Raw genomic sequence first — 57,671 nt, 5'->3', positions numbered from 1 at the left:
TTTGCCTTATATAAAGGTAGACGATTACGCAAATCACGCTGGATTAGATCCCACGATTCTTGCTTAACAACATTACGGTTATAAAATGAAGCCAATTGACTAATAGAACCGTTTTGTTTGCCACGGCAAACAAAGTTACTTGCAGTTTGGCTCAGTGGATCATCTGCGTGTTTAAACACCCAGTTCAGCTCGCTATTCAAGCCATTACGCTTTAGGGTATTTAAATCGCCACAACTGGCAGAAAATGCAGTGAGTTGCTGATTTTCGATACTTTGGATACTCGATGTGGTCATCGCAAAGTTGGCTTTACCAGAAGAAACCCATTTTAAAGCTGTGGCATTGTCGCTCACAGTTTTAAATTCGAGTTTCACATTCATGCTTTCGGCATAGTTACGCACTAGGTCATAACCAAAGCCATGTAAATGCTGTCCATCTTTAAAGACAGTCGTTGAATTGGCTACTGAAACGACGGTCAATTTATTTTGATTGACGACGTTGTCAAACTGATGGGCCGTTTTGCCTGCGTTAATACTGTGAAATGGGAGAAATGCAGTACTTAAAGCAAGGACTTTTAAAGGAAGACGATTAAAAAATGAGTGAAGGCTAAGCCTAGACCCAGACGTTGAACTACTGTGCATGTTGGCTCCGCTACAAGTAATTTATGCCCTAAAAAGCAAAGGCAACATGCCTTGAACTTTTTCAAGTTTGATAAATTCAATAAGGGTTGGGCAGTCATGACGTCATTCAAAATGACTTGGGATTAAAGGGAAACATGTGTAGAATTTCTACACGGGTTAAAAATTGAACAATATAAAAAGATGTGCGAATAATAAAGACGAAATTTTTGGATGTCAAATTTTGTACACCAATTTTTTGAAAAATGTAACATAAGATATTAATTTTATTGAGGAATAAAGTTTATAAACTTTAGTTGTGTAGAAAAATGCAATAAAATAGACGATTGATGTTAACCAAATGTAAAAAAATGGCAGCAAAAACACCGTGAAATCTAACTTAATTACACGTTCTGGACACGATAAACTGGTCGCTGAACTACAACATTTATGGCATGAAGAACGACCTGAAATCACGAAAAAAGTGAACTGGGCAGCAAGCCTTGGCGATCGGTCGGAAAATGCGGATTACCACTATAATAAGAAAAGGTTGCGTGAAATAGACCGTCGGGTGCGGTACTTAGGTAAGCGTTTAGAAGAGTTACGTATAGTCGATTTTTCTCCTGAACAAGAGGGGAAAGTGTATTTTGGTGCGTGGGTCGAAATTGAAAATGAACAAGGCGAGCAAAAGACGCTAAGAATTGTGGGAGTAGATGAAATTTATGATCATCACCCGCAGCATATTTCAATTGAATCTCCTATGGCACGGGCTTTGCTGTCTAAACAGATAGATGATGAAGTAGACGTACACACACCTTTAGGTAAAAAGAGCTGGTTTATTAATTCAATACGTTATGAAAAGCCTGAAATCACACAAGATGGCTAATTTTTGATTTTATTTTGTACATTTGAAGCATAATTTTTAGAAAATATTTGCCAAGCTGAATTTTTCTTTATATGATAGCCGCCATTGGAAGCGTGGCAGAGCGGTTTAATGCACCGGTCTTGAAAACCGACGAGGGTGTGAGTCCTCCGTGAGTTCGAATCTCACCGCTTCCGCCAAATTTTAAGATAAGCCCTTGTATTTGCAAGGGCTTATTTTTTTGTCTGTAGTTTTACCCCTCAACCTACCCCTCATCAAATTTTGGATTGGATTGATTTCTTTTGGTGGTATTTGGAAGATTAAGGAATATAGTTTAATAAGCTGTATTTAAATCTAACTAAATTCTTATTCAAACATTTTTTAATTATAAATATTTTCACTCCCCATTTATTTAGCTTGCTTGACGCTCTACAGCGTGCAGATTATCCTTAGCCTGCTGACCTACATCGTCAGTCGGTTTTGACAGACCGTTTACACACAAGCACATCAAAAAAGTAATTTTTTGGTGGCGAACTCGTTCGTCCCCCTTCGTTGCGGTAGGGCGAGGGAGGGACGCCTTGTGCGTGCTGATTCTTGTGTGTCAGTCTGTCAACCCTTTCTCGTTCTGCCACCATCAATTGACAGTGATTCTGGTAGAACTCTTTCACACAAGGAGTACGCCATGCGCTTACATCAAGACCGTCTTTTATATATCTCTTTTTTTATGTTTGTGCCGATTGGTGATTAGACCTGATGCTGTGTATTCCATGCATCGCTGTGTCGATAACTTTCTAAGAATAAAACTTTTTCAAGTACATATTACCGATATGAAGATGAATCTCTCATGCTGTTTTGAGGGGCATAGATTTGTGTGCTTTATCGTCTATAACACTTCAAAAAACATAGATATTCATTCCAACATTTATGACATGGGGAACACTGTGTCTGATTAAGACCAAGACCAGTGATGCCTATAAAAAAGAGAAAATGATGATGTTTAAAACTTTCCTAAAAACGACCCTGATTTCATCACTACTTGCAGGCGCATCTTTGGCGCAGGCAGGCTGGTTTGCACAAGCCAGTGAATCCTACCTTGTTCAAGCACGTCATACAGGCGGTGGGGTTTATCAATGTCTTTATAAAACCAATCCTGGCAACCGTGGTTGGCGTAATTTTACGGTGAACTTTCAAGGTGGTTGTCCACGCTTTGTTCACTTTAATGCGCAGAATGGTCAAGTCACTGTGCCCAACTAAATGCCTTGTTGATGAAGTATTTGGATTGTCACTGCTTGCTCCAAAGTTAACATGTTGAGCAGTCCAAAATGACCGCTATATTAACCAAGGGGGTCAGTTTTTAAATGCCATTAGGGGGTCATTTTTACACTGCCGCTAACAATGATGGTAAGTCCCTATATGATTGTAGCTGCCCAAGCTGAGGGTATAAAATTAGCATCGCATGTTGCTTGCTAAAATTTATGAGCTCACCAATGTGCTGTAATTGGAGGCTTAGGTCATTTATGGTTTGAGTTCTTATTCTATGTGACCATGCGAATAGTATTTATCTGACTTGCATTCATATTTTAAAGTAAAAACTTAATTCGGGTTGAGATAGATTCAAATCTAAAAACCACCCCGAAGGATTAATGCCAGTCAGTTAAGCAAAAAAAGTTAAAATACTGTAAAAAGAGCGTATGTAAATACGCTCTTTTTTTATGAATTTATCTCAGAATTTAGATTTAACATTAAAATAAACCCTACCTTCACTTTCACAATTCAGTGAATTGATTGATTTAAACTGGATTGAAGATTGCTTAAACCAAACAGGTAAAGCATCAATTCGAAAAAGAAAACTGCCTGCTGAACATGTTGTTTGGCTGGTAATCGGACTTGCTCTATTTCGAAATCAACCGATTTGGTATGTGGTTCAACAATTGCAACTTGTTTTCGGTACGGCAGAATACTGTGTACCGAGTGCATCCGTACAAGCAAGACAGCGCTTAGGCTTAGAGCCCATGAGTGCTTTATTTTCGACATTAAGTCAGGCATGGTTTAAAGACTCACAACAACAATATAGCAACTTTCACGGTCTATGCGTTTGTGCTGTAGATGGTGTGGTTTGGTCTATGCCTCATACAGAAGAAAACTTTAAGCACTTTGGTTCATCCAAAGGCAAAACAGCAGCTGCCCCTTACCCACAAGTCAGAGCGACTTGCCTGGTGAATACCAATACACATGAAATGATTGATGCCCAAATTGGCAGTATGGATCAAGGTGAATTAACCTTAGCCAGTCAATTAAAAGCACCAGTTCGCAGTATTACCCTATTTGATCGTGCTTACTTCTCTGCTGATTTTTTAGTGAGTTGGCAATCTCAGGCAGAAGAGAGTCATTGGTTGATGCGAGCAAAGGACAACCTGCGTTATGAAGTGATTCATCATAATGCGGCCCATGACTTTCAGATCAAAATGCCTGTTTCAGCAAGAGCAAAAAAGATAAATCCGTCATTGGGTGGCTATTGGGAAGCACGTTTAATTGAAGTTGAATATGCAGGAAAAATAAGACGTTACATCACATCATTAACAGATTCTAAAGTTTATCCATTCAAAGACCTTGCAATGCTTTATATCCAGCGTTGGGAAATAGAAATGTGTTATCGGGAAATTAAAAGTGATTTACAGGATGCAAGAATTTTAAGAAGCAAACAACCTGATTTGGTCTATCAAGAATTGTGGGGGGTATTTATTGCTTATAATATCTTAAGAAGACAGATGAGGTTTATCGCTGAACATGCAAAGGTGAGTCCTTTAAGGATCAGTTTCCATATTGCATCTATGAGTATTATCAATATCTTAAGGCACACACCTTTAGAATCAGCAGGAAATCTACCCAAACATTTAGCACAATTATTTGAACAATCTAAAATATTTGTATTACCTGAAAAAAGGCAAAGGCAATGTCCGCGAGTAGTGAAAATTAAAGCACAAAAATATCCAAGAAAATGCCAGTCAATTTCTTAACTGACTGGCATTACCCCGAAGGATGGTTTTTAGATTTGGGAATAATTAATTAGAAGCGGTAGCCCATTTTTAAACCGTAGCCAATCGCGTGGTTATCTGTGAACTCACCAACATTCGGGTTGGCAACTGTTAAAGCGGTTGCATCACCTAACCAAAAGTATTTAACACCACCCGCAATAAAGTAGTTTGGTGCAGGTGAGTATTGAACACCTAGACCTACATTCCAGTAGCCTTCAGTTGGTCCAAGAGTAGTTACAGGATTGTCTACGCCAGAATCCCAACCTACAGAGACATTTCCAGCCCACTTGTCAGTGAGTTTGCGCCCTACGCCCACAGTAGCAGACCATTGCTCTTCATTATATTCAACGAGGTTACCACCTTTTAATTGTGGCTGTTGCATCAAAGCTGAAGCTAGGTCAATAGCTTGTCCAAACTCTGTTGGGCGAATAGAGAAGTTAGACCAATCTACCCAACGTACGTTAGCAAAAGCAACTGTATCTGCCATAACACCAGTTTGAAAATCTAAATTAACAGATTGTGGGGTAGTTACTGCAGTTTTTCCTGGCTTAAATGCCGGAATTGCAGCAGGGTTTCCTTCTAAACCAACACCTAATGCCACATTTAATGGAACACCAGAATGGCTTTCTGTTGTAGAAAGCTCATGATCAATCTCAGAACGATAGGTTAAGGATGCTTTTAATGCAATTTCAGGAATTTGGAAAGCTACACCAGCTAACCAGCCGATTTCACTGTCTTCTTTCAAGGTTGCATCATATCCAGCGAACGCTGAATATGCTGCACCACGTAACGCAACATTACCTTTAGCTGTTTGGTAAACTGGACCCGCGTAAATATTCCAATTCTGCGTCGGCTGGAAACCAAATAAGAAAGTTAGGTTTTCAGTTTTAACTTCCGCACGAGTACCATCATTTCCTGTTGGGTTGAAAGCAGCGGATTGAGCAGTATATTCAGCTTCTGCGCCAAATGGCCGATCATAAATTACACCGAAAGAAAACTGATCGGTTACTTGTAATTTTAATGCAGCTGATGGGAAGTAATAATCACCCGCCATATCACCTGTTGCGTGTGATGGAATTTGCTGACCAGTAAGAGTGGTCATAGCTGTAGTTTTACCAGAAACAGAAGGATCCAGTACTGAAACACCAGCTTCAAAATAGTTACCCGGTTGTAGGAACGCAGCGATAGATTGACCAGAACGATCCATTGCTGCAGCAAAAGCACCTGTCATTGGTACAGTTGCTAAAATCATTGCTGTGCTTAGTGCTTTTAATTTCATTATACATTTCCCTTGGGCTATAAAGTCTTTTATGACAGTTTTTGTTGATGCTTTAAGCTTTCATCTAGGATGATTTCGGCTTGTATTCACCGAGACCATTTGTTACTCCATGTGACAAAAATATCACAATTAAAATAAGAGTAAATGCTCTAGGAAAAACTATTCAGTATAAAAATTAAACCAAATAGAGTATTTATTCTAATAAAGAGGTGTTTTTTATCTATAAGTAATTGATAAATAATAAATAAAATTAATAAATTTGCATTTGGTTGGGTGTTTTTGATTGATTAAAAAAAATACTATTTTTGTAGTAAAACCCATTGTCACTTGGTGTATTTCGCAACAATGGGACAGATCAACGTGTGGTTTTTCCAAGCTTTGCCAATAAAATAACAGGAATAAGACCGACCAATACAATCAACAAGGCGGCCACAGCACCATCTTCATAAGTTCCTCTAGAGGCTTCTGCATACAATTGGGTGGCGAGCGTTTCCATATTTAAAGGGCGGAGCAATAAAGTTGCAGGTAGCTCTTTCATACAATCTACAAAAATTAATAAGGCTGCAGAAATAATAGCAGGGCGCAATAACGGCAAATGCACACGCCATAATAAGGCAAGGTTGTTTTGTCCTAGGTTGCGTGCAGCATCATCAAAAACACCATGAATACGGTTATAGCCTGACTCAATGCCACCTACTGAAATTGCTAAAAAACGCACAGCATAAGCATAAATAAGGGTAAAACTCGTACCTAAAAATAATAAACCTGTATGAATGCCGAGTTTAAATTCTAAAAAATCTGCAATGGTGTGATCAATTTTGCCCAAAGCAAGCATGAGGCCAATGGCTAAAACTGTGCCGGGAATGGCGTAGCCTAAACTTGCAATTCGGCTAAACCAAGTCTGTTTGCTAAAACGTGTCGCACTGACAATAAAGAAACCAATCAAAATGGTGACGACAGTTGCAATGCTGGCAAGTAGCAAGGTATTGAGAGAGGCTTGAATGAGAAATTCAGAAAAACCTGCATATTGGATACGCTTGTAAGATTCCACAAGTAAGTGACTAGTCGGAATGAGAAAACCAATACAGACAGGAATCAAGCCTAAACCCAATAATACCAGTGCCTTAAAGCCTTTGACAGCTTGTGCAGGCATTAAACGGCTGCGTTGTGCAGAGTTCATATAGCGCTGTTTACGTCGACCTAAACGTTCCACCAAAACCAATAAGGTAATGATCATCAACATGAAAATGGCAATTTGCGCTGCGCCAGCTAAGTCAGATTGATTGGTCCAGGTTGAATAAATCGACAAAGTTAAGGTTTTAATGCCTAAAAATTCTGTTGCACCAATATCATTAATGGTTTCCATTAAAACTAGACTAGTACCCACAGCAATCGCAGGACGTGCTAATGGAATCGCAACACGTAAAAACACTTGATCGGGTTTTAATCCTAATGTACGTGCGACCTCAATTAAACTGGCCGATTGCATCAGAAACATTGCACGGGTGCTTAAATACACATACGGATACAGCACAAAGCTAAGTAAGAAGATGCCGCCCCAAACGCTACGAATATTGGGAAACCAAAACTGTTGTAATTCTAAATTAAACCAATCACGCAGAATGCTTTGCACAGGGCCAATTGGGTGCAAAATATCGATATAGCTATAGGCAATAATATAAGTTGGTACAGCTAAAGGCAGCAGTAAGGCCCAATCTAAAAATGCACGACCTCGGAATTGATACGCTGTTACAATCCATGCACTGCCTGTACCAATCAGGATGGTGAGAATTCCCACACCCAACAATAAAATCCCTGTTTCTGCCAACGTGTGTGGAATTACATAACGCAGCAGATGCCCCCAAATTTCACTATCACCTTGTAATGCTGTCCAAATTAAAGCGACCACAGGTAAACAGGCGAGTAGTGTCAATAACCCACTGAGCGAAAATAAAAAATTAAATTTATTTTTAAGCATTGCAATAGAGGTACTAAATAAGGGGGGAGGGAACAGCTGAGCATCTTACAGTGCAAAGCGCTGCACTGTAAGACAAAAGCAGAAAATTTAGCGGTTAAACTGGACTTTATCGACCAATAGGTTGGCGGCTTTACGGTGACGTGCAATATCGCTTAAGCGAATCGAGTCGATATTGAGTTTACCGAAGCTGGCAATAATAGGGTCAATTTTTACCCCTGGTTTTACTGGATATTCAAACCCATTTTGGGCGTAGATGGCTTGGGCATGATCTGAAGCTAAAAACTCAAGCAGTTGTACCGCTTCTTTGCGGTTTGGTGCATGCTTAGAGATCACTGCACCCGATACATTCACATGCGTACCACCATTTTTAAAACGTGGCAGCACGACATTAATGGCATTGCCCCAACGCTGTTGTTCAGCATCACCTGTACGCATGGTGCCAACGTAATAGGTGTTGGCCACACCAATATCACAAACTTTACCTAAAATATCACGGGCAACGTCACGGTCACCACCACTGGCAGGACGAGCTAAATTGGCTTTAACGCCACGCAACCAAGTCTCAGCTTGTTTTTCACCGTGATGCGCAATATAGGCAGCAATTAAAGCGGTGTTATAAGGATGGTTGCCTGAACGGATGCAGATTTTATTTTTCCATGTTGGATTAGCCAAATCTTCATAAGTGATGGCTTTTAAAGATGTACGGTCTTTAGAGGCATAGACTGCACGTGCACGCATCGATAGCGCATACCAATGTCCATTGGCTGCACGTAAGTTAGCAGGAATTGCACTATTTAATGTTTTAGAGCTAACTCGCTGGGTTAAGCCACCTTCTACCAAGTCCACTAAATTACCAAAATCTACGGTCAGCATGACATCGGCAGGTGAACGACGACCTTCTGCTTTTACACGTTCCAATAAACCATCTTTAATAAAAACAGTATTTACTTTTACACCTGTTTTTTGCGTGAATTCAGTTAATAACGTTTGAATTAAAACAGGTTCACGTGTGGTGTATAAGTTAACTTCTGCTGCTTGCGCCACACTTGCACCAAACGCAAGTAGACCTGTAACAACCAGCGATAATTTAGACATTGGTTTCATACGGTATTCCTAATCGAAAATTTAAACGTGAATAGCAGCTAAAGCAGAATCTGGTGTGGCTGATGATTGCTCATCAGATGCCAAGAAAAAACAGCTGTTTAAATCTACAGAAACATAGACTTGTTCAGCATGTTGGAAATCTTGAAGATGATTAACTTGTGCCAAAAGTGTGAGCGCATGATCTTGTAGTTTTAGACGTAGTTGCTGCGCGTGTCCCATAAAGCTTGAAGACATTACACTTGCTGGCAATGCACCTTCATTAGGGGTTTTGCTGACACGCACTTGATGAGGGCGGAAGCAGCATTGCACTTGTTTTTGCGTAGATAAGTCTTGTGCTAAATCCTGCTGACCAAGATCAACTTGACCAAAAATGGTGGAGATTGTTTGATTGTTGACTTGTGCAGGAATTTCATTCAACGCAGAAAAATAGCGTGCCGCAAACAACGTTTTAGGTTGTAGGTAGAGTTGCTTAGGCGAGCCAATTTGAATGATTTGCCCTTGATGCATCAAAATAATTTGATCGGCAATTTGCAGCGCTTCTTCAGGGTCATGCGTGACAATGACCGTAGTGGTTGCCGTTTGTTTTAAAATTTGAATGGTACTTTGACGGATTTGATCACGCAGGCGATGATCCAAATTGGAAAAAGGTTCATCCATAAGTAAAACTGGCGGTTTAGGGGCTAATGCACGTGCCAAAGCTACTCGTTGTTGTTCACCGCCTGAAAGCGTGTAGGGATAGCTGTCTTGATGATGCAGCATCGACACGTGTTCTAAGGCTTGTTTGGCAATTTCAGTACGTTGCGATTTAGGGAATTTCTTTAAGCCAAACATGACATTTTCCAGCACGCTTAAATGTGGAAAAAGGGCATAATCCTGAAAGACTAAACCAATGTTGCGTGATTCTGCGGGAATCTGTTGCTGTTCATCCCATAAGATATGCTGTTCGAGTTGAATAGAACCACTGCTTGGATTTTCCAAACCTGCAATTAAGCGCAGCATGGTAGTTTTGCCACATCCTGAGTGTCCCAGCAAACAGACAATCTGTCCACTCATGGCAGACCATGTTGCATTTTGCACAGCAAAACGCGAACCAAACTTTTTACTCAGCTGTTGGATGGTCAAGACATTGGCAGGTTGTGCAGCAAACGCATTCATGGATATTTCACACGACAAATTTTGTGCTCAAATAATAACTAAGAATTCTTCTCAAGTAGAGTCTTTTTATCATTTAGAATGTAAATGACCTTGGGGAGAGTATAAATTGGTTGAAATATCAAGAAAAACAGCAGTGTTTTGTTGGTTTATATTCTGAACGAGAATCCTACAGCAGGATTAAAAATTTGATGGTTTTATAACCACACTCTACTGAGAGTTGAACTTACAAGCGAAAAGACAAAATCGAGCTATAAAAAAAGTTACTGCCGAAGCAGTAACTTTTTTTAAACAGGGCGATATAAATATAGTCCAAATTAAGGTTTTTTAGAATTAAGCACCTTAAACAGAACAAACATTAAAACAATCCAGACTGGAATCATAATGACTGATTCTTTGAAGCCCTGTGTCCACATAATGTAAAGCACCACAGCAATGAAGGCCAACACCAGATAGTTACTAAATGGCGACCAAAGAGCAGGGAACTTGGTTGGAATAGCTAATTTTTTCAAAGTACTGCTGAATTTTAAGTGGGTTAAACTGATCATTGCCCAGTTTAGAACCAAAGCACCAACCACAATGTACATGAGGTGACTTAAGGCTTCTTCTGGTACAAAGTAGTTCAATAATACACAGCCAAAAATCAATACCGCAGAGAATAGAACAGCTGGAATTGGCACACCTTGTTTATTCACTTTTAGGAAAATTTTTGGTGCGTTACCTTGTTTGGCTAAACCGAACAACATACGGCTGTTGGCATACATCCCACTGTTATACACAGAAAGTGCAGCAGTCAGAATCACGAAATTCAGTAAGTGTGCAGCCCATTCAATCCCCATCTGACTAAAAATCATCACGAATGGACTTTTATCTAAACCACCTAAATCGAGCTGATTCCAAGGCACTAAAGACAACAGAATAGTGAGCGAACCGACATAGAAAATCAGGATACGGAACACCACTTGGTTAATGGCTTTAGGAATTGTTTTTTCTGGGTCTTGTGCTTCGGCTGCTGCCATACCAATCAATTCAATGCCGCCAAAGGCAAACATCAGGAAAGCCAACATAAAGAATAACCCTTCAAAGCCATGCGGGAAGAAGCCGCCATGTGCCCAAAGGTTGCTGAAAGAAGCAGTGGAGGTCGCATCTGCAGAAAGTAATAGGTATAAACCAAATACAATCATCGAGACTACAGCCGCGACTTTAATAATCGCCAACCAGAATTCTGACTCACCGTAGAACTTCACATTGCCCAAGTTAATAATGGTAATCACAATGAAAAAGAACAGTGTTGATGTCCATGCAGGAATATGCGGCCACCAGTAGTTAATATATTTCGCGACTGCGGTGAGTTCTGCCATGGCCACCAAAATATACAGAATCCAGTAATTCCAGCCAGCTAAAAAGCCAGGGAACTTACCTGCATATTTATAGGCAAAGTGACTGAATGACCCTGCAACGGGCTCATGAACAATCATTTCCCCCAATTGGCGCATAATTAAAAATGCAATAAGACCACCAATGGCATAACCCAAAATAATAGATGGGCCAGCAGATTGGATGACCTGCGCGGAACCTAAGAATAAACCAGTACCAATTGCGCCACCCATGGCAATCAATTGAATATGGCGGTTCTTTAAGCCACGCTGAAGTTGTGAAGACTCGTTGTTCAAAGTATTCAGCCCGACAATGAAAAAGTGACAAGATTGTAATAGATCAAATTTCATTAGCCTAGTAGCTATACATTTATGAATTAAATTTATGCAAATTATAAAAATAAGTTTAGCTGGCTTTTATTTTAAAAATTAGCGTAATCAATATATTAATTTTATTTTTGTCTTATAAATCAAGATGACTGGCTAGGGTAAATTTTACCAAATGTTGTTTTTTTATACTTAAGTCAAGACCACGATACCTTTTGAATAAAAACCGTTATCATGCAAAAGGGTCTTTTTATATTGACCATAACAATCAAAAACAAGGGAATAAAATTCATGCGTTTTGCACCACAAGTTAAAATTCCAGCGACTTATATGCGCGGCGGTACCAGTAAAGGCGTATTTTTTAAACTTGATGATTTACCTGTAGCAGCACAGCAGCCAGGCAAAATTAGAGATCAAATTTTATTGCGCGTCATTGGCAGTCCAGACCCTTATGCCAAGCAAATTGATGGAATGGGCGGTGCAACTTCAAGCACTAGCAAAACGGTAATTCTGGCGAAAAGTACGCAGCCTGATCATGATGTTGATTATCTGTTTGGACAGGTTTCAATTGATCAGCCTTTTGTAGATTGGAGTGGTAACTGTGGCAACCTCACGGCTGCGGTAGGTGCATTTGCCATTAGTAATGGTTTGGTCGATGCCAGCAAAATTCCAGAAAATGGTGTGTGCACAGTACGCATTTGGCAAAAAAATATTGAAAAAACCATTATTGCGCATGTACCTATGACCAACGGTCAGGTGCAGGAAACGGGTGATTTTGAGCTGGATGGTGTGACATTCCCAGCAGCAGAAGTCCAAATTGAGTTTTTAGACCCAGCCGATGATGGTGACGAGGGGGGGGCAATGTTCCCTACGGGCAATGTCGTGGATACTTTGGATGTGCCAAATATTGGAACATTTCAAGCTACATTTATTAATGCGGGTATTCCAACAATTTTCCTAAATGCAGAAGATATTGGTTATACCGGTACAGAATTGCAAGATGCGATCAATGGTGATGCACAGGCATTGGCACGTTTTGAAACCATTCGTGCTTATGGCGCCAAACAAATGGGGCTGATTCAGGAAATTGCCGAAGCTGAAAAGCGTCAGCATACCCCAAAAATTGCTTTTGTTTCTGCACCCAAAAGTTATGTTTCTTCAAGCGGAAAGCAAATTCAGGTAGCAGATACCGATTTATTGGTACGTGCTTTATCGATGGGTAAATTACACCATGCCATGATGGGCACAGCAGCTGTTGCAATTGGTACTGCTGCAGCTATTCCAGGAACTCTGGTGAACTTAGCTGCAGGTGGTGGTGAGCGTGAAGCGGTACGTTTTGGACATCCATCGGGTACGCTTCGCGTTGGTGCGCAAGCCGTGCAGGAAAATGGACAGTGGCAAGTAAAAAAAGCGGTAATGAGCCGTAGTGCACGTGTCTTGATGGAAGGCTGGGTGCGTGTGCCTGCTGAAACGCTTGAATAAATTGGTCACGAACCTGACATTTTAAATTTAAACAAAATTCAGCCTCTATTTCGATAGGGGCTTTTTTGTAGCTGAAATACTATATCGGTGCAGTTAAGGCTTAAAAAAAATTGAATTATGGGTACAATGCTGCAACAGACAAAGCAGCTTACTGCTTATCAGACATGAACCAACAATTCGAGGCGAATGTGTCATCACTTCACGATTTACAGGCGCATGCATTAACCGCAGCCCAACAACGTATTCAGCAAGACTTGCTTACCGCTTTAGAGGCCTTTGCATTGCCAGAACCGTTAAAGTCTGCTGTGCATCATGCCGTCATGTTGGGTGGTAAGCGTGTGCGTCCTGCTTTGTGTTATGCCACAGCTGCGTTAAGACCTAATCAGAATTATGCAGCAGTACGCCGTGCTGCAGTTGCAATTGAGCTGATTCATTGTTATTCACTGGCGCATGACGATTTGCCGTGTATGGATAATGACTTGTTGCGTCGTGGGCAGCCAACCTGTCATGCAGCTTATGGTGAAGATACAGCGTTGTTGGCAGGTGATATTTTACAATCGATGGCATTTGAAATTTTAGGCAGTCGTTTGTTTGATCAGTCTGCTGCGGTAGATCAAGGGATTGTACTCAAGCAGATGCAAATTTTAGCTACAGCATCATCAAAAATGGTGTGTGGTCAGGTTATGGATTTACAATCTGAAGGCAAACAAGTCGATCAGGCGACTTTGGAAAGTATCCATCGTAATAAAACAGGTGCCTTGATTTCTGCTGCAGTGATGATGGCTGCTGTGACCGTGTTTGATGGACGAGATAAAGCCATTCCACAACTGCGTGAATATGCACAAGCGATTGGTCTAGCCTTTCAGGTACAAGATGATATTTTGGATATTATTTCAGAGACTGAAGTGCTCGGTAAAACCGCAGGCAAAGATGAGCAGGTGGAAAAATCCACTTATCCTGCATTGATGGGGCTAGAGCAGGCACAAACTTACGCTCAACAGTTACATGATCAGGCTTTTGCTGCGTTGGCTTTTTTTGATACTGCTGCAGCAACAGAGCTACAGAAAATTTCAGAATTTTTACTGTCACGTAAAAGCTAATTGATGCTTTAGGTTTACTGATACCTTTAAATATAGTGATTTTTAATTGAAGTAAATTGGCGGTGTGCCAAAAAAATAAAAGCGAGCATTTGCTCGCTTTTTTATGTTGTTGCTTTGGAGTAAGTCTATTTTAAAATATTTACCGGTTTAAAATTTCACTCCTTTTTTTGCTTTTTATTCCTGAAGTGTTGCATCCGGAGCAAGAATTGTTTTGCCTTGCTTTAAGCTATCTAAAGCCTCTCGGTTAAAATCGACCAAAAGAGAGTTGTTTTGTGGATCAATCGCATAGCGACTAATCAATTTTTGATCACCCTGTAAAGTTTCTATTCGGTATTCATCTGCAATATTCATAATGCCGTCTAAATTAATGGTGGCAGAAGCCTTGTCTTGACGAAATAACTCATAAACATCGCGTAGGTCAAAAATTGCATTTTGTGCATCGGGATGCTTTTCAAAATAATTTTGTAAATGACGAATAAATAATTGCGCAAACATAAAGTAATTCGGTTTGTGGGTATAGTCTAAGCTCATGTGTTTACTCCTTATTATTCAAATTTTTAATGCTTTATAGGAATAACACACTCTAGGCTAAAAATTAAAGAAACTCTGGGCTGAAGTTGCAAAAACTACACAAAGAATTTGATGCTGTGCACTAAGCTGAAACCTAAATTTGCCATGATCTGTTTAGAAATTAAAAAACTTTGTAACGAACAGCGCAGTTGGTGTTTTGGAAAAAATAATCATAAATGGTTTATCTATTCATTAAAGCGATTAATAGCCCTACAGAGTAGTGGAATTCTAAAATATCAAGTATTTGAATAAAAAATCATCCGAAAGACTAAGACTTATGAACTAGCAAGTGAAATCATAAATCAGGTACAATTGGCGTGATTAATTTTGTGTTTGGTGTATTTGAAGGCCAATACATACATTCTTTGTTAATAAATAGGCCTGCCAGGAGTTATCCCCGCATGAGTGCCATTACTCCATACGAATGGGCAATTATTGCCTTCGTGATCGGCGTTACATTTTTATGCGTCTTTATGCTAACCGTTCCTTTACTCCTTGGGGGTAAATCATGGGGACGTGCGAAGCAAGAGCAGTTTGAGTCGGGTGTTGTTGGTGCTGGTGGAGCACGTATCCGCTTATCTGCCAAGTTCTATTTGGTTGCAATTTTCTTCGTTGTTTTCGACTTAGAAGCACTTTATCTATATGCATGGGCAGCATCTGTTCGTGAAGTAGGTTGGGTGGGCTTTGCAACTGCTGCTGTATTTATTTTAGTTTTACTCGTTGGCTTAATTTATGAATTATCAACCGGCGCACTGAACTGGGCACCATCTGATAAGCGTAAAGCAGCAGGGATTAAACCTAAAATTGGTTCGCCAAATATGGATCTTGCAGAAATCACACGCTTTAACTCAATTGAAGAATTGGTAACGGACCCTACCGGTCAAATTCCAGCTCAATCCTCTGGTCGTGTAAAAAAATCTGCGACTACCTCATCTGACAAGGAGTAACTCGGGATGAAATATACCTTAACCCGTGCGAATCCCGATGCTGATCAATATCCACTTCAAGAGCGCCAAATCGTAACTGATCCGCTTGAAGAAGAAGTGAATAAAAATGTGTTTATGACTCGTTTAGAGGACTTGGCACATACAGCAGTAAACTGGGGACGTAAGAACTCAGTTTGGCCGTTCAACTTTGGTACATCGTGCTGCTACGTAGAGTATGCAACGACCTTAACAGGCGTGCATGACTTGTCACGTTTTGGTGCTGAGGTTATTCGTGCTTCACCGCGTCAGGCAGACTTGATGATTGTTGCAGGTACGTGTTTCGTAAAAATGGCACCTGTAATTCAGCGTTTGTATGAGCAAATGCTTGAGCCTAAATGGGTTATCTCAATGGGCGCATGCGCAAACTCAGGTGGTATGTACGACATTTATTCAGTTGTACAAGGTGTGGATAAAATCATTCCTGTGGATGTGTACATTCCAGGTTGCCCACCACGTCCTGAAGCATTAATTCAAGCATTAATGTTATTACAAGACCAAATTCAATTAGAGCGTCGTCCGTTGTCTGCGGTAATTGGTGATGATCTTAAGCCAGTGTATAAGCCAAAGATGATGCCAGAACGTGACCGTAAGAATGCACAGCGTATTGCGGTGAAAAACTTACGCTCTATGGATGAAATTAAATAATTTAAACGTACAAATATTGATGCACCCGAAGGGTGTAGTTGTCGTTTAGGTTGACTGAATTTGTATTAAATAGGAAGCCAAGCCAATGGCTGAAACTGACATTGCTATGCCAGAATCAACAGCAGTTGATTCACGCCCAGCATTTGCAATTGTAGAAGAACTCAAAACCAAATTTGGTGAGAACTTCTACGTGCAAACGACTTTTGAAGATTTTCCAACAGTCTGGGTTGAGCGCGCACGTGTACAAGAAGTTTTAATGTTCTTGCGTACAGTGTCACGTCCATACGTGATGTTGTTCGACTTGTCTGCGGTAGATGAGCGTTTACGTACTCACCGCGACGGTCTACCTGCGTCTGACTTTACAGTGTTCTATCACTTGTTATCGCTTGAGCGTAACACGGACATTCGTATTAAAGTTGCCTTGAATGAGAGTGATCTCAACATTCCTACAGCAACTAACATTTGGCCAAATGCCAACTGGTACGAACGTGAAGCTTACGATATGTTTGGTATCAACTTCGAAGGGCATCCAATGCTCCGTCGTATTTTGTTGCCAACATACTGGGAAGGTCACCCGTTACGTAAAGAGTATTCTGCACGTGCTACGGAATATACGCCGTACATGCAGAACCAAGCCAAACAAGACTTCGAGCAGGAACACCTACGCTTTGTGCCTGAAGATTGGGGCTTAAAGCGCGGTAATAAAGACGAAGACTTCATGTTCTTGAACTTGGGTCCTAACCACCCATCTGCACACGGTGCGTTCCGTGTAATTTTGCAGTTGGATGGTGAAGAAGTGAAAGACTGTGTGCCAGATATCGGCTATCACCACCGCGGTGTGGAAAAGATGGCTGAACGTCAAACTTGGCATTCATTCATTCCTTATACCGACCGTGTGGACTACTTAGGTGGTTGTGCCCAAAACATGCCGTATGTGATGGGTGTGGAACAACTGGCAGGTATTACTGTACCAGACCGCGCACAATGTATTCGTGTAATGATGTCGGAATTATTCCGTATCAATAACCACTTATTGTTCATTGGTACTGCAATTCAGGATGCGGGCGGTATGACCCCTGTATTCTATATGTTCGCAGACCGTCAAAAAATCTACGATGCGATTGAAGCCATTACTGGTTACCGTATGCACCCAGCATGGTTCCGTATTGGTGGTACCGCACACGACCTACCAAACAACTGGCAGCACCTGATTCGTGAAATCTTGGAGTGGATGCCAAAACGCATGAATGAATACTACACTGCGGCATTACGCAACTCAGTATTCATGGGTCGTACGCAAGGCGTTGCACAGTATGATGCGAAATCTGCTTTGGCGTGGGGTGTAACAGGTACTGGTCTACGTGCAACAGGTATTGACTTTGATGTGCGTAAATACCGTCCATACAGTGGTTATGAAAACTATGACTTTGAAGTGCCGGTAGAGTACGAAGGCGATGCTTACGCACGTGTATTGGTACACTTCCGTGAAATCGAAGAGTCATTGAAAATCATCAAACAATGTCTAGATAACATGCCTTCTGGTCCATATAAAGCGGATCATCCATTGGCTGTTCCACCACCAAAAGACAAGACATTACAAGATATTGAAACCTTGATTACACACTTCTTAAGCGTGTCTTGGGGTCCTGTAATGCCTGCTGGTGAAGCATCTGTAATGGCAGAAGTGGTGAAAGGTGCATCTAACTATTACTTGACTTCAGATAAGTCGACGATGAGTTACCGTACCCGTATTCGTACACCAACTTTCACGCATTTACAGCAAATGCCTTCTGTGATTAACGGCAGTCTGGTATCTGACTTAATCATTTATTTAGCGACCATTGACGTCGTAATGGCAGACGTGGATCGCTAAGGGGTAAACGCATTATGATGATTTTGACTGATAAAAAGCCACGTGTGAATGTTGAAGGGATTTTAACTGCAGAAGAAATCCATGAAATTGAACATCACATTGGCCATTATCCGTACCCACGTGCAGCATCTTTGGATGCCTTGAAGTGTGTACAGCGCCGTAATGGCTGGGTAGATGACGCGCAGTTAAATGCAATTGCACAGCTTCTCACCATCAGCGTTGCTGATTTAGAAGGTGTTGCAACTTTCTATAACCGTATTTATCGCCAGCCTGTAGGTCGCCACGTGATTTTATTGTGTGACTCGATTGCATGCTTCTTGATGGGTGCAGAAACACTGGCAGAAGCATTCCAGCGTGAATTAGGCATTCAGTTTGGTCAAACGACTGCAGATGGTCGTTTCACGTTATTGCCAATTTGCTGTTTAGGAAATTGCGACAAGGGACCAACCTTGATGATTGATGAAGATACTCACGGTTTAGTTGAGGTGACATCGGTGCAACAGTTATTGGAGAAGTATGTATGAATACCGAACCAAGACCAATTTATGGTGACGGTAACCCAGAAACGCATCCATTAACTTGGCGTTTAAGCAAGCAAGAGCACGTGCGTAATGCAGATGATTACGAAGCGCTAGAAGGTTATGCGGGCTTTAAGAAAGCGATTTCTATGCCGCCTAAAGATGTGCTTGAAGTCATTAAAGCTGCGACAGTAAAAGGTCGTGGTGGTGCAGGCTTCCCTGCAGGGATCAAATGGTCACTGATGGCGCCAAATGACAATTCTGGTCCACGTTACCTGATTTGTAATGCCGATGAGATGGAACCAGGTACTTTCAAAGACCGTTTGCTGATGGAAAAACTTCCACACCAACTGATTGAAGGTATGCTGATTGCTGCTTATACGCTTGAAGCAACACACGGTTATATCTTTATTCGTGGCGAATATATCGAAGCTGCACAGTACTTAAATGAAGCGATTGAGCAAATTCGAGCCAAAGGTTATTTGGGCGAAAACATTTTAGGTACAGGTTGGGGCTTTGAGCTATACGTGCACACAGGCGCTGGTCGTTATATCTGTGGTGAAGAAACTGCATTGATTAACTCGCTTGAAGGCCGTCGTGCTAACCCACGTACTAAACCACCATTCCCGCAAGTTGCAGGGGCATGGGGGCGTCCAACGATTGTCAACAACGTAGAAACCTATAACAACTTACCTGCAATTATGTTGCGTGGTGCAGAGTGGTATATCGGTTTATCTGCAGGCAAATCGAAAGATCCTGGCACAAAAATTTACGGTGCGTCAGGTAAGGTGAAATTCCCTGGTCTATGGGAACTTCCATTTGGTACGACTGCACGTGAAGTGATTGAAGACTATGCGGGTGGCATGCGTGATGGCTTGAAGCTAAAAGCATGGTTACCGGGTGGTGCGTCTACCGACTTCTTGGCGGCAGAACACATTGACTTGCCAATGGATGCAGAGAGCATCATGAAAGCAGGTTCACGTTTAGGTACGTGTTTGCTCATGGTAGTCGATGAAACTCAATGTATGGTTTCTGCAACCCGTAACTTAGAAGAATTCTTTGCGCGCGAATCATGTGGTTTCTGTACGCCATGTCGTGATGGCTTACCATGGGCTGTAAAAGCACTCAAAGCAATTGAAAATGGCGAAGGAAAAGAAGAAGACATTCAACATCTTCAAGAACTCACCAAAAAATTGTGGATTGGTAAGACCTTCTGTGCTCACGCACCAGGTGCGATGGAGCCATTAATGGGCGCACTCAAATATTTCCGTAGCGAGTTTGAAGCAAAAGTGGCAAATAGCCGTCCTGCTGCTCAAGCTAGCAACGTAGAACAAGCTTAAGGAATTCGACTATGGCTACAATTCATGTCGATGGAAAATCGTACGAAGTCAATGGCTCGGAAAACTTGCTGCAAGCATGTTTGAGCCTTGGGATCGACATTCCGTACTTTTGTTGGCATCCATCCTTAGGTTCTGTCGGTTCTTGCCGTCAATGTGCCGTGACCCAATATGCGAACCCTGAAGATACTCGTGGTCGCTTGGTGATGTCATGTATGACACCTGCTGCTGACAATACCTATATCTCTATTGAAGACAAGGAAGCGACTGAGTTCCGTGCTTCAATTGTAGAGTTCTTGATGACGAACCACCCACACGACTGCCCTGTCTGTGAAGAAGGTGGTCACTGTCATTTACAAGATATGACTGTAATGACGCAGCATGACCGTCGTCGTTACCGCTTCACCAAACGTACACACTATAACCAAGAGCTAGGTTCGTTCATTGCACATGAAATGAACCGTTGTATCGCATGTTATCGTTGTGTGCGTTACTACAAAGACTATGCAGGCGGTACAGACTTTGGCGTTTATGCCAACGCATCACGTGTGTACTTTGGTCGTCCTGAGTCGGGTACTTTAGAATCTGAATTCTCTGGCAACTTGACTGAAGTATGTCCAACAGGTGTATTTACCGACAAAACGCACTCTGCACGTTATAACCGTAAGTGGGATATGCAATATGCGCCAAGCGTATGCCAAGGCTGTTCTTCTGGCTGTAACATCTCTCCGGGTGAGCGTTATGGCGAATTACGTCGTGTAGAAAACCGCTTTAACGGTGAAGTTAACCAATACTTCCTGTGCGACAAAGGTCGTTTCGGTACAGGTTATGTGAACCGTGAAGATCGTCCACGTCAGCCACAGTTCCGTAATGGTGCGAGTGTAGAAACCATTTCTGTAGATACTGCACTTGATACGATTATTGCCAAAGTTCAAGGCAAAAAAGTTTTGGGTATTGGTTCGCCACGTGCATCGCTTGAATCAAACTTTGCTTTGCGTGAGTTAGTGGGTCAAGACAACTACTCAACAGGTTTATCGCAAAAAGAGCAAAACTTGGTAGAGCTTGCAGCTTCAATCATGCAAACCGAAGGTATTTACAACCCAGGTATGCGTGAAATTGAAGATTACGATGCTGTGTTAATTTTGGGTGAAGATTTAACCCAAACTGCACCACGTATGGCCTTGTCTGTTCGCCAAGCGGCGAAAAACAAAGCCAAAGAAATGGCTGCAGAGCGTCGTACCCCAGACTGGCTGGCTGAACCTGTACAACGTATCGCACAAGATGCAAAATCACCAATTTACATTTTGGCTGCAACGCAAACGCGTTTAGCCGATGTAGCAACCGGTGAAGTGGTTGCATCTCCAAACGACATCGCACGTTTAGGTTTTGCGATTGCAGCTGCAGTAGCAGGCGATGTAATCACTGGTTTAGATGACGATGCCAAAGCATTTGCACAAACTATTGCCGACACGTTAAAAGCTGCGAAAAAGCCATTGGTGATTTCAGGTACAAGCTTACAAGAAGCTGCCATTATGGAAGCGGCTGCACAAGTGGCACAAAACTTGGGTGAGAACGCAGGTTTAACCCTAACTGTGCCAGAAGTGAACTCAATGGGCTTGGCAATTTTAGGTGGTCAAAGCTTAGAGCAAGCATTTGCACAAGATTATGATGCTGTGATTGTGGTTGAAAATGACTTATACCGTCGTTTACCTGCGGCACAAGTTGATGCCGCTTTGGCAAAAGCACAAGATGTAATCGTGCTTGATCATGCTGAAACAGCAACAGTGCAAAAAGCCAACATCGTACTTTCTGCAGCAAGCTTTGCTGAAGGTGATGGTACTGTAGTGAGCCAAGAAGGCCGTGCTCAACGCTTCTTCCAAGTGTATGACCCAAGCTACTACAAACCTGAACTAGCAATCAAAGAATCTTGGCGCTGGTTACACGCACTTGAAACAGGCTTAAAAGGTAAAGCAATTTCTTGGACTGTTTTAGATGACGTGATTGAATCTGTTGCGAAAAATATTCCAGCACTTGAAGCAATTCAGGATGTTGCACCAGATGCAGGTTTCCGTGTACATGGCTTGAAAGTTGCGCGTGAACCACGTCGTTACTCAGGTCGTACTGCAATGCGTGCGCCGTTATCTATTCACGAGCCGAAACAACCGACCGATGTCGATTCTGCATTAACTTTCTCTATGGAAGGTTATGTTGGTAACCAAACACCATCGGCACTTGTACCATTTGCATGGTCTGCAGGTTGGAACTCACCACAAGCTTGGAACAAATTCCAAGACAATGTGGGCGGTCACTTAAAAGGTGGTGATTCAGGCATTCGTTTATTCGATCGCTTAGCAAAACGTCCTGCACGTAGCTATGTGGCACCAGCACCTGTGCTAGCTAATCCTGAAAGCTTCCGTTTAATTCCAATGCATCACATTTTTGCATCGGGTGAATTTACGGTGAAAACACCTGCAATGGAAACGCGTATTCCTGAAGCTGTATTTGCTGTAGGCACTCAAGATGCGCAGCGTTTGAATGTACAAGATGGTCAAACAATTACCGTACAAGCAGGTGAAACGTCTATCGTACTGCCAGTACAAGTGATTGAATATTTACCTACAGGTTATATTGGCTACCCAATTGGTCTTGCACCAACGGTATCTCTTGCAGAGCCTGTTTCAGTCGCGGTAGGAGTGTAATTCATGCAACAAGAATTAATCCGTCAGACGCCGCTGTGGGCTGAGAACTGGCCAATTGCCTATTCAGTCATTCAAGCGATTGTCATCTTACTGGTTGTAGTATTGATTGCTGCGCTCATGTCTTTTATTGAGCGTCGTTTACTGGGCTTATGGCAAGACCGTTATGGTCCGAACCGTGTAGGTCCAGGTGGTATGTTCCAGATTGTAGCCGACATGCTTAAAATCATGTTCAAAGAAGACTGGACACCTAAATTTGCCGACAAACTAACCTTCCGTATGGCACCAGCAGTTGCAATGGCAACTGCGGTACTGTCGTTCATGGTTATTCCTGTATCACCTTATTTAGGTGTTGCAGACATGAGCATTGGCCTGTTGTTCTTTATGGCAATGGCTGGTATTGCAGTCTATGCGGTGTTATTTGGTGGTTGGTCATCAAACAACAAATACGCATTGCTTGGTGGTCTACGTTCAGCAGCTCAAACCATTTCGTATGAAGTGTTCTTGGGTATTTCACTTATGGGTGTGGTTGCAATTGCAGGCTCATTCAACATGCGTGAAATTGTTGAAGCGCAACGTGATGTTTGGTTTGTGATTCCACAATTCTTAGGTTTCTTGATTTTCGTGGTTGCTGGTGTTGCGGTAACACACCGTCACCCATTTGACCAACCAGAAGCAGAACAAGAATTGGCAGAAGGTTATCACGTAGAATATGGCGGTATGAAATGGGGTATGTTCTTCGTTGCAGAATATGTCAACGTGGTACTGATCTCTGCGCTTATCGTGACTTTATTCTTCGGTGGATGGCTTGCGCCGTTTAACCTTGAAATTCCATTCATTCCAGCAGCTTTCTGGTTCATTATCAAAACAGCATTCTTTGTAATGATGTTTGTCTTGGCACGTGGTTCTTTAATGCGTCCACGTTATGACCAAGTGATGAACTTTGGTTGGAAAATTTGCTTGCCATTGGCGCTTGTTAACCTTTTGGTAACTGGTGCTGTGATTCTTATGAATCATTCGGCCTAAGACAGCAGGGAGAACAATATGTTTAAGTTTCTAGCTGGGTTTGGGTCAATTGTACGTTCACTGTGGATGGTTTTCTCACACGTGACACGTAAACGTGACACCATTTTGTATCCGGAAGTACCAGCCGAAGAAATTGTACCTCCACGCTTCCGTGGTCGTATTGTGTTAACACGCGATCCAGATGGCGAAGAGCGTTGTGTTGCATGTAACCTCTGTGCAGTTGCATGCCCAGTGGGTTGTATTTCACTACAAAAAGCAGAACAGGAAGATGGTCGTTGGTATCCGGAGTTTTTCCGTATCAACTTCTCACGCTGTATTTTCTGCGGTATGTGTGAAGAAGCATGTCCAACGACTGCAATTCAATTAACGCCTGACTTCGAGTTAGGTGAATATGTGCGTCAAGACTTGGTCTATGAGAAAGAAAACTTACTCATTTCAGGTCCTGGTAAATATCCTGACTACAACTTCTACCGTGTAACGGGTATGGCTGTTACAGGTAAAGACAAAGGTCAAGCGCAACGTGAAAGCGCACCTGTTGATGTACGGAGTCTATTACCATGATGTGGCCGTTTTATTTGATGGCACTAGTGGCCATTGTCTCTACGGTTCGTGTAGTCACTAACGCGAACCCAGTACATGCTTTATTAAGCTTGATCGTGTCATTGCTTGCAGTTGCAGGCATGTTCATGATCGTGGGTGCTCCATTTGCTGGCGCCTTGGAAATCATTGTTTATGCGGGTGCGATCATGGTCTTGTTCGTATTCGTAGTAATGATGCTAAACCTTGGTCAGCAAACCGTTGAACAAGAGCGTAAATGGTTGACTTCATCTGCTTGGGCATATCCAGCTTTGATGAGCTTCCTAATTGGTTTGGTTTTAGTGTGGTCATTAAGCTCAAACTACACCACACCAAGCGCTTTAATGGGCACTGAAATGGTTGGTCCAAAAGCGGTTGGTCAAGCACTCTTTACTCAGTACTTATTATTGGTTGAAGTTGCCGCAATGTTATTACTTGCAGCTTTAGTTGCAGGCTTCCACATCGGTAAACGTGAACCAAGTGCAGAAGAGGAAAAAGAATAATGGGCAACATCCCTTTAGAACATGGTTTGATTGTCGCGACCATTCTTTTTGCACTCGGTTTTTACGGTGTGATGGTGCGACGCAACCTACTATTTATTTTAATGGGCCTTGAAATCATGATGAACGCTGCGGCACTGGCGTTTGTTTTGGCTGGTAGTGCATGGGTACAACCAGATGGTCAGATCATGTTTATCTTGATCTTGACACTTGCTGCGGCAGAGGCGTGTATCGGTCTTGCGATCGTCCTTCAGTTCTATCATCGCTTCCATCATTTGGATGTGGATGCTGCTAGTGAGATGCGCGGATGAGTTATTTATATCTAACAGTATTGTTTCCGCTCATTGGTTTTATCCTTTTAGCGGCAGGGCGTAACAACTTACCTGAAAAAGTTGCTGCGATTATTGGCGTTGGCTCAGTGGGGCTGTCTGCATTATTCGCTTTAATTGCAGGCATGGACTTTGTGAACAATGGTTCGGTTGCAACAACTCAACACTTATGGACTTGGTTCAATGTAGGTGGTTTTGCGCCAGCAATTAGTTTGCACCTAGATGGTTTATCTTTACTCATGCTTGGCATGATTACGGGTGTGGGTTTCTTAATTCACATCTTTGCCTCATGGTACATGCGTGGTGAAGAAGACTTTGCACGTTTCTTCTCTTACTTCAACCTGTTCGTTGCGAGCATGTTGCTGTTGGTTTTAGGCGATAACTTAGCGTTATTGTTCTTAGGTTGGGAAGGTGTAGGTCTGTGCTCTTACTTGCTGATTGGTTATTACTACCAAAACCCTGCAAATGGTTTTGCGGCAATCAAAGCATTTACCGTAACACGTGTGGGTGACGTTTTCTTACTGATTGCATTGTTCTTGCTGTATCAACAATTCGGCACCTTGAATACGCAATACATCGTAGAAAATGCAGCCAATGTAATGACTCAAAGCTCATCCATCACCATTTGGACAGCGTTAATGTTGTTCTTAGGTGCTGCGGGTAAATCTGCACAAATTCCATTGCAAACTTGGTTAGCTGACGCGATGGCAGGTCCAACACCTGTATCTGCATTGATCCACGCTGCAACAATGGTAACTGCAGGTGTTTACTTATGCTGTCGTATGTTCAGCGTATTTGAACTAGCACCAGAAGTGATGTTGTTCATTTCTATTACAGGTGCGGTGACCTTACTAGTTGCTGGTTTTGCTGCATTGGTTCAAACCGACATCAAACGTATTTTGGCTTACTCAACTATGAGTCAGCTCGGTTATATGTTTATGGCGGTAGGTGCTGAAGCGTATCAGGCTGGTCTATTCCACATGCTAACTCACGCATTCTTCAAGGCATTATTATTCTTGTCTTCTGGTGCGGTGATTTTGGCTTACCATCACGAACAAAACATTTTCAAAATGGGCGGCTTGTTCTACAAGAACAAATTCCTATTTGCATGTTTCGCAATTGGTGGCGGTGCATTGGCAGCGATTCCATTCTTGACCATTGGTTTCTTCTCAAAAGACGCTATTTTGGCAGCAGTTTGGACGCAAAGTCATATTGCAGGTATTCCGTTATATAACACCTTATATTGGGTGGGTGTAGCTGGTGCATTCTTAACTTCAATTTATACATTCCGTTTAATTTGGGTTGTATTCTTTGGTAAAGAAAACACGCCATATCACGAAATCAAAGGCGCAACTTACTGGTTCCCATTGGCAGTGCTTGCAGTACTTTCAACTGGTTTAGCGATTGTATTAAAAGCGCCAGTGATGAGCATTCTTGATGCTGCAAAAATCCCAGCATTTGTGATTCCTGAAGCATTAGAAGCAGGCGCACATGGTGCAGAGTATGTTGCAATTGGTGTGGCTTTGGCTGGTTTAGCCGTAGGCGTGGTGTTATTTGCCTTCGCTTATAATGCTGTAAAAGGTTTTGCGCAAACTTCATTGGGTGCGGGCCTTGCCAACATTTGCCGTAATGCACTTGGTTTCGATGCGTTGTATGACATCGTATTTGTAAAACCATTCTTGCTGATTGCCAAACTATTAGGTCGTGATCCAGTTGATGGCATGTGGTTAGTACTGCCTGCACTGGTGAAAGGTGGTCATAGCTTCACAAGTTCACGTCAAACAGGTTCATTACGTGAGTACGCATCGAGTATGGCACTTGGTGTTGTGGTCTTACTAATGATCTTGATCGTGATTCAGGTCGTGGGGAAATAAGATGGACGCTCCAAACAATTTAATTCTACCCGCGCTGATCCTTGTTCCGTTCATTGCAGGTTTTATTTGCTGGTTGGTCGATAAACTCGACGATAAATTACCGCGTTACATTGCTTTAGTGGGTATGCTCGTAACTTTGGGCTTAACTATCGCATTGTGGCAAGGTGCCAGCTATAACTACGAATTAGGCGCTCAAGTTCCAACTTGGTCGGCTGAATTTATGTTGCCTTGGATTCAAACCCTAGGCATCAACATCCACTTAGCGGTGGATGGCTTATCTTTACTTATGGTCGGCTTAACTGCATTACTGGGTGTTTTGGCAGTAGGCTGTTCATTTGGTGAGATTCAAAAGAACGTTGGTTTCTTCCACCTTAACCTTTTATGGTCTTTGGGTGGTGTAATTGGTGTATTCCTTGCAATTGACTTGTTCCTGTTCTTCTTCTTTTGGGAGATGATGCTTGTACCAATCTACTTCCTGATTGCGTTATGGGGTCATAAAGGTTCAAATGGTCGTTCACGTGTTTATGCTGCAACCAAATTCTTTATCTACACGCAAGTTGCTGGTTTAATCATGTTGGTGGGTATCTTAGGTCTAGTGATCTATGGATACATGATGTCAGGTACGATTTCGTTCAACTACAACTATTTATTGGCTGTAGCGAATACGCTTGATGCACAGTTACCAGCAGTTGCTTATGCCTTCATGATCTGCTTATTCATCGGTTTTGCGGTAAAACTTCCTGTTTTCCCATTACACGGTTGGTTACCAGATGCGCATGCACAAGCGCCTACAGCGGGTTCTGTCGACCTTGCAGGTATTTTGATTAAAACTGCAGCGTACGGTTTACTACGTTTCGTAATTCCATTCTTCCCAGCGGCATCTGCTCAATTTGCAGACATTGCCATTATTTTGGGTTTAATTGGTGTGTTCTACGGTGCGTGGTGTGCTTTCCAGCAAACCGACATGAAGCGTTTACTAGCTTATACCTCTATTTCGCACATGGGCTTCGTATTACTTGCAATTTATGCAGGTAATATCCTGACTTACCAAGGCTTAATGATCATGATGTTAGCACATGGCTTGTCATCTGCAGCATTGTTCATTATGTGTGGCCAAATTTATGAGCGCGTACACACACGTGACATGCGTTTAATGGGCGGTATCCGTGGTCAATTCCAATACCTTTCATTCTTCCTTATGTTCTTTGTGGCAGCGTTAGTTGGTATTCCTGGTTTAGGTAACTTTATTGGTGAATTCCTGATTCTCATGGGTTCATTCGAGCAGTTCCCAGCCTTCACAATTATTGCGGCAGTGAGCTTGGTCTTTGCAGGTGTATACGGTTTAATCCTGATTCACAAAGCTTTGTTTGGTGTGCCAAATGAAGAGCAAAAACAGCACTATGCAAATCCGTTAAAAGATTTAAATGCACGTGAAGTTGTGATTCTTTTAATCTGTGCACTGGGTCTAGTATGGCTTGGTCTGTATCCACAAACCTTCCTTGATATTTCAAACTCAAGTATGGCGTGGTTAGCGAATAGCTACATCCCAGTTCAAGAAGTAGTTGAAGTTACTCATGAAGTAACAACTCAACTCGAAAATGTGGAGATCCAATAAGCCATGAACTTCACAATGTCATTTTCTGAGCTTATGCCTTTAGCTCCTGTGATGATCGTGGCCTTAACTGCGATTGTCGTGATGATTCTTACTGCAATTAAGCGTAATCATAACTTAATTGCAACGGCATCAGTTGTGGGTTTGAACCTTGCTGCTGCTTACCTTTTACTCATGATGTTTGGTGGGAATTTTGCGCCTACCAGCGTGATGGGTATGTTTATGATTGATCCGTTCACCTTGTTGTATCAACTGGTGATTCTGATTGCAGCGTTGGCGTGTTCGACTTTATCTCATGCTTATATTGAGACCTATAAAGACAACCGTGAAGAACTTTACATCTTAATGTTGTGTTCGGTTACGGGTGCCATGTTAATGGTGTCAAGCTCGCACTATGCGTCGTTCTTCATTAGCCTTGAGTTAATGTCAATTCCTGTTTATGGCTTATTGGCATACACTCACCAACGTTCTAAATCTTTAGAAGCAGGCGTGAAGTACTTAGTCTTGTCTGCAACTGCATCTGCAATGTTGCTCATGGGTATGGCGTACATTTATGCATACACTGGTTCATTGTCTTTCTATGACTCTGTACAAGCATTAATGCAAAATATCCAACAGCCATTGGTAGTTTTAGGTCTAGGCTTAATTGTCTTTGCTGTTGCATTTAAATTGTCGTTGGCACCATTCCACAAATGGACGCCAGACGTTTATGACGGTGCGCCTGCACCAATCGCAACCTTTCTTGCGACTGCAGCAAAAGTAGCAACCATTGGTTTGTTTGTACGTTACATTTTGGGTTCAGGTGCAATCCTGATCGACTCAATTGTAACCATCATGACCATTATTGCTGTGCTTTCAATTTTGGTGGGTAACTTCCTTGCTGTACGTCAAGTTAACTTGAAGCGTATTTTGGCTTACTCATCTATTGCGCACTTTGGTTATTTGTTGATTGGTTTAATCAGCATGACCTATGCAAGTTTGGGCAATGTCAGCGTATATGTGATCACTTATGTATTGACCACCATTGGTGCGTTCGGTGCAGTGGCATTAATGTCTAGCCCGTATAACAACGTAGCTGAAGCAGAAAGCTTAGCAGACTACCGTGGTTTGTTCTGGCGTCGTCCTGTATTGACTGCTGTATTAACTGTCATGATGCTTTCTCTAGCAGGTATTCCACTCACTGCAGGCTTCATTGGTAAGTTCTTGGTGGTGATGGCTGCTGTTACGACTCAGCACTGGTTCTTGGCTGCTATGATCATTGTGGGTTCAGGTATTGGTTTGTACTATTACTTACGTGTAATGGTGGTGATGTACATGACGCCACCAGACGAACCAAAAATGGATGCGGTCGATCACTGGGGTCAAAAAGTGGGTGGTATTATGGTTTTAGCTGCTGCATTGGCGGTATTGGTGATTGGTGTATATCCAGATCCAATTATCAAAATTGCGCTTGAAGCTGAAATTCTATCTCCAATCCATTTCATGCTGACTCAGCAATAATTTAAAAGAAGTTTAATCTTCAGTCAAAAAGCCTCCATAAATTGGGGGCTTTTTGGTTTAAATACCGTATAAAAACAGCATATAATAAAAAGCTATTTGCTTTTATTTCCTTTTAGGTGTTCTCCCGTGGCTATTCATGAAATTCGTCATCCACTTATTCGTCATAAATTAGGGCTGTTACGTCGTGCCGACATCAGCACCAAGAACTTCCGTGAATTGGCGCAGGAAGTCACCATGTTACTGACTTATGAAGCAACCAAAGATTTACCAATGGTTGAGCATGAAATTTCAGGTTGGAATGGGGCAGTCACTGTAGACCGTATTGCAGGTAAAAAGATCACAGTTGTGCCAATTTTACGTGCGGGTATTGGTATGTTGGATGGTTTCTTAAACCTGATTCCAAGTGCCAAAGTGTCGGTTCTAGGTTTAGAGCGTGATGAAGAAACTTTAGAAGCACGTACTTACTACAAAAAATTAGTACCCGATGTGCAAAACCGTATTGCGATGATTATTGACCCAATGCTGGCAACGGGTTCATCATTAGTGGCAGCTATTGATTTATTGAAAGCCAGTGGTTGTAAAGACATTCGTGTGATGGTGTTGGTTGCTGCGCCTGAGGGGATTCAGCGTGTTGAAGCTGCCCATCCAGATGTCATTATTTTCACTGCCTCTGTAGATCAGGGCTTAAACCAAGATGGCTATATTGTGCCGGGTTTGGGCGATGCGGGCGATAAGATTTTTGGTTCAGTACAAAAAGATTAACCTAAAATACAGCTTAGATTCTCAAATAAAAAAGAGGTATGGATAGCCTCTTTTTTTTATGTGCACTGTTCTAGCTTAAGCATACTAATGATTCGTTAAACAGCACATTCGAGTGATATACCTGAATCAAAAAGAGATAATAGTTTGGTTGATAAAACTACAATGCACAAGCAGATAAAATGACATCATTGATAAGGCATGGGCAGATCAACAACCCATGCCATAAGCGATTTAATTAATTGAATCATCTAAGTTTGGTGCTAACCAACGCTTGGCTTCATCTAAACTCCAACCTTTACGCTGTGCATAATCTTCAAGCTGATCTAGAGATATTTTACCTGCGTTAAAGTATTCTGAAGCAGGGTTGGCATAGTAGAAGCCACTGACAGAAGAAGGTGGCCACATTGCAAAGCTACTGGTGAGCTGTGTGCCAATCTTTTCAGTTGAACCTAACCAGTTAAACAAGGTAGCTTTTTCTGAGTGCTCAGGGCAAGCAGGGTAGCCTGGTGCAGGACGAATCCCTACATATTTCTCTTTAATTAACTCTTCATTGCTAAGTTGTTCGGTCGGTTGATAGCCCCAGAACTCTTTACGAATGCGCTCATGCAAATGTTCTGCAAACGCTTCTGCAAAACGGTCACCCAACGACTGTACCAAAATGGCAGAATAATCATCACCTTTGGCTTTAAACTCATTGGCCATTTCTTCTGCACCAAAAATGGATACGGTAAAGCCGCCCAAATAATCTTGTGCTTGGTCTGCAGTTGCTACAAAGTCTGCCAAAGACAAGTTTGGTTTGCCAGTCACTTTGTCTGACTGTTGGCGAATATGGTGGAATGTATGCGTCACTTGATCACGTGCTGCATCATAAACCTGTACCGAATCTGCCGCAGAACGGTTAGCTGGGTAGATACCAAATACCGCACGTGCATCAAAACGATTGTTGGCAATAATATCTTTGAGCATGGCTTGCGCTTGGTTATACAAATCAGTCGCAGCTTCACCCACTACTTCATCTTCCAGAATTTTCGGGAATTTGCCCGCTAAGCTCCAAGAAATAAAGAATGGTGTCCAGTCAAAATATGGCAACAAGGTTTCAAGAGGGTAGTTGGTAAGCACTTGCGTACCAATGAAATTTGGCACCGCAGGTGTATAGTTGGCCCAGTCAATTTTTAAACCATTGTCGATGGCTTCAGCATAAGACAATTTTGCGGCTTTCGGTTGCTTGTTGGCGATACGTTCACGAATTTTAGAGTATTCTGCACGATGCTCTGCAACAAAGGCCGGTTTCATTTCTGGAGAGAGCAAGGTTGTTGCAACACCCACGGCACGCGAAGCATCGGCAACGTAAATCACTGCATCATTTGAGAACTGTGGATCAATTTTAACTGCTGTATGTGCTTTAGATGTGGTCGCACCACCAATCAATAATGGAATATTAAAGCCTTTACGCTGCATTTCTTTGGCAACAAAAACCATTTCATCTAAAGATGGGGTAATCAGGCCAGACAAACCAATAATATCGACTTTTTCGTCAATAGCCGTTTGCAGGATTTTTTCTGCAGGTACCATCACGCCTAAATCGACAATATCGTAACCATTACAGCCTAACACCACGCCCACAATGTTTTTACCAATGTCGTGAACGTCACCTTTTACCGTTGCCATCAAAACTTTACCTTTAGACTGACCTTCGGTTTTTTCAGCTTCAATGTACGGGTTGAGCCATGCAACGGCTTGTTTCATCACACGGGCAGATTTCACAACTTGAGGCAGGAACATTTTACCTGCACCAAACAAGTCACCCACAACGTTCATGCCGTCCATTAATGGGCCTTCAATTACATCTAAAGGACGTTTGGCTTTCAGGCGTGCTTCTTCGGTATCTTCATTAATGAAGGTGGTGATGCCTTTGACTAAGGCATATTCAAGACGTTTTTCGACAGATTCATTACGCCATTCCAAGTTTTCTTCAGCTTTTTGCGCACCTGCTTGACCACGATATTTTTCGGCCACTTCCAGCAGTTTTTCTGTGGCGTCCTGACCAGTTTCACCTTGGTTTAGGTTCAAAATAACGGCTTCAACCGCTTCTTTAAGTTCTTTTGGAATGTCATCGTAAATGGCCAACTGACCTGCGTTGACAATCCCCATGGTCATGCCTTGCTGAATTGCGTGGTAGAGGAATACAGCGTGAATGGCTTCACGTACAGGTTCGTTACCACGGAAAGAGAAGGATACGTTCGACACACCACCCGAAATCATGGCGTGTGGCAAGTTTTGTTTAATCCAGCCTGTGGCTTCAATGAAATCAACAGCGTAGTTGTTGTGTTCTTCAATACCAGTAGCAACTGCAAACACGTTCGGGTCAAAAATAATGTCTTCGGCAGGGAAGCCAACATCATTGACCAACACATCATAAGAGCGTTTACAAATTTCACGTTTACGTGCTGCTGTGTCGGCTTGTCCTACTTCGTCAAAAGCCATCACAATAACGGCTGCACCGTATTGGCGACAGAGGCGGGCTTTTTCGACAAACTCATCATATCCTTCTTTTAAGGAAATGGAGTTAACAACGGCTTTACCTTGTACACATTTTAAGCCTGCTTCAATGATTTCCCATTTAGATGAGTCAATCATGATGGGTACGCGAGAAATATCAGGCTCAGAAGCCACCAAATTCAGGAAGTGCACCATCGCACCTTCTGAATCGAGCATGCCTTCATCCATGTTGATGTCGATGATTTGTGCGCCACTTTCGACTTGCTGACGTGCAACATCCAAAGCTTCGGCAAAATTTTCTTCACGAATTAAACGTAGGAATTTTTTAGAGCCTGTGACGTTGGTACGCTCACCCACGTTCACAAATAAAGAGTCGTCATAAATGTTAAATGGTTCTAAACCACTTAAACGACAGGCAGGTTTAATTTCTGGAATTTTACGTGGTGGAATGTCTTTTACTGCATTGTAAATTGCACGAATGTGGTCAGGCGTTGTACCACAGCAACCACCTGTAATATTGATGAGACCACTTTCTGCAAATTCTTTTAAGAAGGCTGCAGTTTGTTCAGGGGTTTCATCATAACCACCAAAGGCATTTGGCAAGCCTGCGTTCGGGTGGGCTGAAACAAATACATCGGCCACGTCTGAAACAGTTTTGACGTGCGGACGCATGGCATCTGCACCCAAAGCACAGTTAAAACCAATTGAAAGTAAATCACCATGACGTACCGAGTTCCAGAACGCTTCTGCAGTTTGACCCGTTAAGGTACGGCCTGAAGCATCAGTGATGGTGCCAGAAATCATTAATGGCAACTCACGACCGAGTTGTTTGAATACTTCTTTAACCGCAAAAATGGCAGCTTTACAGTTTAAGGTATCAAACACAGTTTCAATGAGCAGAATATCTGCACCACCTTCAATTAAGGCATGCGCAGCTTCAATATAATTTTCTTTGAGTGCATCAAACGTAATGTTACGGAATGCAGGGTCATTTACATTGGGTGAAATTGAACAAGTACGAGATGTCGGGCCGAGTACACCTGCCACAAAACGTGGTTTGTCTGGGGTTGAATATTTTTCGCAGGCCGCTTTGGCCAAACGTGCTGCTTCACGGTTAATTTCAGGAACTAAATCTTCCATGTGGTAGTCAGACATAGAAACCCGAGTGCCGTTAAAGCTGTTGGTTTCAATAATGTCTGCGCCTGCATCTAAATAGGCTTCGTGAATGCCCTGAATAATTTGCGGTTGGGTCAGTACCAATAAGTCATTGTTACCTTTAAGGTCATGTGCCCAATCTGCAAAGCGTTCACCACGATAATCGGCTTCTTCCAATTGATGGCGTTGAATCATAGTACCCATGGCACCATCGATAATTAAAATTCTTTGGGCAAGAAGCGCTTTCAGGGTGGTAAGCGTGGACATAAAAAACCCTTTATGACTGAATCCGAAATGAGCGCTATTTTAGCAGAGTTCGCTACGCTTTCGTGCACTTGAAACAGATACAGAGACAGGAAGTCTGAAAAATTGTGTATAAAGCAGTGATTTTGCAATTTTGCTTGGCTTTGAATTTGAAATACTTGAATAAAAGTGTTGATGAATCGCATTCCAATTTAGATTTCGTATTGAATCGTCATGGATTTGTCATATTGCTCAGGCAAAATTGGCTCACCATGAAATTTGTCTGAATTTTTAGACAAATATGACAACCGTGTAACAATCTAAATTAGAGGGAATGTCATAAGAAAAGTAGGTTTATTTAGTCTAAGTGTTTAAATTTAAATATTTATTTTATATTTATACACAAAAAACACAGTTTAAAATGTGAAAATAAAGTATGAAAGTTGCTTTATATAGCAGCTCTTTGTCATATAATTGTCACAATTTAATTGAACAATAAGGGGATTTTAAATCCTCTTTTCTGCTTGCATGAATTCTAATCCAACTCCTGTAGATTCAGCACACAAGTCGACCACTAAATCGACCAATGTTCATGTGCCTACACCGAAATTTTTTATGCCGGTGTTTTTAACGATCATCGTTTCTACCCTTATTTATATTGGTTTCCAATTGTCTGCGGACTTATCCCATGTACCTGCGTTAAGCATGTACTCGGTGATTTTATTGGCAACCGCTTTATTCATTGCTTTAGGCTTTGAATTTGTGAATGGTTTCCATGACACAGCCAACGCTGTAGCAACAGTTATTTATACCAATGCCTTATCTGCACCTGTGGCAGTAATGTGGGCAGGTTTCTGTAACTTCCTTGGGGTTATGGTGGCCAGTGGGGCAGTTGCCTACGGTATTATTGCTTTACTTCCAGTCGAGCTGATTATGAATGTCGGTTCGGGTGCAGGTTTTGCCATGGTGTTCGCCATGTTGATTGCTGCAATTGTTTGGAACTTGGGTACGTGGTTCTTTGGTATTCCTGCGTCAAGTTCACACACTTTAATCGGTTCGATTTTAGGTGTGGGTATTATGAACTACTTGCTCAATTCAGGAGCGGGTGCCAGTGGCGTAGACATGGAACAAGTGATGAAAGTCGGTAAGGCTTTATTGTTCTCGCCATTAATTGGTTTTGCCTTTGCTGCGATTTTGTTCTTCTTGGTGAAAAAAATCTTCAAGAAACAAATGGAATTGTTCCAGCCGCCTGAAGGCAATAAACCACCACCACCACTAATTCGTGCCATTCTTATTTTTACCTGTACAGGGGTAAGTTTTGCGCATGGTTCAAACGATGGTCAAAAGGGCATGGGTTTAATCATGTTGATTTTGATCGGGATTGTACCTTTGGCTTACTCGTTGAATAAAGAGTTAGACCAAAACCACATTCAATCGTTCCAACAGCTTTCAACTCAAACGGCCGATGTGATTTATACACAGCATGCAGATATGCCAGATGAGAAAGCACGTCAGATTATCACCAGTTATATTCAGACCAAAGAAATCACGCCTGAAGTGGTGCCTGCTTTGGCAAGCTTAACTGATCACTTGGGTGAGCGTGTTGGTCAGTACGGTAACTTAAAAGATGTGCCTGAAGCTGAAGTGGCAGAAATGCGTAATGACATGTATTTAAGTACCACTTCGTTCAAACGTTTAGACAAAGCCAATGCTTTGCCTGAAATGACTGATGAACAAAAGAAAGTGGTTAAAAGCTATCGCAGTCACTTAGATTCATTCTTACAGTACATTCCAACGTGGGTTAAAGTTGCAGTTGCTTTGGCACTGGGTCTAGGTACGATGGTTGGTTGGAAACGTATTGTGGTCACTGTGGGTGAGCGTATTGGTAAGCAACACATGACTTATGGTCAGGGGATGTCTGCCGAGCTTGTTGCAATGTCTACCATTGCTGCTGCAGATGGTTTGGGTATGCCAGTTTCGACAACACACGTATTGAACAGTGCGGTTGCAGGTACAATGGTTGCCAATAAATCAGGTCTGAATTTCCAAATGGTTCGCACCATTCTTTCTGCATGGATTTTCACGCTACCTGCAACGATTTGCTTATCGGGTAGCTTGTTCTGGTTATTCCTAAAAGTGTTTAACTAATATCAAACATTTGAGTGTTAAAAAAGCGCTGTAACGATACAGCGCTTTTTTTGTGCTTACAGATCAATTAAATGAAATATCTACAAGCAAGTTTTTAAAGTGAGGTCTCTGCTTTACTTTTTAAACTTAGCGATGACTTTGTCTAGCGGTAATTTATCTGCAGCAAAACCATATAGCGCAGCAAAAGGCAGTGCAGTGCGGGCTAAATATGCCACACGCCATAATCCACCGTGGTTAGCACCTTCCATCATCAATTGAAGAGGATGCTCAAGTTGCACAGCAGGGTTAGCCGCTGAATCCGGATTACGCAAGTCATGAATCCATAAGGCTGCCATAATGGCATTGGTGGTTTCAGGGCTAAACGCTTCTACATCAAACAAACTAGCACCGCTAAATGCAGCTTTCAGTAATGGATTTTTGGTGACTGAATGTGTGGTGGTTGAAGGTGCAATATTGATGCTGACACGCTGACCGTTATGACGGGATAAGATTGCGCGCCATTGTTGGATGCGTTTAGCTAAGGCATAGTTTGGGCCTTGTTCAACCACCAAACAGTCTGCAATGCCATAATGCTGCCCGTTGTCTGAAGCAATTAAATTGTGCAGATTTTTTTGGAAGAAATGACTGCGTGATATAGTGGAAATACTTTTGGTCAGTAATTTTTGCCCTTGAGAGCGTTGCTTAAACTTCTCTGCCGATGCGCTAACCACTTCTTCAGGCACAGCATAGACATCGGTTGGGGTGCACATAAACATCAGGCTGGTATCAGGCTTTTGTGCACTGACGTATTGCATTATAGCATCCATTGCCATGGCAACACGCACGTGTTTTTCACCATCTAAATAAGCAATCGCAGCAAGATCGAGTGTTTCAGATTTTTGCGCTAACCAATGCGCAATTTCTGGAGTTTGGGTTAGTAAGTTTGCCCCCAGTTTTTCCTGTAAAATATTCAACGGACTATCTGTTGGCAATGGCTCGGAACTAGGTGCATACAAGGTGGCATTACCTTGCTGAACCGTGGTTAAAATTTTGTTCCATACACGGCTATTGGGTAAATCGACCGCAATGATATTGGCTTTCCATTTGGCTAACCATGTCAGTGGGCCAGCTTCAGAAGCTGCACCAAATAGCACCGTATTACGGTCTGACAAATCAAACCATTCGGGATGCGCCACAGCTGCATTTAACGCAGCAGCATGACTTGGTTCAATAATCCCTGCAGCCAACCACGCTGCAATTTGATCCAACAAGGCTTGACCTTGTAATTTCTGCCCATGATAAGGCACATACCATTCAGGCTCAGCCTGACTAGTCCCTTGTAATTTAAAGGTATGCAAATTTTCAGTAGGCAGTTGCATGGCATCTTTCAGCACATGTTTTTGGCCATGACGATAAAACTCAAAACTTTGATGTGCTTTTCTTAAACCATCTTCTGCAATTTGAATAGGGTTGTGCTGGCTACGAATACCATGCTCGACCAAAGCTTTAAAATATTGCGGGTAGTGTTTACGCCAGTTTTTTTCAGCCAAAGCTTTGTTTGAACTTTCATGATCTACCGTGGCTAATGCTTCGGCAATAATTTGCTTACCAGTGCCTGATGTACTGGGTTTGTGATTTTCAGGATGAATTGGGAACTGTAGGCCATCGTAAGAAGTGGACATGCAAAAACTCGCAAACTAAATTGAAATTAATATACAGATGTATACATTATCTATGCCAAATTGCGAGTTTGGGTGGCATAAACTACCAAAATTGTATGAATTCTAAAGTAAAATTTGCATAAAAAACCTTCGTGGAAACGAAGGTTTTTAGCGAAGAACTTTTGGAAAAGTAGTAGTTTTTGAAGAAATGGCAGATTGCTTCAGCAAATTAACAGCGTCCTTTTTTAGCCTGACCAGGTGGGCAGAAGTCACCATTTGTATGTGGATGGCGGTGCGGAGAATAGCCTTTCGGATAAACGCTCCGATCTGGATCGACCACAATACTCCCTTCAGGGGTATGTACCGCACAGGCGCCTAAACTTAAACTGAGTAATATACTGCTCAGAAGTGCAATTTTTTTCATGCCACACTCCTTTTTTGTTTTATGTGTATTCAGTATAGGCTGAGGCTGGGTTACAGCGTGTTATTGCTTATCAGTATTATTGTGCAAAGAATGATCGGTTTATTTTGCGTAAAAAGCGACTCAATGCATATACATAGAGCCGCTGTATGCTGCGATGTGAGGTGACTAGAAAGGCAATTGAGCCAATTTATTCAAGAAATGTGGCAAGATGCGAGGCTCAATTAAAATAGTGACAACCACACCATAAGCTGCGCCCCATAAATGCGCACTGTGGTTAATATTAGAATTGCCTCGTTTACCTGACCAAATGCTATATGCCACGTACAGCACTGCAAAAATAATAGCCGGAACTGGAATGAAGAACACAAAAATCAACTTCCATGGCTCAAATAAAATATAGGCAAATAGCACTGCAGATACCGCACCCGAAGCGCCTAAACTGGCCCAGCGATGGTCATTTTTGTGTTTTAAATAGCTTGGAATAATTGCAGCAATTAAGCCGCCTAAATAGAACAGCACAAAGCCTAGATCATACAAATATTGACGATAAAAGCTTTCAATAATGCTCCCGAAGAAAAACAGCGTGATCATATTGAACAGCAAATGCGTACCATCGGCATGCACAAAGCCATGCGTGATAAAGCGGTCATATTGCCCACGTTGCATGGCAGGTGGCCAAAAGATCAGTCGGTTCATCAATTCTTGTTTGGAAAATGCCAGCAATGAGACAATGACCGTAATGATGATCAGAGTTACGGTATGATTAATGGGTAAATCGAGCATAAACGCCTATTCTTTTAATTGAATTCTGCTGTAATAATGCATCAAAACCAAGTTTGAGTCGAACTTTGTGAATAAATCCGACAATTTTGGTTGATTTTTTTTTATTACCCCGCATCTTCAGTTAAAATAGCCACTTCAGCTTGAGGAAATTATTGTTATGTCGACTGAGAACAGCAGCACAGCAGTTGTAGATGAAATTCCAAACTTATTGATTACGCCAACTGCTCAAGAGTATTTGAAGGATTTATTGGCAAAGCAAAACACACCGGGTATTGGTGTACGTGTTTTTGTGGAAAATCCTGGTACACCGCGTGCTGAATGTTGCATGGCTTATAGTGCACCTGATGAAGTTGTACCAACAGATTACAAACAGGAATACCCAGACTTTCCTGCATTTATTGACACACCGTCTATTCCATATTTATTGGATGCTGTGATTGATTACAACAAAGACCGTTTTGGCGGTCAGTTGACGTTTCGTGCACCGAATTCAAAAGTGCCACGTGTTGGCCCAGATGCTTCGGTAGAAGAACGTATTACTTATGTTTTACAGTCTGAAATTAATCCGGGCTTAGCAGGGCATGGCGGTAATTGTGCTTTGGTAGAAGTTGTGGAAGATGGAGAACATGGTTTAACAGCAGTGTTGAAATTTGGTGGCGGTTGCCAAGGCTGTTCAGCAATTGATGTGACTTTAAAGCAAGGTGTTGAAACTACTTTGAAGCAGCATGTACCAGAATTAATGCGAGTTGTGGATCAAACCGACCATAGCCAGTCTGACGGTGCTTACTTTAAATAAGTTGCTGATTTGAAAATAAAATAACCTCCTAAAACAGGAGGTTATTTTTTTATCTGAAATTAGAATTTAATTTGGTTGATCGGTTGGAAGGTTTAAAATTTGTTGTGCTTTTTCAGAATAATAAAACTTTTCTAAATAGTGACGTGCACGTTGTCTTAAATATTGCTCTGCAATCATTTTTTGAATAATTGGATACAGTAGGTTTTGCAATTGCTGCTGCACCAAAGCTTCATCAATATTCAAATCACGTAATAACAAGTCAAAAGGGCGAGCCTGATTGCGGACATACCATGCATAAACGCCGTCATGTACTTGTTGTTTTAAGTAATCACTTTGACGCAAATGATCCCAGATTTCATGCCCAAGATTCACGGTTTGGGGGAGGTCTTGAATCTCGATATAATTTTTTAAGGTCGAAAGTGGTAAATCTTTAATTTTATGCCATAAATTTGCCTGAAAATGATACAGCTTTTCATCATCAAAATGCTGATTAAGCACTGACTCACTCATTTGTGTCAGTTTTTGCACATTTTTTTGCAAATAATGCTGAATAGCATGATCCAAATTGGTATCGGTCACACTTTCTAAAACAGATTTACCCATTTTCATAAAGCGCGAAACACCAGGAACATTTTTGGCAATTACAGAGTTATCCAAATAGTCCTGAATTGAGTGCTGAATGAGTTGGGTAATCATGGCGGCAAAGGCAGGATTATTTACCACAGTTTTAATTAGGCGTTGGCGATGCCCACTTTTACTGGCAACGTATTGGGCAATTTTATCTATGGTCAAAACTGGGATGACATCGGAAATTTTGCTGTTGTCATTCGCAGGGTGTACCAAGGCAAAGCGGATATGCTCTGCAATTTGTTCAATTAAAAATGAGCTAGCTGGGGTATTTAAAATTTGTTGTTGAATAAGTGCGTAAATTGCTTCCGAGCGCCATAAGTCCTGTAATGTTTGTTTGCGGAACCATTGGTAAAATTGCACAAATTCCATTTGCACAGTTTCGGCTTGAGCAAATTCCTGATCCAAAAAATCTAGGTGAGCATCAATCAGTTGCTCAATCATCGAATGTTTTTGCATGATGGTTGATATAATAATTAATTTAAAGGAATCAGTTTATCAGCAAGTGGGTTTTTTAGGTTCTGTGTTTTAGACAGAAACGGCAAATAATATTGTGCTACTTGTTTTTCTGCTTCCAGTAAAGGCATGTGCCCGACATTATTCAAAATAACAGGTGTTTCCGCACGTTTTAATAATGATTGTAATTCTTTGGCCACTTCAACATTAATGATGCGATCTTGCTTACCCCACAAAATTAGGGTGGGTGCTTCGATAGATGCCGTTAAACGGGCAAAAGAGTCGGGGGTATAAATGCGGTTGAGTTTGACAATTTGCTCAATTGCTTTACGGGTTTGCGCTGAGCGAGAAATCAACACTTCTTCTTGTGCATGCTGAATTTGTGATGACATTGCAGGCGGGTTTTGCATGACTTGTCTGGCAACATCAGCTAAGTCCCCATGCTTGCTCACAATTAAATCATTTAAAGATAAAGGATTTTTGGCATAAGGCGTATTGGCATGTTTATAAATGCCTGCACTGTTGAGTAAAAATAGGCTTTGCGTGTCAAAAGGGTATTGTGCTGCGTAGACTGTTGCAATGGAGCCACCTAAAGAATGACCCGCAACGTGTAAGTTTTCTTCACAATCAATCGCTTCAATAAACTGACGTAATTGCGAGGTGACGTTGGGTACAGAATTGTCAAAATGTGATGGGGTTTTGGTGTCACCGCTATTGGGTAAATCTGGAATAATCACATGATAATCTGGGGTTAAAAATTGTGCCACACGGTTCCAATTGTCACGTGTGCCAGCTAAACCATGAATCAGTAAAATGGTCGGTTTGCTGCGTGAACCGCCCTCGTTATAGCTCCAGACCACATCGCCCACGCGAATATTTTTAGCGGTGAGCCCAGCTTGTTTACGCTGTTGCTGAAAGTGTTGCTGTAGCAATTGTAATTCGGTGCTGTTGGCACTGATTGAATTGTTGGTATTTACAGGAATGTTTTTATTTTGATTGGCACTTTGAGCGAAGCAGGACGCGCTTAGACCCAAAGTGAGCAAAGCCACTTGTAGATAGCGTGATCGTAAAAACTGCAACATGAAAAGTCTTCCCCTGACGAACCCAAACAGGCTCCAATGATTAAGGCATTAGATCTTAGGTCTAATTGCGAAAGATTATTGCTTTTATTGTAGATATTTCACCTAGAAAGTCACCCCTTACTTTTTTGATGGTATGGAAACAAATGGTAGAAAATGTGATACATCTCAAGAAAAATGGAAAAAATTTATAACAAAAATCATGAAATAAAAAAGCATAAGCTAATTTTTTGGCAAGTGACATTCACCCAGTCTGGCTTTAGAATATTGCAACTTCAAAGATCGGTGGTAAATCAAGAATGCTAACAGCTCAAGAAGCTTTAGAACGTCTTAAACAAGGAAACCAACGTTTTGTTTCTGGTGACACCAAACATCCTAAACAATTGTCGCACCAACAGCGTGCAGAAATGGCAGAAGACCAAAATCCATTCGCGATTGTTTTAGGTTGTTCAGACTCACGTGTACCAGCAGAAATGGTATTTGACCAAGGACTGGGTGATCTTTTTGTAATTCGTGTTGCGGGTAACGTGGTTGCGCCATCACAAGTGGGTAGCGTTGAGTTCGCAGCAGAGCGCTATGACTGTGCGGTTGTCGTGGTTTTAGGACACAGTCATTGTGGTGCGATTCAAGCCACAATTGATACTTTAATGTGCCCAGATTGTCCACCATCGGCAAATTTAATGTCGATTGTAAACCGTGTTCGTCCTTCAGTTGAAACCTTAATGCAGACTGAACTGAAAAATGACTTAGCAAAATTATCTAAGCATGCTGTACGTTCTAATGTGTTCGCATCGGTGAATCAATTACGTCATGGTTCAGCAGTTTTAGAAAATTTGATTGAACAAGGTCAGCTCAAAGTAGTGGGTGCAGAATATTCACTCGAAACAGGTGAAGTGGTCTTTTTTGATTTTTAATTAAAGCATCACAGCAAACAGATTGTTCTCAAAGGCGCTTACAAAGCGCCTTTGATATATGGATAAGCATTTTTGAGTAATATTGGCTGAGCTTTGGCATTAGGATGAATTAAGTCTTTTTGCATCAACAGTTTATTTCCTGCAACACCCTCTAAGAAAAACGGCAGTAGTTTGATTTTATACTGCTGACTGACCACTTTATAGTTGTTTTCAAAAGCCTTGCCATAGGCTGTGCCATAGTTTGGTGGCATCTTCATGCCAAAAATCACCACTTTTGCCTTAGCTTTTTGGCTGTGCTGAATCAGACTGGCTAAATTTTTTTGAATCATTTGTGGTGGCTGTCCACGCAAGCCATCATTACCGCCTAACTCAATCACCACAACGTCTGGACGATGGGTCTGCAGCAATTTAGGCAGGCGAGCCAAAGCGCCACTGGTGGTTTCGCCACTGACACTTGCATTGACCACTTTATGCTGTTTCGGATACTGTTGGTCTAAACGTTTTTGCAATAAGTGAACCCAACCTTGTTGTGGTTGTATGCCGTAACCTGCACTTAAACTGTCGCCCACAATCATAATGGTTTTTGCAGACAGCGTGAGCGGACTTAAGCATAGCCCAAGTAGTAGCACACGAGAAAGAACACGACTGTTTAGATTGCGATTTTGCATAATGGGAAACGTATGACTCAAAATACCGAAGAATCTAATATCATGCCACAAACCATCATTTCTGCCCAAAATTTGACACAAAAGATACAACTTGCACAAAAACAATTGACCATTTTTGAGAATTTAAACCTTGATATTCAGGCAGGCGAACAAGTGGCCATTACAGGTCGTTCAGGTTCAGGAAAATCAACCTTATTGGGTATTTTGGCAACATTAGATCAGGCCAGCAGTGGAAAATTGGTGGTGTGTGGCGAGTCGATTGCTGAGTTAAATGAAGAACAACGTGCACTTGTGCGTTTAAAGCATATTGGTTTTGTGTTCCAGTCATTTCAGTTATTGCCGCATTTGACAGCATTGGAAAATGTGATGTTGCCGCTACGTTTGCAGGAAAAATTTAAATATGCAGAAGCCGAACAAAAAGCCCTCAACTTGCTTAAACGTGTGGGTTTAGAACGACAGGCACAGCAAACACCGAAAGTACTCTCGGGTGGAGAGCAGCAACGTGTTGCCATTGCGCGTGCTTTAATTCGTGAACCCAAAATCATTTTTGCTGATGAACCAACTGGCAACCTTGATGGTGAAACTGCAACTGAAATTGAACAATTGTTATTTGAGTTGAACCGTGAATTGGGCACCACTTTGGTTTTGGTGACGCATGACCCTAAACTTGCTGCACAATGTCAGCGTCACTATGCCTTGATAGATGGTCAATTAATTGACCAGTCGGGAGGATGAAATGAATGCGCTGTTTCATCCTTTACTCAAGCAAAGCTTTAAAAGCAGCGGTGTGTATTTACTGATTATTGCACTGACTTTAGCTATTAGTGCGACGACTGCTTTAAAATTTAGTAATGAACAAATTCAAAATGCGGTGGCTTTACAGGCTGCTGAAATGTTGGCGGGTGATTTAGTCCTGAGTGACAATGAACCGATTGCACAAGACTGGCAAGATCAGGCCACAGCACAACGCTTACAACAATCGCATGTAACTGTTTTTAGTTCGATGGCACATACCCAAGACCAATTTGTGATGGTGAATGTAAAAGCCATTGATTCGAGCTTTCCGTTACGTGGTGAGTTAAGGGTGAGTCCTGCATCGGGCAAAATTCAGTCGGGTGAAATTTGGCTAAGTCAGCGCGCTATGGATTTGCTACAGGTCAAATTGGGTGAAACTGTAAATATTGCCGATGCTAGTTTTATCATCACTGCAAAAATTGAACATGACTCCAATCAGGAATTGGGCTTTTCAGGTTTTTCACCTACAGTAATTATTACACAGGCAGATGTGGCACGTACCAATGCAATACAAGTGGGTAGTCGTATTGATTACCGTTTGTTATTGGCAGGTGCAGCCCAAGATACCCAGCGGTTTGAACAGTATTTTAAAGCACATTCAGAACAAGCAGATCAGAACGAGCAGATTGAAAATACTGCTCAAAATATGGAAGAACCGAGCAGCTTAAGATTGCGTAATGCCAGTGAAGGCAACACCCGTTTAATGCGTCCAATTGCCAATTTAGATACCTTTTTGCAATTGGCCAATATCCTCACTATTTTACTGTGCGGCATTGCAATTGGTTTGACTAGTCAGCGCTATGTGCAACAAAATCAGGATCATATAGCCTTGTTACGTTGTATTGGTGCGAGTAAAAAGCAAATTTTAACAGCATATCTAGCTTTGCTTGGTTTGGTCTTACTTATTGCAATAGGTATTGGTAGCGGCTTGGGCATCGCTTTGGGTTATACTTTGCTGCAATTGATGTTGCAACTGATTCCACATTTACAGATTCAATTTTCTGCTTTGGCGATGTTGCTAGGACCATTGCCGATTGCCATGCTAACCAGTGCCGTCGTGCTGTTTGGTTTTGTTTTACCAAATTTACTGCAATTACTGAATACTGCACCAATACGGGTGATTCGTCAGCAAGACAAAAATATGCGTGCATGGTGGTGGATGCTGCTTACAGGCACACTCAGCCTGATTGTATTCTGTGTGGTGCTGACCGAGAGTTTATTGCTGAGCGCATGGGTGATTGGGGCAATTATTGGTTTGTGTATCCTGTTATATGCAGTGGTATGGGGAGTGTTAAAACTGCTGCGTAGTAGTAAGGGCAAAATAGCGGCTTATATTCGTGCACCTGCGACAACAGCATTTCAAATTACTGCATTGGCATTAGGACTCAGCTTGATTACGGTACTAGCGGTGTTACGTACCGATTTGCTCGATCGCTGGCAGCAACAGTTACCTGAAGGCACCCCAAATCAGTTTGTTTACGGTTTACCGCCTTTTGATATGCCTGAGCTAAAACAACAATTAGAGCAGCATCAATGGCACAGTACACCATTGTATCCAAATGTGCGTGGGCGTTTGGTCGCCAAAAATGATCAACCTTTTGCCGAAGCATTAATTCAACAGAGCAATACCTTAAGACGTGAACTGAACTTGACCCAATCAGACAGCTATCCTGCCGACAATATCATTGTAGACGGGCAGGCAGATTTCAGTGCTGTCGGACAGGTGTCGGTCGAGGCCAATACTGCAGCAGAACTTGGCATCCAAATTGGTGATCAGCTCAGTTTTAATTTGCCTGAAGGTATCCTACAAGCCAAAGTCATTAATCTGCGCACGGTGGAATGGGAAAGTTTTAGCCCTAACTTTTTCTTTATTTTTTCACCACATAGCATGGATGAAAATGCAGGTAGTTATTTGGGCAGCTTTTATGTGCCCGAGGCCGATAAGCCTAAACTGATTCAATTGATTCAGCAGTTTGCCAATACAGTTTTTATTGATGTCAGTTTAATTTTGGATGAAATCAAACGTATTGTGAATGTGTTGGTACAGATCATCACGATTTTAGCAATTTTGGTGAGTGTGTCCGGGCTGTTGGTTCTGGTGGCTTGCTTAAATTTACTGATGGATGAACGCAAACGCGAAGTTGCTTTGCTACGTTCTTTTGGTAGTTCTAAACAAAAACTGAAACGTATGCTGAGTTTGGAAATTGGCTTTATGGGCTTTATTGCGGGAATTGTAGCGTGTTTATTTGCCGAAGTGATTAGTGCCGTTGCCAGTTACCGTATGGATTTAATGCTACAACCACACTGGGAAATCTGGCTAATTTTACCTGTATTTATGACTGTGCTTTGTGCTGTGATTGGACGCTATCGTTTAAGTTATTTATGTGATATTCCACCACTGCAAAGTTTGAGGGAGATGAATCAGTCCTGATTCATCTCTTATTTGCCATTTCAGATTGCAATGTCGCTTATGTTGAACCTAAGCTGCGCTGCATCATGCTAAGCAACTCTTGCCAAAGTGGTTGAAGCGGGTCAATCAATTGTTGGCAATACCAATAAAAGACAGCACAAGCCACGAAGGCAATCAACATGCCAAATACTGTAAAGAATGTATTCTGTTGAGTACGTTGCCCCATGTGCCAAAGCAATGCCATTGCTGCGCCCATGAGCATGCCACCAATATGGGCAGCATTATTAATGCCGCTAATCATAAAGCCCATGCCTAAGTTCAGTGCCATCACGATGACCAAAGTTTTACGATCTAGCAAAAACTTTTGCCGTGGTAATTTTGGCAGTAAAGCGAATATAGTGAGTGCTGCTCCAAGCCCCATGACTGCACCAGAAGCACCTGCACCTACGCTAGGTAAAAGTTTAGGATTGGCAACACCTTGTTCAAGCAGGGTGTAACTGTCTTGAATACTGACATAGCCACTGAGCAGACTACCCATCAGCCCTGCGCAGAGATATAAAACTACGAAATAGGCACGCCCAAATAACTGTTCGCTGACGCTGCCAAAAATATACAACGCCCACATGTTTAACATTAAATGTACTAAACCAAAATGAAAAAACATACTGCTGAACAGGCGAATGGGTTCCGCCAAAAAGGTTAAAGGTGCATAATCAGCACCCCAGCGTATTGCATCTTGCGGGCTTGGATTGCTAATGTTCATACCGTTGAACACTTGCCATGCAAACAAAGCCACATTGACTGCAATCAGCAGTGCGGTAAACCACCACAAATGAATTTCAGGTTTATGCCGTACAGCAATCGGGGGATGTTGGGACATAGGCTTAAATAGGCTGTCAATAATTCTAAGCTTAACACGAAAAAATCACGCTTCAGGAGCAATGCACTGACATGAAAGCTTTTTTGATACGAACTTTGTTAATTCTTGTCAGCGTGGTGCTTTTGGTTCAATTATGGATTTTTACCAGCTTGGCATGGTGGCGTACACAGCCAGTGCAATCGACCATGATGATGCGCTTGGATTATTGGGCTGAACCAAGTAAACCGATCAAACACGAATGGCGTGACTATGACCAGCTCAGTGATAATTTAAAACGTGCTGTGGTGACTGCAGAAGATGGTAAGTTTATGCAGCATCATGGCTTTGACTGGGAAGGTATTCAGACTGCATTAGAGCGCAACAAAGACGAAGGTAAAGTTGTTGCGGGTGGATCGACTATTTCGCAGCAGTTGTCTAAAAATTTATTTTTATACAACAAGCGCTCTTTTTTGCGTAAAGGGCAAGAAGTGGTAGCCACTTGGATGATGGAACGTATGTGGTCAAAGCAGCGAATTTTGGAAGTTTATTTAAATTCGGTAGAATTTGGCGATAATATTTATGGTGCTGAAGCTGCGGCACAGCATTATTTTGGAAAAAGTGCCAAAAGTTTAAGTCGTGATCAGGCAATTTTCTTGGCGGCTATTTTAACCAATCCTAAATATTTTCAGGAACACCGAAATGCAGGTGCGCTAAAAGCCCGCAAACGTATGGTACAACGCTATATGCGCTATGCGGAAATTCCTTAAACAGCTCACCATTCAAATATAAATTGTGAAAATATCTATAAAGCCTAATTTTTTAGGCTTTTTTTATGAAAATGTCACAAAATTGAAGCATACTTGTAGCAATGCCAAACATTTTATAAAAGCATAGGTGGGTATGAATACGGCAACTGGCGCGACTCCTGCGCAAACAGAATATACATATAATGATCGCTACATTAACCGCGAACTTTCTATTTTAGACTTCCATTTGCGTGTGCTTGAGCAAGCTGTAGATCCATTGCATCCATTATTGGAGCGCATGAACTTCCTGTTGATTTTTTCGCGCAACCTAGATGAATTCTTTGAAATTCGTGTAGCTGGGGTCATGGAACAATTGGATTTGGGCAATGAAAGCCGTAGTCCAGATGGTTTAACACCAAAGCAGGTGTTAGATCAAATTTCTAAAACCGCACATGCTGCCATTGAGCACCAGTACCGTATTTTAAATCAGGAAATTTTGCCAAAATTACGTGAAGAAGATATTTGTTTCTTGCGTCGTGGTGAGTTAACCCCAGCACAATCGGCTTGGGTGAAAAAATATTTCCAAGAACAAGTTGCGCCTGTACTGACTCCAATTAGCCTAGACCCAGCCCACCCATTCCCACGTTTGGTCAATAAAAGCCTGAACTTTATTGTGACGCTTGAAGGGAAAGATGCGTTTGGTCGTCAAATTGATTTAGCGGTTGTGCCTGCGCCACGTTCATTACCACGTGTTGTACGCTTGCCAGATGAACTTACAGGCGGTAAAGAGCATCACGTGATGCTTTCTGCGATCATTCATGAACATGTGTCAGACTTGTTCCCGGGCATGACAGCAACAGGTTGCTATCAGTTCCGTGTGACACGTAATGCAGATTTGGCTTTAAATGAAGATGTTGAAGACTTGGCCAAAGCTTTAAAAGGTGAATTGAACTCACGTCGTTTTGGTCGTGCGGTGCGTTTGGAAGTCACACACAACTGCCCGAAACCAATTTACGAATACTTGCTGAATGAATTCGATCTTGAAGAAGAGCAACTCTATAAGGTCGATGGCCCAGTGAATTTGGCACGTTTACTGTCTAATTTTAAACGCCCACATTTACGTTATGATTCACATACACCTGCCATTCCAAAGGTGCTAAAAAAGTCTGAAAATATTTTTTCAGCAATGCAAAAACAGGACATCCTGATACATCATCCGTTTGAATCTTTTGCACCAGTGATTAACTTGCTGCGTGAAGCCGCACGTGACCCTCAAGTACTAGCGATCAAACAAACCTTATACCGTAGTGGAGCAGACTCAGAAATTGTGCAAGTCCTTGCAGAAGCTGCACGTAATGGTAAAGAGGTTACTGCGGTGATTGAGTTACGTGCACGTTTTGATGAAGAATCTAACATTGCCGTGGCCAATGTACTCCAAGAAGCGGGTGCTGTTGTGGTATATGGCATTGTGGGCTATAAGACTCACGCCAAAATGATTTTGGTGGTGCGCCGTGAAAACAACAAATTGGTGCGTTATGTGCATTTAGGCACAGGTAACTACCATGCAGGCAATGCGCGTATCTATACAGACTATGGCTTACTGACCACAGACAAAGAGCTGTGTGAAGATGTGCATCGTATTTTCCAAGAGCTGACAGGCATGGGCAAAATGGCAAAACTGAAAAAGTTATTGCACGCACCATTTACCCTGCATGCACAATTGGTCAATTATATTGATGAAGAAATTGCCAACGCCAAAGCGGGCAAACCTGCACAGATTATTGTGAAAGTGAATGCATTGACCGAAATGCAACTGATCAATAAGTTATACGAAGCGTCTCAGGCGGGTGTGCAGATTGATTTAATTATTCGTTCAATTTGCTGTTTGCGTCCAGGTTTACCAGGGCTTTCTGAAAATATTCGTGTGCGTTCAATTGTGGGGCGCTTCCTTGAACATACCCGTGTATATTATTTCTCAAATAATGGTAATCCACGTATTTATTGCTCAAGTGCGGACTGGATGGATCGCAACCTCTTTAACCGTGTCGAAGCATGTTTCCCGATAGAAGATCCTGCATTGAAAAAGCGTATTTATGAACAAGGTTTGCTGACCTATATGCAGGATAATCAACAGGCATGGTTATTACAAGGCGATGGTACTTGGGTGCGTGCTCAACCTGCAGAAGGTGAAACGCCTCACAATGCGCAGCGCTTACTCACTGACAGTATTGTTTAATTCAAAACTTTAAATCAAAATCTGTAAAAAGAGCGATGTTGAACATCGCTCTTTTTTGATCTGAAATTATTTTTATTGGCTCTAGTAAATTGATCTACATTTCAAATATAAGTTTAAGCAAAACAGCAAGTGGCATCATCCACGTTCATGATTTTACGATAAATGCTTTTGACGTAACCATGCACTAATTGTTCTGAGGCATTTAAATTTTCTGCCACTTGTTGTGAGGGCATACCCTGACCAGAAAGCGCTAAAATATCATGCTCAGTTTTAGACAGTGCTAGGGAATGACCCAGAGAAATGATGTGCTGTTCGCATGCTAAGATTTCATTTGCAAGGGTGCGATCAAGCGGAGAGCCGCCCCGTAAGATGGTACGAATCTGCATTTGCATTTCTGCAAAACTCTGATCACAAAAGACATAGGCAGAAATACCTAAGTGAATCGCCTGTAACAATTGTTTGGGCATATTCGAGGGTAATACGGCAACCACTAATGTGTCTTTACGAAAGTGTTTTAAGTTTTGAATAAACTCAATATCTGCTTTTGACCAATCTTGCAGATTAATAAACACAATATTGGGTAAGTGATGCTGCACCATGAGAGTTGCATGCTGTAAAGAAGTACTGCTTAACAGTAATTCTTCTGGGTAGCCAAAATTCATTAAAATATCGCTTAAGTCGTTTAACTGCTCGACGGAATGATCAATCAGTAAAACAGGCACAGGCAAAATCAGATCTCTATGAATCATTGCAAGTACTCCTGTTTTGCTCAATGAAAAAATCTTGATTCTTAATTAACGCTATTTTGCAAAATATTAGGGAGTCTGAATATCCTTGAATATAGTGATTTTTAGCAAAAAAGGTAAATATAAATAATTGTTGTTGCGTATGTTTTTCTAAATATTGTAATTATGTGAGTTGTGTAACAATAATAGGATTCCTTTTAAAGATTTGCACCTAAATATGCAAAAATCAATAAAACAGCAATTTTTTATTTTATTTATATTTTTAAATCACTTAAATCCATAAAAAGGATTGGTGTTTGATAGGTATTATAACGAAGAATAAAAAAGGAGCCGTTTAGGCTCCTTGATTACAACAGCATTTTTATATTGTAGTTTGAGTGATCTTTTGTAAAATTTGTAGCAAAACGTCAAACTCACTGTGTAACGGTGTGCTTTTACGTGTTACCAAAGCTAAAGTACGGCTTGGTGCGGCTTCAATGCTTTTGATTTGTAAATCTGGATTCGATTTAATCATGGCATTATGAATTGCAATTTCAGGTAATAGGGTAAAACCTAAATTTGCAGATACCATTTCAACCAAGGTTGGTAAAGAGCTGGCTTTTAAACGGTGATCATTTTTGCGCTCACCAATTGGGCAGGCACTTAAAGTGTGGTCACGTAAGCAATGGCCTTCTTCAAGCAACATGAGGCGTGATAAATCCAGATCATCTAAAGAATTGGCCTGAGCTGATTTTTGGTCACCCTTGTGATAAACCAAGAATAAGTCTTCTTTCGAAATTTCAGCGACTTTTAAACCACGCGTATCGAATGGTAGTGCTAACACCACCATATCTAAATTGCCATGTTCCAGTTTTTCGACAATTTTCTCGCTTTGAGCTTCGTGCAAATGTAGCTGAATTTTAGGCAGTTGTTTATGCACTTCATCTAACAACTGCGCCAAAATAAACGGAGCAATGGTTGGAATTACACCGAGGTGTAAATCACCCGTGAGGGGTTCACTCATTTCACGGCTTAAACGCATTAAGTCCTGTGCATCTGCGAGCAGAACACGGGCGCGTGCTACGACTTGTTCACCCAATGGGGTTAAACGTACATTCTGTCGATCACGTTCAACTAAAACGCCGCCAAGAAGGCGCTCTAGTTCCATGATCCCGCCCGACAAAGTCGACTGAGTTACAAAAGAACGGCGAGCCGCTTCTGTGAAATGTAACGTTTCAGACAGTGTAACGAGGTATGACAGCTGTCTTAAAGATGGTAATGCAGCCATAGTGTCCTAATGATTATGATTTAAAGTGGTGAGCAAACAGTCCACTAAGATGAGGAATAAAGTGTGGGGGAATATCATGCCCCATTCCTTTAATTAACTCAAACTTAGCGCCCGGAATCGCTTTCGCAACAGCTTTACCATGCCCTGGTGGGAGCAAACGATCCTGCGAACCATGTACCACAAGGGTAGGGTGCTGAATTTGTTTGTCCAGTTGTAGCAACGAGCCTGTACATAATATTGCTAAAAACTGTTGAAGTACACCCGCTGGATAATAACTTCGTTGATATAATTTACGTGCGGTTTGCATGGCTTCGAGTTGGTTCACGTAGCCAGGTGAGCCTATCACCTTAAATAGTTTCAAACTATGATCAACAATACCATTTTCATCCTGCGATTTTGGTCTTTCTAGCAGACTGAACAGTTGTTTAGGAAAGGGTGGTGGTAAAAAAGGCTGATTGTTGCTGGTAAATAATAAGCCTAAATTATTCACTTTATCTGAATATTTTGCTGCAAGGATTTGCGCAATCATGCCGCCCATTGAAGCACCGATGACATCAGTCTTTTCAATGCCCAAGCGCTCTAAAAGTAGCGCTGCATCTTCCGCCATGTCATATAAATTATAAGGCGCGCCTTGGTTTTGTAGCCCTAAGCTAAAACGCCCCATCATTTTATAGGTATTTAGGCGTGGGCCTTTATGGCGAATTTTTGACGACAAACCAATATCCCGGTTGTCATAGCGGATCACCCGATAACCCTGATCAATTAAAGATTTACAGAAGAAATCGGGCCAATACAACATTTGCGCACCCAGCCCCATGATCAGTAAAATTGGCGGATCTTCAGTCTTACCGCCAATTTCGACATGCAACTCAATTCCATTGCCTAAATCGACCTTGGTTTCGTGCATAAATGCCGTATAAGGCGAAGTATTAAACTGAAGTGCGCTATTCATGTTGTTGTCCTCATTCAAGGCAAAGCCGAAGCCTTGCCCTTATTATTATTTTATTCTGTTATTGGCAATAAGTCTGGCACTAATTTAGTCAAACTCAAGCGTTGTTTAGCCGCAGTTGCTCCTAAAAGTACAAAGCCACGCAGGGTGTCAGTTTGGTCATAAGCTCTAGCAATCATGCCATCATCAAACTCTTCAGTATGCCAGTTCACATCTACCCCAAGTGGTGCAGGTAAAACAGTGAGTGGTGCAGCTGGTGTTTTAACCGCAACAGGCATGGCAGGGTAGTGCACCTGTGTGGTTTCACCATTTAAGGTTTTAGCTAAGGCACGTGCCTGCTGCATAATTGGCATTACATATGGCAAAAGAATTCCATTCACTTCGGCACAGTCACCCACTGCATAGATATCAGCTTGGCTGGTTTCGAGTTGTGCATTGGTCAATACACCACGGCTGGTTTCAATGCCTGCAGTTTTGGCCAGTGCAATATTCGGTTGTAAGCCAATTGCAGACAGAACGACATCGGCAATTAAAGATTGACCGCTGGTAATCGTCACTAAATAGTCGTCATTTTTAATTTTTGAAACTTTTTCAACAGTTGTGCCAAGTACAAAGTGAATGCCTGTTTCTTCTAAATTTTGTTTAAATGCGCTGGCAACATAATCAGGTAGTAAACGCCCAAGAGGTTGGGGCGCAAGGTCAATCACCGTGACTTGATGACCTGTTTGCTGTAAGTCGTTGGCAAATTCACAGCCAATTAAGCCTGCGCCTAAAATCACGACACGTTTGTCTTGGCGTTGTTCGAGCTGTTGGCGGAATGCTGTGTAATCACTTAAGTTATTTACAACATGAATGTCATCGCTGCCATCACCTGCAATGGCTAAACGTACAGGGTTAGCGCCCACTGCTAAAATCAGTTTGGAATAAGGCTGACGGCTGCTTACACCATCTTTTTCAATTTCGAGTACATGTGCTTCTGCATCAATCGCTTTTACCCAAGTCTGCGTTGCAATGCGCATATTGAGTTGGCTTGCCATTTTCTCTGCATCGCCCAAGGCAATTTGTGCAGGTGCTTTATTGCCTGCCAAAGCATTAGACAAGGTTGGTTTCGCATAGTTGGTGGCATCGTCTGCGCAGATCATGAGTAATTCATGTTCTGTATTGAGTTTACGGAATTCGCGAGCAACAGTATAACCTGCCATGCCTGAACCAATAATAACGATAGGATGCATAGGGTGTACTCCAAATTAGGGCATAGAAATAGGCGTTAAAAAAAGACCATGCGGCATGGTCTTTTAATGGTCTTAAACTTCAATCATTTCAAAGTCCGCTTTTGAAACGCCGCAGTCTGGGCAAGTCCAGTCATCAGGAATATCTTCCCACAATGTACCTGCCACAATACCGTCTTGAGGCCAGCCTTCTGCTTCGTCATAAATCCATCCACAAACGATGCATTGATATTTTTTCATTCAATTCTCCATAAACCGATCTTTAAATTTCTAGATCAGCAAAAACTTATCTACGACCAGATACATGATATGACTTTTAGTATATCTATTTGATTAAATTTTTACGCAGTTATACGGCTAAAGTAAAGTAAATAAGCGATTTTAATGTGCTGCACAGCAGATTGAATAGCAGCTGAGGACAAAACTCGACTGAAAAAGCCTGACTTGCCTTATTTTCTACAATGAATCAGGTGGTTTTATTGTGGAAAATTCATCTTATTTGGGTTTTTGTAGTTATTTAAGACCTTGGTCGTACAGAATATTAAGCGTGATTTTGATATTTTATAATTGAATTTCTATATGTTTAAATCTTTAAAACAATATATATCTAATTAAATCAATAATTTGTTTATTTGTTGGGTGCTGTGAATACTTGTCTTGCCGATTTGATCACTAGCCTTAATTGAAAATAAACGTTAAAATTCAACCATTCTTTAGTCACATTTCTGATCTTCCATGAGCAATTTGTCTACTTTTTTGTGGTCGCATATTCGTACTGTTCCTCATTTCCCAAAACCAGGCATTGATTTTTATGATTTAACGCCGTTGTTTATGAATAATTTGGATTCATTAACAGATGCGTTAATTGCCAGTATTCCTGCAGAACAATTGGCCGAAGTTGAAAGCTTTATTGCAGTTGAAGCACGTGGTTTTGTGTTGGCAAGTTTGTTGGCACAACGTACAGGTAAAGGTTTAGTACTTGTACGTAAAGCGGGTAAATTGCCGCCTCCAGTGGTAGGTGTAGGTTATAGCTTAGAATACGGTTTAGACCGTTTAGAAATGGCTGCCGATGTAAAATCACAAAAAGTGATTATTGTAGATGACGTACTGGCGACTGGTGGTACTTTAAAAGCAGTAAAACAATTGGCAGAAAAATGTAAGCATCAAGTATTGGGTGCAAGCATTTTCCTAGATTTACCAGATTTGCATAAAGATTTAGGTTTAGAGATTTGGTCTGTGTTAGACAACAAATCTAAACCTGAGCAAGCGGTGGCGTAATAGAAATAAGCATCGCTGCATTTTTTAAGTCATACCGTACTTAAAATGACAGAAAAAAGCCTGATCACTTTATTGGATCAGGCTTTTTTATGGAATCAATGAATAAAAAAGTTATAGCAAAACTATTTGCCCAAATAAGCTTGCTCAATTTGTTGAATACAAGGGTTGATATTTTCTGGATGCAATAAACGATGATGCCCTGACTCGAAGGTAGAGGTCTGCATATAGTTTTCTAAAAATTCTTGTGCTGCGTGCATATCCAGAATTTCATCGCCCAATTCCAAATAGGCGACTTGCGGAATATCGTGTTGTAAATCTGCATCGGAAATAGCAGGGTAATCATCACGAAAGCTTGGCGCTAAACTTGGATTAGCCACCACGCAAGGGATGTGATGGAACAAGGACATTTTGAGTGCCCAGTAGCCCCCTAAACTATGCCCAACCAGAATTTCAGGTTTAATTTTTTGGATGATGTTGTGGTAAAAATCTGCCACTGTTTGATAATTCAGGTTGCGATAATCGACGTTGATGCAAAATTTTTGCTCTGCATCAATGGCATGGAATTTGGTCGATTCCCGAGAGGAATCTAACCCATGTAAAAACAAGACTTT

At 41.7% G+C, this 57,671-nt stretch carries 47 protein-coding genes, 1 tRNA gene and 1 pseudogene (2 of these 49 running past the window's edge); 28 read left to right on the top strand and 21 right to left on the bottom strand.

Annotated features, from left to right (window positions below):
• A protein-coding gene (locus tag ACNS8M_RS10140; RefSeq protein WP_168418827.1) for a transglycosylase SLT domain-containing protein crosses the window boundary here: on the bottom strand, window positions 1–638 show its 5' portion. The gene continues 478 nt to the left of window position 1, outside the view; the window shows 638 of its 1,116 coding nt (coding positions 1–638); it begins with the start codon at window positions 636–638; the stop codon falls past the left edge of the window.
• Window positions 639–1,002: 364 nt separating this feature from the next.
• Between ACNS8M_RS10140 and greB the strand changes: the two genes are divergently transcribed.
• From greB to ACNS8M_RS10120, 4 genes and pseudogenes are all read left to right on the top strand, one after another.
• Window positions 1,003–1,500, top strand: a complete 498-nt coding sequence (gene greB, locus ACNS8M_RS10135; protein ID WP_168542542.1) for a transcription elongation factor GreB — start codon at window positions 1,003–1,005, stop codon at window positions 1,498–1,500.
• An 86-nt stretch (window positions 1,501–1,586) separates the two neighbouring features.
• A tRNA-Ser gene (locus tag ACNS8M_RS10130) sits at window positions 1,587–1,676 on the top strand.
• A 793-nt stretch (window positions 1,677–2,469) separates the two neighbouring features.
• Window positions 2,470–2,730 carry a hypothetical protein gene (locus ACNS8M_RS10125; protein WP_002058491.1) on the top strand — a complete coding sequence of 87 codons (261 nt, stop codon included), beginning with the start codon at window positions 2,470–2,472 and terminating at the stop codon, window positions 2,728–2,730.
• A gap of 458 nt (window positions 2,731–3,188) precedes the next feature.
• Window positions 3,189–4,493: pseudogene (locus ACNS8M_RS10120) on the top strand (IS4 family transposase).
• Between the two features lie 49 nt (window positions 4,494–4,542).
• On the opposite strand, the gene ACNS8M_RS10115 reads toward ACNS8M_RS10120, so the two are convergent.
• From ACNS8M_RS10115 to ACNS8M_RS10095, 5 genes are all read right to left on the bottom strand, one after another.
• A complete protein-coding gene (locus tag ACNS8M_RS10115; RefSeq protein ID WP_168542272.1) occupies window positions 4,543–5,790 on the bottom strand; it encodes an OmpP1/FadL family transporter in 1,248 nt (415 codons plus the stop codon).
• Between the two features lie 355 nt (window positions 5,791–6,145).
• Window positions 6,146–7,768: an ABC transporter permease gene (locus tag ACNS8M_RS10110; protein ID WP_168542274.1), complete on the bottom strand. Its 1,623-nt coding sequence runs from the start codon at window positions 7,766–7,768 to the stop codon at window positions 6,146–6,148.
• Window positions 7,769–7,855: 87 nt separating this feature from the next.
• The gene (locus ACNS8M_RS10105) at window positions 7,856–8,872 is read right to left on the bottom strand and encodes an extracellular solute-binding protein (RefSeq protein ID WP_168542276.1); all 1,017 of its coding nucleotides are present in this window, start codon (window positions 8,870–8,872) and stop codon (window positions 7,856–7,858) included.
• 21 nt (window positions 8,873–8,893) lie between these two features.
• Window positions 8,894–10,027 (bottom strand): ABC transporter ATP-binding protein, encoded by a 1,134-nt coding sequence (locus ACNS8M_RS10100; RefSeq protein WP_168542278.1) that lies wholly within the window; start codon window positions 10,025–10,027, stop codon window positions 8,894–8,896.
• 314 nt (window positions 10,028–10,341) lie between these two features.
• On the bottom strand, window positions 10,342–11,697 hold the full coding sequence (locus tag ACNS8M_RS10095) for an amino acid permease (RefSeq protein ID WP_171525719.1): 1,356 nt from the start codon (window positions 11,695–11,697) through the stop codon (window positions 10,342–10,344).
• A gap of 321 nt (window positions 11,698–12,018) precedes the next feature.
• Here ACNS8M_RS10095 and prpF point away from each other — a divergent pair, with 321 nt between their 5' ends.
• Window positions 12,019–13,209: a 2-methylaconitate cis-trans isomerase PrpF gene (gene prpF / locus ACNS8M_RS10090; RefSeq protein WP_168542282.1), complete on the top strand. Its 1,191-nt coding sequence runs from the start codon at window positions 12,019–12,021 to the stop codon at window positions 13,207–13,209.
• Window positions 13,210–13,373: 164 nt separating this feature from the next.
• Window positions 13,374–14,309, top strand: coding sequence for a polyprenyl synthetase family protein (locus tag ACNS8M_RS10085; protein ID WP_171525718.1), 936 nt, complete (start codon window positions 13,374–13,376; stop codon window positions 14,307–14,309).
• 174 nt (window positions 14,310–14,483) lie between these two features.
• On the opposite strand, the gene ACNS8M_RS10080 is transcribed toward ACNS8M_RS10085, so the two are convergent.
• Window positions 14,484–14,840, bottom strand: coding sequence for a hypothetical protein (locus tag ACNS8M_RS10080; RefSeq protein WP_154320444.1), 357 nt, complete (start codon window positions 14,838–14,840; stop codon window positions 14,484–14,486).
• Between the two features lie 440 nt (window positions 14,841–15,280).
• Between ACNS8M_RS10080 and ndhC the strand changes: the two genes are divergently transcribed.
• The 14 genes from ndhC (at window position 15,281) to upp (ending at window position 31,113) form a co-directional block, all read left to right on the top strand.
• On the top strand, window positions 15,281–15,826 hold the full coding sequence (ndhC, locus tag ACNS8M_RS10075; protein WP_004975445.1) for an NADH-quinone oxidoreductase subunit A: 546 nt from the start codon (window positions 15,281–15,283) through the stop codon (window positions 15,824–15,826).
• 6 nt (window positions 15,827–15,832) lie between these two features.
• Window positions 15,833–16,510: a NuoB/complex I 20 kDa subunit family protein gene (locus ACNS8M_RS10070; protein ID WP_004975447.1), complete on the top strand. Its 678-nt coding sequence runs from the start codon at window positions 15,833–15,835 to the stop codon at window positions 16,508–16,510.
• Window positions 16,511–16,595: 85 nt separating this feature from the next.
• Window positions 16,596–18,383, top strand: coding sequence for an NADH-quinone oxidoreductase subunit C/D (gene nuoC, locus ACNS8M_RS10065; protein ID WP_004975450.1), 1,788 nt, complete (start codon window positions 16,596–16,598; stop codon window positions 18,381–18,383).
• Between the two features lie 14 nt (window positions 18,384–18,397).
• On the top strand, window positions 18,398–18,907 hold the full coding sequence (nuoE, locus tag ACNS8M_RS10060; protein ID WP_004975451.1) for an NADH-quinone oxidoreductase subunit NuoE: 510 nt from the start codon (window positions 18,398–18,400) through the stop codon (window positions 18,905–18,907).
• The gene (gene nuoF / locus ACNS8M_RS10055) at window positions 18,904–20,241 is read left to right on the top strand and encodes an NADH-quinone oxidoreductase subunit NuoF (protein WP_104852364.1); all 1,338 of its coding nucleotides are present in this window, start codon (window positions 18,904–18,906) and stop codon (window positions 20,239–20,241) included. Before nuoE ends, nuoF begins: the two co-directional genes overlap by 4 nt.
• Window positions 20,242–20,252: 11 nt before the next feature.
• A complete protein-coding gene (gene nuoG / locus ACNS8M_RS10050) occupies window positions 20,253–22,937 on the top strand; it encodes an NADH-quinone oxidoreductase subunit NuoG (protein WP_168418691.1) in 2,685 nt (894 codons plus the stop codon).
• A gap of 3 nt (window positions 22,938–22,940) precedes the next feature.
• Entirely contained in the window at window positions 22,941–23,960 is a 1,020-nt protein-coding gene (gene nuoH / locus ACNS8M_RS10045; RefSeq protein ID WP_004975457.1) for an NADH-quinone oxidoreductase subunit NuoH, read from the top strand.
• 18 nt (window positions 23,961–23,978) lie between these two features.
• The gene (gene nuoI, locus ACNS8M_RS10040; protein ID WP_104852362.1) at window positions 23,979–24,521 is read left to right on the top strand and encodes an NADH-quinone oxidoreductase subunit NuoI; all 543 of its coding nucleotides are present in this window, start codon (window positions 23,979–23,981) and stop codon (window positions 24,519–24,521) included.
• Window positions 24,521–25,039, top strand: a complete 519-nt coding sequence (gene nuoJ / locus ACNS8M_RS10035) for an NADH-quinone oxidoreductase subunit J (RefSeq protein WP_171501122.1) — start codon at window positions 24,521–24,523, stop codon at window positions 25,037–25,039. The genes nuoI and nuoJ overlap by 1 nt, the downstream gene beginning before the upstream one ends.
• Window positions 25,039–25,347, top strand: a complete 309-nt coding sequence (nuoK, locus tag ACNS8M_RS10030; protein ID WP_004975463.1) for an NADH-quinone oxidoreductase subunit NuoK — start codon at window positions 25,039–25,041, stop codon at window positions 25,345–25,347. The genes nuoJ and nuoK overlap by 1 nt, the downstream gene beginning before the upstream one ends.
• Window positions 25,344–27,239 (top strand): NADH-quinone oxidoreductase subunit L, encoded by a 1,896-nt coding sequence (gene nuoL / locus ACNS8M_RS10025; RefSeq protein ID WP_168461369.1) that lies wholly within the window; start codon window positions 25,344–25,346, stop codon window positions 27,237–27,239. The genes nuoK and nuoL overlap by 4 nt, the downstream gene beginning before the upstream one ends.
• A 1-nt stretch (window position 27,240) precedes the next feature.
• Window positions 27,241–28,854 (top strand): NADH-quinone oxidoreductase subunit M, encoded by a 1,614-nt coding sequence (nuoM, locus tag ACNS8M_RS10020; protein WP_167846183.1) that lies wholly within the window; start codon window positions 27,241–27,243, stop codon window positions 28,852–28,854.
• A 3-nt stretch (window positions 28,855–28,857) separates the two neighbouring features.
• Complete coding sequence (nuoN, locus tag ACNS8M_RS10015) at window positions 28,858–30,351, top strand: NADH-quinone oxidoreductase subunit NuoN (RefSeq protein WP_168542284.1); 1,494 nt, start codon at window positions 28,858–28,860, stop codon at window positions 30,349–30,351.
• 126 nt (window positions 30,352–30,477) lie between these two features.
• Window positions 30,478–31,113 (top strand): uracil phosphoribosyltransferase, encoded by a 636-nt coding sequence (upp, locus tag ACNS8M_RS10010; protein WP_168418694.1) that lies wholly within the window; start codon window positions 30,478–30,480, stop codon window positions 31,111–31,113.
• 231 nt (window positions 31,114–31,344) lie between these two features.
• Here the strand turns inward: upp and metH are convergent, their stop codons facing one another.
• Window positions 31,345–35,034 carry a methionine synthase gene (gene metH / locus ACNS8M_RS10005; RefSeq protein WP_168542286.1) on the bottom strand — a complete coding sequence of 1,230 codons (3,690 nt, stop codon included), beginning with the start codon at window positions 35,032–35,034 and terminating at the stop codon, window positions 31,345–31,347.
• Window positions 35,035–35,538: 504 nt separating this feature from the next.
• Between metH and ACNS8M_RS10000 the strand changes: the two genes are divergently transcribed.
• Complete coding sequence (locus ACNS8M_RS10000; protein ID WP_168418696.1) at window positions 35,539–37,158, top strand: inorganic phosphate transporter; 1,620 nt, start codon at window positions 35,539–35,541, stop codon at window positions 37,156–37,158.
• A 113-nt stretch (window positions 37,159–37,271) separates the two neighbouring features.
• On the opposite strand, the gene ACNS8M_RS09995 is transcribed toward ACNS8M_RS10000, so the two are convergent.
• The 3 genes from ACNS8M_RS09995 to ACNS8M_RS09985 all read right to left on the bottom strand — a co-directional run bounded on the left by ACNS8M_RS09995 (window position 37,272) and on the right by ACNS8M_RS09985 (window position 40,005).
• Window positions 37,272–38,819, bottom strand: coding sequence for a hypothetical protein (locus ACNS8M_RS09995; protein WP_168461372.1), 1,548 nt, complete (start codon window positions 38,817–38,819; stop codon window positions 37,272–37,274).
• Between the two features lie 208 nt (window positions 38,820–39,027).
• The gene (locus ACNS8M_RS09990) at window positions 39,028–39,222 is read right to left on the bottom strand and encodes a hypothetical protein (protein WP_168461374.1); all 195 of its coding nucleotides are present in this window, start codon (window positions 39,220–39,222) and stop codon (window positions 39,028–39,030) included.
• 165 nt (window positions 39,223–39,387) lie between these two features.
• Window positions 39,388–40,005, bottom strand: coding sequence for a rhomboid family intramembrane serine protease (locus ACNS8M_RS09985; protein WP_136144417.1), 618 nt, complete (start codon window positions 40,003–40,005; stop codon window positions 39,388–39,390).
• Between the two features lie 157 nt (window positions 40,006–40,162).
• Between ACNS8M_RS09985 and nfuA the strand changes: the two genes are divergently transcribed.
• Window positions 40,163–40,801 (top strand): Fe-S biogenesis protein NfuA, encoded by a 639-nt coding sequence (nfuA, locus tag ACNS8M_RS09980; protein WP_168524992.1) that lies wholly within the window; start codon window positions 40,163–40,165, stop codon window positions 40,799–40,801.
• Window positions 40,802–40,867: 66 nt separating this feature from the next.
• Here nfuA and ACNS8M_RS09975 read toward each other — a convergent pair whose 3' ends face one another.
• Both ACNS8M_RS09975 and ACNS8M_RS09970 read right to left on the bottom strand, forming a co-directional pair.
• Window positions 40,868–41,887, bottom strand: a complete 1,020-nt coding sequence (locus ACNS8M_RS09975; RefSeq protein ID WP_168418700.1) for a hypothetical protein — start codon at window positions 41,885–41,887, stop codon at window positions 40,868–40,870.
• A 17-nt stretch (window positions 41,888–41,904) separates the two neighbouring features.
• Window positions 41,905–42,966, bottom strand: coding sequence for an alpha/beta fold hydrolase (locus ACNS8M_RS09970; RefSeq protein WP_168418701.1), 1,062 nt, complete (start codon window positions 42,964–42,966; stop codon window positions 41,905–41,907).
• Window positions 42,967–43,262: 296 nt separating this feature from the next.
• Between ACNS8M_RS09970 and ACNS8M_RS09965 the strand changes: the two genes are divergently transcribed.
• A complete protein-coding gene (locus ACNS8M_RS09965; RefSeq protein ID WP_168418702.1) occupies window positions 43,263–43,877 on the top strand; it encodes a carbonic anhydrase in 615 nt (204 codons plus the stop codon).
• A gap of 38 nt (window positions 43,878–43,915) precedes the next feature.
• On the opposite strand, the gene ACNS8M_RS09960 is transcribed toward ACNS8M_RS09965, so the two are convergent.
• Window positions 43,916–44,545, bottom strand: coding sequence for an arylesterase (locus tag ACNS8M_RS09960; protein WP_168418703.1), 630 nt, complete (start codon window positions 44,543–44,545; stop codon window positions 43,916–43,918).
• Between the two features lie 12 nt (window positions 44,546–44,557).
• Between ACNS8M_RS09960 and ACNS8M_RS09955 the strand changes: the two genes are divergently transcribed.
• A complete protein-coding gene (locus tag ACNS8M_RS09955) occupies window positions 44,558–45,280 on the top strand; it encodes an ABC transporter ATP-binding protein (protein ID WP_168418704.1) in 723 nt (240 codons plus the stop codon).
• Between the two features lies 1 nt (window position 45,281).
• A complete protein-coding gene (locus ACNS8M_RS09950) occupies window positions 45,282–47,771 on the top strand; it encodes an ABC transporter permease (protein ID WP_168524990.1) in 2,490 nt (829 codons plus the stop codon).
• A gap of 37 nt (window positions 47,772–47,808) precedes the next feature.
• Here the strand turns inward: ACNS8M_RS09950 and ACNS8M_RS09945 are convergent, their stop codons facing one another.
• A complete protein-coding gene (locus ACNS8M_RS09945) occupies window positions 47,809–48,630 on the bottom strand; it encodes a rhomboid family intramembrane serine protease (protein WP_168418706.1) in 822 nt (273 codons plus the stop codon).
• Between the two features lie 71 nt (window positions 48,631–48,701).
• On the opposite strand from ACNS8M_RS09945, the gene mtgA reads away from it, so the two are divergent.
• Window positions 48,702–49,376: a monofunctional biosynthetic peptidoglycan transglycosylase gene (gene mtgA, locus ACNS8M_RS09940; RefSeq protein WP_168418707.1), complete on the top strand. Its 675-nt coding sequence runs from the start codon at window positions 48,702–48,704 to the stop codon at window positions 49,374–49,376.
• Window positions 49,377–49,509: 133 nt separating this feature from the next.
• Window positions 49,510–51,591 (top strand): polyphosphate kinase 1, encoded by a 2,082-nt coding sequence (gene ppk1, locus ACNS8M_RS09935; RefSeq protein ID WP_419224804.1) that lies wholly within the window; start codon window positions 49,510–49,512, stop codon window positions 51,589–51,591.
• A gap of 113 nt (window positions 51,592–51,704) precedes the next feature.
• Here the strand turns inward: ppk1 and ACNS8M_RS09930 are convergent, their stop codons facing one another.
• From ACNS8M_RS09930 to rubA, 5 genes are all read right to left on the bottom strand, one after another.
• Window positions 51,705–52,340, bottom strand: coding sequence for a LuxR C-terminal-related transcriptional regulator (locus ACNS8M_RS09930; protein ID WP_168524989.1), 636 nt, complete (start codon window positions 52,338–52,340; stop codon window positions 51,705–51,707).
• Between the two features lie 358 nt (window positions 52,341–52,698).
• A complete protein-coding gene (gene oxyR, locus ACNS8M_RS09925) occupies window positions 52,699–53,604 on the bottom strand; it encodes a LysR family transcriptional regulator OxyR (protein ID WP_168524988.1) in 906 nt (301 codons plus the stop codon).
• Window positions 53,605–53,617: 13 nt separating this feature from the next.
• Complete coding sequence (estB, locus tag ACNS8M_RS09920) at window positions 53,618–54,556, bottom strand: esterase EstB (protein WP_216075476.1); 939 nt, start codon at window positions 54,554–54,556, stop codon at window positions 53,618–53,620.
• Between the two features lie 50 nt (window positions 54,557–54,606).
• Window positions 54,607–55,785 carry an FAD-dependent oxidoreductase gene (locus ACNS8M_RS09915; protein WP_168419321.1) on the bottom strand — a complete coding sequence of 393 codons (1,179 nt, stop codon included), beginning with the start codon at window positions 55,783–55,785 and terminating at the stop codon, window positions 54,607–54,609.
• Between the two features lie 72 nt (window positions 55,786–55,857).
• Complete coding sequence (gene rubA, locus ACNS8M_RS09910) at window positions 55,858–56,022, bottom strand: rubredoxin RubA (RefSeq protein ID WP_004972007.1); 165 nt, start codon at window positions 56,020–56,022, stop codon at window positions 55,858–55,860.
• Window positions 56,023–56,517: 495 nt separating this feature from the next.
• Between rubA and ACNS8M_RS09905 the strand changes: the two genes are divergently transcribed.
• Window positions 56,518–57,060, top strand: coding sequence for an adenine phosphoribosyltransferase (locus tag ACNS8M_RS09905; RefSeq protein ID WP_168419322.1), 543 nt, complete (start codon window positions 56,518–56,520; stop codon window positions 57,058–57,060).
• 122 nt (window positions 57,061–57,182) lie between these two features.
• Here ACNS8M_RS09905 and ACNS8M_RS09900 read toward each other — a convergent pair whose 3' ends face one another.
• Window positions 57,183–57,671 carry the 3' portion of a YqiA/YcfP family alpha/beta fold hydrolase gene (locus ACNS8M_RS09900; RefSeq protein WP_168419329.1) on the bottom strand. 18 nt of this gene lie beyond the right edge of the window, so only the last 489 of its 507 coding nucleotides appear in the window; its start codon lies beyond the right edge, outside the window — the gene reads right to left on this strand; its stop codon occupies window positions 57,183–57,185.

Source organism: Acinetobacter sp. A2 (assembly GCF_048537555.1).
Lineage (GTDB): Bacteria > Pseudomonadota > Gammaproteobacteria > Pseudomonadales > Moraxellaceae > Acinetobacter.
Note: the sequence above shows the minus strand (reverse complement) of the source record. Positions and strands in the feature narration are given on the sequence as shown.

Coding starts and splice junctions, on each gene's coding strand:
- prpF (WP_168542282.1), top strand. CDS start 12,019: ATGCGTTTTGCACCACAAGTTAAAATTCCAGCGACTTATATGCGCGGC.
- metH (WP_168542286.1), bottom strand. CDS start 35,034: ATGTCCACGCTTACCACCCTGAAAGCGCTTCTTGCCCAAAGAATTTTA.
- ACNS8M_RS10070 (WP_004975447.1), top strand. CDS start 15,833: ATGAAATATACCTTAACCCGTGCGAATCCCGATGCTGATCAATATCCA.
- ACNS8M_RS10080 (WP_154320444.1), bottom strand. CDS start 14,840: ATGAGCTTAGACTATACCCACAAACCGAATTACTTTATGTTTGCGCAA.
- ACNS8M_RS09995 (WP_168461372.1), bottom strand. CDS start 38,819: ATGTCCACTTCTTACGATGGCCTACAGTTCCCAATTCATCCTGAAAAT.
- oxyR (WP_168524988.1), bottom strand. CDS start 53,604: ATGGCTGCATTACCATCTTTAAGACAGCTGTCATACCTCGTTACACTG.
- nuoC (WP_004975450.1), top strand. CDS start 16,596: ATGGCTGAAACTGACATTGCTATGCCAGAATCAACAGCAGTTGATTCA.
- ACNS8M_RS09990 (WP_168461374.1), bottom strand. CDS start 39,222: ATGAAAAAAATTGCACTTCTGAGCAGTATATTACTCAGTTTAAGTTTA.
- ACNS8M_RS09915 (WP_168419321.1), bottom strand. CDS start 55,785: ATGCATCCTATCGTTATTATTGGTTCAGGCATGGCAGGTTATACTGTT.
- ACNS8M_RS09970 (WP_168418701.1), bottom strand. CDS start 42,966: ATGTTGCAGTTTTTACGATCACGCTATCTACAAGTGGCTTTGCTCACT.
- ACNS8M_RS10115 (WP_168542272.1), bottom strand. CDS start 5,790: ATGAAATTAAAAGCACTAAGCACAGCAATGATTTTAGCAACTGTACCA.
- ACNS8M_RS09905 (WP_168419322.1), top strand. CDS start 56,518: ATGAGCAATTTGTCTACTTTTTTGTGGTCGCATATTCGTACTGTTCCT.
- ACNS8M_RS10105 (WP_168542276.1), bottom strand. CDS start 8,872: ATGAAACCAATGTCTAAATTATCGCTGGTTGTTACAGGTCTACTTGCG.
- ACNS8M_RS10000 (WP_168418696.1), top strand. CDS start 35,539: ATGAATTCTAATCCAACTCCTGTAGATTCAGCACACAAGTCGACCACT.
- nuoL (WP_168461369.1), top strand. CDS start 25,344: ATGAGTTATTTATATCTAACAGTATTGTTTCCGCTCATTGGTTTTATC.
- rubA (WP_004972007.1), bottom strand. CDS start 56,022: ATGAAAAAATATCAATGCATCGTTTGTGGATGGATTTATGACGAAGCA.
- nuoN (WP_168542284.1), top strand. CDS start 28,858: ATGAACTTCACAATGTCATTTTCTGAGCTTATGCCTTTAGCTCCTGTG.
- ACNS8M_RS09960 (WP_168418703.1), bottom strand. CDS start 44,545: ATGCAAAATCGCAATCTAAACAGTCGTGTTCTTTCTCGTGTGCTACTA.
- ACNS8M_RS10085 (WP_171525718.1), top strand. CDS start 13,374: ATGAACCAACAATTCGAGGCGAATGTGTCATCACTTCACGATTTACAG.
- nuoM (WP_167846183.1), top strand. CDS start 27,241: ATGGACGCTCCAAACAATTTAATTCTACCCGCGCTGATCCTTGTTCCG.
- ACNS8M_RS09950 (WP_168524990.1), top strand. CDS start 45,282: ATGAATGCGCTGTTTCATCCTTTACTCAAGCAAAGCTTTAAAAGCAGC.
- ACNS8M_RS09945 (WP_168418706.1), bottom strand. CDS start 48,630: ATGTCCCAACATCCCCCGATTGCTGTACGGCATAAACCTGAAATTCAT.
- nuoK (WP_004975463.1), top strand. CDS start 25,039: ATGGGCAACATCCCTTTAGAACATGGTTTGATTGTCGCGACCATTCTT.
- nuoF (WP_104852364.1), top strand. CDS start 18,904: ATGAATACCGAACCAAGACCAATTTATGGTGACGGTAACCCAGAAACG.
- nuoI (WP_104852362.1), top strand. CDS start 23,979: ATGTTTAAGTTTCTAGCTGGGTTTGGGTCAATTGTACGTTCACTGTGG.
- nuoG (WP_168418691.1), top strand. CDS start 20,253: ATGGCTACAATTCATGTCGATGGAAAATCGTACGAAGTCAATGGCTCG.
- estB (WP_216075476.1), bottom strand. CDS start 54,556: ATGAATAGCGCACTTCAGTTTAATACTTCGCCTTATACGGCATTTATG.
- ACNS8M_RS09975 (WP_168418700.1), bottom strand. CDS start 41,887: ATGCAAAAACATTCGATGATTGAGCAACTGATTGATGCTCACCTAGAT.
- ACNS8M_RS10110 (WP_168542274.1), bottom strand. CDS start 7,768: ATGCTTAAAAATAAATTTAATTTTTTATTTTCGCTCAGTGGGTTATTG.
- ACNS8M_RS09930 (WP_168524989.1), bottom strand. CDS start 52,340: ATGATTCATAGAGATCTGATTTTGCCTGTGCCTGTTTTACTGATTGAT.
- ACNS8M_RS10100 (WP_168542278.1), bottom strand. CDS start 10,027: ATGAATGCGTTTGCTGCACAACCTGCCAATGTCTTGACCATCCAACAG.
- nuoH (WP_004975457.1), top strand. CDS start 22,941: ATGCAACAAGAATTAATCCGTCAGACGCCGCTGTGGGCTGAGAACTGG.
- nuoE (WP_004975451.1), top strand. CDS start 18,398: ATGATGATTTTGACTGATAAAAAGCCACGTGTGAATGTTGAAGGGATT.
- ACNS8M_RS10125 (WP_002058491.1), top strand. CDS start 2,470: ATGTTTAAAACTTTCCTAAAAACGACCCTGATTTCATCACTACTTGCA.
- ppk1 (WP_419224804.1), top strand. CDS start 49,510: ATGAATACGGCAACTGGCGCGACTCCTGCGCAAACAGAATATACATAT.
- nfuA (WP_168524992.1), top strand. CDS start 40,163: ATGTCGACTGAGAACAGCAGCACAGCAGTTGTAGATGAAATTCCAAAC.
- ACNS8M_RS09985 (WP_136144417.1), bottom strand. CDS start 40,005: ATGCTCGATTTACCCATTAATCATACCGTAACTCTGATCATCATTACG.
- ACNS8M_RS09955 (WP_168418704.1), top strand. CDS start 44,558: ATGACTCAAAATACCGAAGAATCTAATATCATGCCACAAACCATCATT.
- ACNS8M_RS09965 (WP_168418702.1), top strand. CDS start 43,263: ATGCTAACAGCTCAAGAAGCTTTAGAACGTCTTAAACAAGGAAACCAA.
- mtgA (WP_168418707.1), top strand. CDS start 48,702: ATGAAAGCTTTTTTGATACGAACTTTGTTAATTCTTGTCAGCGTGGTG.
- ndhC (WP_004975445.1), top strand. CDS start 15,281: ATGAGTGCCATTACTCCATACGAATGGGCAATTATTGCCTTCGTGATC.
- nuoJ (WP_171501122.1), top strand. CDS start 24,521: ATGTGGCCGTTTTATTTGATGGCACTAGTGGCCATTGTCTCTACGGTT.